Raw genomic sequence first — 57,448 nt, forward strand, 5'->3', positions numbered from 1 at the left:
AATCCGGATGACGATTCAGCCAGCGAACCACCGCGTCGACGAGCGACGCTTGGAAATTGAAGGCCGGCTTATAGCCAGGGATCCAATCTTCCCCGAGGCCCTTTAGCACCGCGCTGATGTTCTGGTGCTTATATTCTATGGAACCCCGAGGCCGCCCAATTACCGCCTGCAGCAGCCGGTTGTGCTGGGCCTTGCTGTATGCGCGGCCGTCGATGTCGTCGGCGAGCATTGCGAAGTAGTCCGCAACGATCGCGTCGTTCTGCTCCCCGGTCCAGACACCCCCCATCTCCGCCATCGCTTCGCCTATCTCGCCAAGACCTCTTCAAGCTGCTTCACCAGCGTTCCCCGCTTCTCAGCACTCAGGCTATCGAGATTCTGCTGCCGCCATCGCACGGCCGGCAGATCGGCGGCCGTTTCCAAGCCGATTGTTGACCAATCGGGTTCGCCTCGTTCGAACGCCAACAAGAATTGGCGATGAGGATCAGGCATTGAGCCGACGACTTCGCTGATGAGCGCTTCACGGGCCGCCAGAAGGTCGTCGAGTGCGACCGGCTGCTGCGTCATGCCGACGAAGCCGCGCTCGAACTCAGCTTTGATGTCTTTGCGGCGCGCCGCCAGCACCTCGGCCATGGGCCGGTCATGGCTGATGAGGTAGACGAGAAAGGTCCGCCGCAGCGCGTCGTCGATGCTTTCGTTTGCCAGGAGGTCGCGCGCATCGAAGAGGTCACGTGGATGCTGCCGGTCGAATGCGGCGACGATCTTCCCGGCGTAGAGATCCGGAAAGGAGACAATCCGCATTTCCGCAAACCCGAACTCGTCTTCGACGCTGGAGGAAACCGGACGAAATTCGGGTTCGAATACGCAGCCACGCAGGACCGGCGTGACCTCGATTTTGATCTGCGCACTATCGCTGCGAACCACGAGCTTGGTGATGACGTTTTCGCGCGAGCGCGATGGCGCGACCCGGGTGCCACGAACCGCTTGAGGGATGCGCTCTGCGATGCGCAGCATCGCCGCATCGATGTCGGCCAAGGAGGTCGCACGATCCTGAACGGGCAGATAGGTGAGGTCGATATCGACCGAAAGCCGTGGCAGGTCACGGATGAAGAGATTGATGGCCGTGCCGCCCTTCATCGCAAAACACTCTTCCGCTGCGACGGAAGGCAGCGCGCGGATCAGGAGCGCGACCTGGTTGCGGTAGGCGTCAGAAAAAGCCATCAGGGTGCCTCATCCAGTTCTTTCGGCACGGTGATCTGATAGCCGGGATCGTAGCGGCCCTCCTTGACCAGCATGCGCTTGCCCGAGCCAAGGTCGATTGCTGCGCGCTCGATATGTTTGAGCCATGCGTGGTGATGCCGATCGGCGAAGAAGAAGAAGAGGCGCTTCACCTTCACGCTTCGACAGCGGACAAGCAACTTCTGCAACCGCCGCGGAGCGAGATCGCTCAGTCCCTCCATCAACACGTCGACCTGATGGAAGCTTTCATGGTCGGGCAGTTCGTCGAGAATCTCGAGGATGGCACGTTCCGGTGCTGAAACCGTCAGCGGCCAATCCCATTGTCCCCACGCAAGCGAGCGCAACCCTGCCTCCTGGAGAGGTCGGTCGCCTTGCTTGCCGGCACCCGGAACGAGGGGAGGGAAGTCAACCTCGTCCAGATCACCCCCAAATAGCGGTGTGCTGTTGCGGTAGACGAATTTCTCCTTGAGTGGCAGCGCGGTAAGCCAATTGGGCGGCTTCGTTGGACCGTGAAGATGAACTTCAGAACCGCCGTGCGAGAGGTAATGGGCATAGCCCTGCAGTTCGAGAGCTGTCCGGCCACCAACGACAAGGCGATGGCCGAGGAGCGTCTGGAGTGAGATAATGACCTGCTGCCAGCTCAACTGCCCGCGGGGGCGTCTATAGACCCGGCGTGCTGGCTGTTCGAGCCAGCCTGAGGCGACATATTTGGTACGCAGGGAGGTGTAATAGTCGCGCGCGGAGAGCCACGCGGAATCGACGAGCAAGCCCTCTGGGAGGAGGCGCTCAAGCTGTTTTAGCTTTCCTTCGCTTTGCTCACTCATGGTGAACTTCTTAGCTCATCTTCAAACCGTTGACCAGTTTGAAAATATCCCGTTTAGCGTCGTAACGGTTAGTAAATCTGGCATCTGGCAAACCCGCAGCCTTTTACCTTGATGCAAATCCTCCCATTCTGATGGCTGAAAACCGCGGTTTCGTATCAGCCAGTCGGAGAGGCCTATCCCCCTTCAGCTCCCTCAATCGGCAAGGCCAAGGCGTCTTTCCACTCCAGCGGCGAGTACGAGGTGGCCAGCCCCTTTGCATCGTCGATAGACCAGAGTTGGAGGGTTATGGGGGGAGAATAGTAATAGCTACCCCTCACTGTTTCCTGTTCAGGATCTGGCTCGGCGAAATCGACTTTCGACGATCTCACCGAAATGTCGAGGAAATGGGGACTGATCAGAGCGTCGATCTGTTTCAGACGCTGCCGGACCCAAGTTGTCATTGCGCTCACTCTCGCAGCATCCTCGGTCGTCGCATTTTCGAGATGACACAGCACTGCGGTCAACTTGTCCCGCTGGGTCAGTTGCTCATGGACCGCATCCACAAACTCCATGCGGCGCTTCTCGCGGCTATCAAATGCCTCTTCACACTGGCGTCGAGCCTCGGCCTCTCGCTGGCGTTGCTCCCGCTCGTCGGATTCTCTCCTGCGCTCACTAATGAATGCGGCGTGCCCGGCGAAGCCTGCCAATATGTCGGGCAGCATGCTTTCCAAGGTTTGGGTCTTTCCGTCGGAGTAAGTGCGGCGAAGACCTGAATATGGGTTGGCGTGAATGACGATTGCGAGCCGGCCGGATGGAAATTGGTCATACTTGGGCCATGGATCGGTGGTGTAGCCCCAGCGTGCCCTTTCATCCCGCCGCTTCAACTCCGCGGATGTTGGTTGATGCAAGGTTTTCTCTGGCTGTTCCTCCAGGCCGAACGCAATTGACTCATTCTCGACAATGAGCACCAACCCGTCTTCAGTCGCCTTGGGCAAATGGCCGTGGGCTTCCGCAAGAGTGAACAACTGGCTTAGAATCCGAATTCCCCGTTCAATGGAAGCAGGAGCAATTTTGAGCGGGACAACGCCTTTCGAGCGGACCGACGCGAAACCCTGGTCATCAGGACGCGCTTTCGAAATCGTGCGCCTTGTGGCGGCGAGATACGGTGGCTCAACGATGCCCAGCGTCGGTTCCGACGCAGGAACCAGAAGCGGCTTAGCTACGGCGTGCTTGTGGAACCTGTCTCTAGCTTTTTCCTTTGCTTCGCGGACCGACGGAGACAGATGCTGCTCGGAACTTCCTGATATCCTCACCGTAGCCAAGTTTGGTTCGCTCAGTGGCGGTAGTGCTTCCTTGTTGACCCGCTTGCCGAATTCTAGTTTCGCCCAGTACCCACGTTCTGGTGTTGGAATGTGGTGGCGATCACACGTCTTCTTCAACGCGGTACCCGTAACGCCATAATCTGCGGCAACTTTGGTCATGGGTTTGGACCAAACCTGCTCGTAAAGCTCTTCCCGAGAAACTGTCTTCACCCTCTCAACCTCTGTCGTCCATGCAATGTGCTCGATCTCGCCCGTTATCTAGCGAACCAGGATCGAGGTGTAAGCATTGATTTTGCCGGTTTTGACGGTACTTTATCGCCGCGTCAGATTCGACGTTTGTGGCCTATGCCTTACTGCGACGCGGCCGATAGATGCCGATAGTTCACAGAATTTTTCTAGCTAGGTTCGTTCCTGAGAACCCAGAAAAATCAAAAGGCTAGGTTTTTGACGGTACCTTTCACGGTATACTCAGCCGCTGAAATTATTTTTCGCAGATATGTCAGATGCTTAGGGCGAAAAGAATATTCGAGTGGGAATGATTCAGGCCTATCCGAACGCCGCCGATTTTACGCCAGAGTTCGACATAAACCAATTTAAAATAGTTCGTCGGGACAACCGGACAAACGCGCTGATCATGGCGGCAACGTAGCGCAGGCCACCATCGCCGCGTTGCGGTCGATGATCGGCGACGGTAAGCCGCAGCCCGGCGACGCGCTGCCGCCGCAGCGCGATCTGGCACGCACGCTGAACGTCAGCCGAGCGACGTTGCGCGAGGCCTTGTCCATCCTCGCCACGTTGGGTGAGATCGTGGCCAAGGACAATGGCCGCGGCTTCCTGTGCGCCGATCCGGCCGACATGCCCGCCACGCCGCCGTGGCGCTTCGGCGCGCGCTATCCCTTGGCCGAGGTCTACCAGTTCCGTTACGTGGTCGAGAGCTATGCGGCGGAGCTCGCCGCCATCAGCCACACCGCCGACGAGATCGAGGCGCTGAGGGCAACGATCGCCGTTTTCCGCAAGGCCGCATCGGCGGAAGATCTCATGGCCTATGCGCAGGCCGATTTCGATTTCCATCACCTCGTTATGAGCATTTCGCGCAACAAGTTGCTTGTAGACATGCACCAGACCTTTGCCAGCGTGCTTTTGGAGAGCCAGCGTCTGATCGCGGGCCGGCGCGGCAATCTGCTGATGGCCGTGCAGGAGCACGATCATATCCTGCAGGCCATCGCCATGCGCGATCCGGATGGCGCCAGATATTACATGCGCAAGCATCTCAGCATGGCAGCAAGCCGCGCGGGTCTTCCGTTCTCGGAGGTGCCGTAGAGAACTTGGCCCAAGGAGCGGGACGTTCACTTGGCTTTCCGGGCACCAGGAACTGCGGGTCTGCGTCGCGAAGAGTTTCGGGCCCTGGCAGGCGTACGAAAGTGCCCGAGGAAGAAACCTGCGGGCCAGAGGAGGCGAATCGATTGGCTGATGGCCGCCTCCCTCGTTACTAGAGTTGTCGCAGAGCTCACAAGCGGCGGTTCATCTCGAAACGACGCTGCACACGATCTGCGGAGCCTCCGCTTGAATTCCGCATAGCGACGACAAGTCCGGACGGCACAATGTGTTTGCAACAGGAACCGATCCTCGCTCCTGTGTCATGTAGGACCACGCACGTTGAGCGAGATATGAGGCTACGCCTTGCCTTCGTCGAGATGGTCGCGAAGCATGCTCCACGGAAGCAGTGCGTTCGGCGCGTGCCTGAGCAGGGCGTGAAAGGGTATGGCGCCGGGGCGGGCATAGGGAATGGGCAAGCTGTTCGGGTCGGCGCCCGCCGCCCACCCGGCCACCACGCCGCCCATCGCTGTCGTCATCGCGATACCGCGCCCGTTGCAGGCGAACCCCGCGATGATGCCGGGACCAAGTTCGACAAGGTGCGGCAGAAAATCGGGCGCTACGGCGGCCATGCCGGACCAGGCGTATTCGATCGGCGGGATATCCGGCAGATCGAGTTTCTCGGCAAGCCGCCGGTGGATTGCGCGGGGCACGCGCTGTTCGGAGCCCGGTCCGAAAACATGCATTCCACCGCTGATCAACCGGTTCGCGGCGTCAAAGCGGAAGGTGAAGAGGTTGCGCCTTGTATCCGAGACGCATTGGTTGCCGGGCAGCAAGCGCCGGCGAGCCGATGCCGGCAGCGGTTTTGTCGCCAACTGGAAAACGCGGAGCGGAAAATAAGTGCGTGACAGTGCCGGAAAAAGGCCCCCGCCATAGGCATTGGTCGCCACGAAGACCTTGCTCGCGCGGACCAATCCACCCTCTGTCGTCAATCGATAGCCGGACGCCTCGCGGGCGATCGTTCCCACGCGCGTATTCTCGAAGATACGAGCGCCCCGGGACTCGGCGGCGTCGGCCAGACCGCGCGCGTATTCGACCGGATTGATCACCCCGCCGGAGCGATCCATCCAGCCGCCGGCATAGCCTTCTGCGCCGGTCAGGGCCTTTACCTCATCCCGGTCGAGAACGACCGCCGGGCGCCCCCTGGCCGCCCATTGCCGGGCCCGCGCCCGCACTTTCGCGAAAGCCTGGGCCGTGGGCGCCGGCTGGATCCAGCCGCTCTGGTCGGCCGCGCAATCGATCGCGTGCCGCCGGACCAGATCGAAGACGAGGTCGCCGCTGCCGCAGGCAAGGCTGACCAGACGTTCGCCGCGCTCGGCCCCGAGCAGCGCCACGATGTCGTCCGGATCCCTCTTGGCGAAATTCGGCACGACGAAGCCGGCATTGCGGCCCGTCGCCCCCCAGGCCAGGACCGCCGCTTCGAGGACGACGACGGAGAGCCCTTTCTCAGTCGCGTGCAATGCCGTCGACAGGCCGGAAAAGCCGCCGCCGACGATCGCCAGATCGGCATCGAGCGCGCGGTCCAGGGCGGGCCGGCGCCGTTGGTTGCGCGCGACCGCTTGCCAAAGCGAGATGTCTTTCATGACGGCTTTCGTTGTCCGAGCCGGAAGCGGCGGCGCTGCGTCATATTGCCGAACAGGCCGTTGGGCCGGAACAGCAGGATCAGGCACAGCATGACGCCGATCGCAACGATCTGGAGGGAGGCGGCGCGCGCCTGCTGTTCGGGAGCGAAAAGCGTGGCGGTCAGCGCGCCCGAGCCGGCCCAGATCGCCCAGACGAGGATCGAGCCGACAACGGCGCCGACATTGCTGCCCGAACCGCCGACGATCAGCATAACCCAGACCTGGAAGGTCAGCATCGGGGCGTAATTGTCGGGCGCGATGAAGCCGACGAAATGCGCTTGCACGGCGCCGGCCAGACCCATCAGCGCGCCGCCGACGGCGAATGCCTGGACCCGGTAGAAGCGGGCGCTCTTGCCGAGCGAGATCGCGGCGCGTTCGTCCTCGCGCAACGCCTTCAGCACCCTGCCCCACGGGCTTTTCGACAAATGCTGGAGCGCCAGAAAGGCGACCAACGCCACCGCTGTGACGATCGCCATGTTGGAGAGGTTGAACAGCAGCGGCGTTTCGGCGAGCGCCGCGAAGGGGCGCGGGATGAAGCCGATGCCGAAGGCGCCGCCGGTCAGCGACTGCGCGTTGAGCGCGACGAGCTGCACCACCACCGCCACGCCGAAGGTGGTGATGGCGAGATAGTCCGACTTCAGCCTCAGCGTGGCGAAGCCGGTGATGGCGGCGGCGGCGCCGGCAACCGCCATGGCGCCGAGCCAGCCGGCGAGGATCGGCAGTTCGAAGCCGCCGAAACGGGCCGGATCATGCGGCGTAGTGAGCAGGGCCGACACATAGGCGCCGATCGCCACGAAGCCGGCGACACCGACATTGAACAGGCCGGTGAGCCCCCATTGAAGGTTGAGGCCGAGGCTGATGAGGCCGAAGATCAGGGCCGTCGTGAGGAAGAAAGCGCCGTATCCGATCAGGTCGATCATCTTTCCCGTCTCCCGAAAAGACCGATTGGCCGGACGAACAGCACCGCCATGAGGATGACGAAGGAAACCGCCGCGCGCCATTCCGCGCCGATGAACTGCACAGCGGCCGCTTCGGCGAGCCCGATGATCAGGCCGCCCAGCACGGCGCCGGGAACGCTACCTATGCCGCCGAGAATGGCGGCGGCAAACATCGGCAGCAGCATGTCGAAGCCCATCAGGGGTCGGATCTGCACCAATATGCCGACCATGACGCCGGCGACGCAGGCCAGCGCGCCACCGAGCAGCCATGTGGCGCGGACCACCTTGGCGACGTCGATGCCGACGACGCGCGCCAGCGCCGGGTTCTGGCTGACCGCCTGCATCGAGCGGCCTATCTGGGTGCGGGTCATCAGCAGGTGCGTGGCGCTTACCAGAAGCACGGTCAGGATCAGCAGCACGATCTGGTCCGGCGTTACGCGAATGCCGAGGCCGACCGGCATGGCGATCTGGATCGCCCGCGAGAAGTAGGTCGGCCGTGACGTGAAGATGAATTCCAGCAGGCTGCGCAGCGCCATCGAGGCGCCGAAGCTCGCCATCACCACGATGATGGCCTGTCCCTTTTCCCGCAGGCGCGAGAACAGCAGGAAGTCGAGCAGCAGTGCCATCAATCCCGTCAGCGCGCAGCCGATGACGGCGGCGAGGACGAGCGGCCAGCCGAAGGACAGCGCGCCGATGGGCGCCACCTTGCCGAACGTCGCTCCGATGGCGCCGACCACGACCAGCGTTGCGTAGGCGCCCCAGGCCATGAAGTCGCCATGAGCGAAGTTGGAGAAGCGCAGGATCGAATAGGTCAGCGTCACGCCGATGGCCCCGAGCCCGATCATCGAGCCGGTGAGCAGGCCATCCACCAGGAACTGCAGGCTCATGCGTCGCCTCCCCTGGATTGGCGCGGACGCTGGCCGAGATAGAGTTCGGCCACCACCGGGTTGTCCCAGAGCTGGGACGCGACGCCCTCATGCGCGTCCCTGCCTTCGACCAGCACATAGGCACGGTCGCCGATCGCGAGCGCGGCCTTGGCGTTCTGTTCCACGAGCAGAATGGTGACGCCCGACTTGCGAATGTCGCTCAGCATCGAGAACACCATCGAGACGAATTTCGGCGACAGCCCCGCCGACGGCTCGTCCAGCACCAGCAGTTTCGGATCGACGATGAGGGCGCGGGCGACCGCGAGCATCTGGCGCTGGCCCCCCGAGAGGTTGCCCGCGCTGACGCGGCGAAACGCCTTGAGGTCTGGAAAGGTGTCGTACATGCGGGCGATGCGCTCGGCGGCTTCCCTGGACCTCAGGGCGCCGCCCGCCGTCTTGAGATTGTCCTCGACGCTCATCAGCGGAAAGATGTTCTCGGTCTGCGGCACGAAGGCCAGGCCCATGCCGACCATCTTGTGGGCGGGAACGGCGGTGATGTCGCGCCCCTCGAGCAGGACCTGACCCGCCGAGACGGGCACAAGGCCGGCGATAGCCTTGATGAAGCTTGACTTGCCGGCCCCGTTGGGGCCCAGGACGACGACGATCTCGCCCCGGTCGACACGGATCGAGGCGCCGCGAACGATCGGCACGCCGGGTTCGTAGCCGGCCACGAGATCGCGCACCTCCAGCACGGGTTCGTTCATGCCGCGCCTCCAGGATCGGCCGTGCCTCCGAGATAGGCTTCGATGACGCGCGGGTCGCGCGCGACTTCGCCGGCGGTTCCCTCGCAGATGAGCTGACCGCTCGCCATGACCAGCACGCGGTGGCAGAGTCGGGTCACCATGTCGATGTTGTGCTCGATGAGCAGAAAGGTCACGCCGCGATCGTTGATGCCGCGAATGCGATCCATGATGACCTCCAGCAGCGTCGCGTTGACGCCGGCCGCCGGTTCGTCGAGCAGGATGATGGCGGGATCGGCCATCATCACGCGCGCAAGTTCGAGGAGCTTGCGCTGACCGCCGGAAAGAACCCGCGCGGGCTCCTGCGCCAGCCGCGACAGGGAAACCAGATTGAGCAGGTCCATGGCCTTGTCCTCGGCCGCCTTCTCCTCGGCCGCGACGCGGAACGGACGCAGGAAATTGGCAAGCAGGCTTTCACCCGTCTGCCCTTGCCGTGCCAGCATGACGTTCTCGATCAGGCTGAGATTGGCCAGCGGCCTAGGTATCTGGAAGGTGCGGCCAAGGCCGCGACCGAGGCGGCGATGCGCGGACTCGCCGGAAACGTTGATGCCGTTCAACACGATGTCGCCGCCGCTCGGCGGCAGGCTGCCGGCCAGCAGGTCGAACATGGTGGTCTTGCCGGCGCCATTGGGACCGATCAGCCCGAGGATCTCCCCGCGACGCACATCGAAGGACACGTCGTTGACCGCAAGCAGCCCGCCGAAACGGCGCACGACGTGCTTCGCCGTGAGCACGGGGGCGCCGACAGCCACCTCGTCGATTGAAACCAAGTCTTCAATCCCTCCGGCTAGGGGCGTGCATCCGCCCTCTTGAATTTTGATCAGTGATCACACTTGCGATGATCACAATATTGGGCTTAGGATATTTCGCAAGCTGAAAATGGGACCGGCATGCTGAAGTCGACCGCCGAGAAGAACGAAGGCTTTGCCCAACTCGCGCCGGTGGGCCGTGAAACGGTGCAGGACCGCGTCTACAGCGAGTTGCGGCGCGCGCTCATCAGCGGCCTGTTCGCGCCGAGCCAGGTGCTGACCATCCGCATGCTCGCCGATGCGCTGGCTACCAGCACCATGCCGGTTCGCGAGGCGCTTAGCCGGCTTGTCACCGAGAAGGCTCTGGAGGCCATGCCCAACCGGTCGGCGCGTGTCCCGCCGATCACACCCGAGCGCATGGACGACCTGCTGCGGGCGCGGATCCTGATCGAGGGCGAGGCCATTACGCTCGCCGCAACCCGCATGACGCCCAGCCAGGTCGCCACCGTCGACGCGATGCTGGCCGAATGGGACGAGATCCGCGAACTGGTCGACGAGAAGGACGTGGACCAGGAACTGGTCCTCAATCAGCGTTTCCACTTCGAGATATACCGCGCCTGCGGATCGTCGGTGCTGATGCCGATGATCGAAAGCCTCTGGCTTCAGTCGGGCCCATGCATACGCGTGGCGATCTATGCTTTCTCGGAAGCCCGCCAGGTCGACACGGCGCACTATCACCGGCGCATCGTCGCGGCGCTCGCTGCAAAAGATGCGCAAGCAGCGCGCGAGGCGCTTGTCGCCGACATCAGCCGGCCCTTCGCTCATTTGCGCGACAAGCTGAACGCCAACGCCACCACTTGGGAGCCCGCCGAATGAAGATTCGCGCGATACGCATCACCGAAACCAGATCGGGCCTTGCGGTCTCGGCTCCCCTTCTTGACAGCAAGGCCCCTGAAAACGCGGCTTTCCTGTGGAATTATCTCCACGAGCCGCGCATCGTCGGCGGCATCCACGCCATGTGGACCGGGCCGGAGATTTCCTGCCCGATACCGGCCGAGCAGCTCAGGCACGCGCCCTATGCCAAGCCGCTGCCGCCCGAGAACGCCACGCTTACGCCGCAGCCGGGTGACATCGTGCTTTCCTACGTGCCGCCGCGCATGTGGGGTGGTAACCCCGACGCCATCTTCGACATCGGCCTGTTCTACGGCGCGGGCGCGCGCCTGCTCTTCCCGATCGGCTGGCTCGCAGGCAGCATCGTGGCGCAGGTCCAGGCGCACGAGCGCGACGCGCTGGCCGCCGCCTGCGCGATCATCCGCAGGAGCGGCGCCTGCGACGTTACCTTCGCGCGGACCGAGGTCTGAGATGGACGACGACAGCTTCGAACTCTACGACCTGCGCGTCGAGGCCGTCATCCCCGAAGGCAAGCCGATCTATTGCGGCGCCAAGGAGGGCGACTATTTCGAACTGCGCGGCGAGATGCTGACATTGCCGCCGGGGCAGGGCTTTTCCGTCTATTCCCTGTCCGCTGTGCTGCCGCTGCTGGCTGCCAAGCAGCGACCCACGCACAAGAACGACTGGATGACGTCCGACGCCGAGATCGCCTGTCCGGACCCGAATTGCGCCAGCCGGCTAAGGATCGTGAGGCTCGGCAAGCGTCGCTTCAGCCACGCGCAAACAACGGCGGTGCCATTGCCAAAAGAGGGCGCGTAGCATGAGCCGAACTTTCGAACTCACGCCGGGCTATGCCATTTCCCGCGTCATCCGGGGCGGCTGGCAGTTGGCCGGAGGGCACGGTGCCATCGACCCGCAGCAAGCCGTGAGCGATCTTGTCGCTGCCTTCGATGCCGGCATTACAACTTACGACTGCGCCGACATATACACGGGCGTCGAGGAACTGATCGGCGCGGCACGGCTCAGACTCGCGAAGGAGCGCGGGGCCGATGCGGCGGCGCGGATGAAGGTACACACCAAACTGGTGCCCGACCTGGAAGTGCTGCCGAAGATCAGCCGGCAATACATCAGGGGCATCGTCGAAACCTCGCTGAGGCGGCTGGGAGCCGAACGGCTCGACCTCGTGCAGTTCCACTGGTGGGACTATTCGCAGCCGGCCTATGTCGATGCCATGGGCTGGCTGAACGAGATGCACCTGGAAGGCAGGATCCGCAATGTCGGCGTCACCAATTTCGACGTGCCGCGCCTCACCAACATCCTCGACGCCGGCGTTCCGCTGGTCAGCGAGCAGTTGCAGTACTCGGTGCTCGACCAGCGGCCGGCCGGCGGCCTCACCGATCTTGCCCGGGCGAACGACATCAAGTTCCTGTGCTACGGCACGGTGGCCGGCGGGTTCCTTAGCGAAAGATGGCTGGGCGCGGCGGAGCCCGACATGCGGCTCGAGAACCGCTCGCTTGTCAAATACAAACTGGTCATCGACGATTTCGGCGGCTGGGTCCTGTTCCAGGAGATGTTGCGCGCCCTGAAGGCGATCGGCGACAAGCACGGCGCTGACATCGCCAGCGTCGCCAGCGCCTGGGTGCTGGGGCAGCCATTGGTCGCCGCAGTCATCGTCGGCGCCCGCAACCAGCATCATGCGCTAGCCAACGCGGCGATCATGGACCTCAAGCTGGACAAGGACGATCTCGCCTCCATCCAGGCCGTGATCGACAGGAGCGGCGGGCTCGCCGGCGACGTCTACACGCTGGAGCGGGACCGCACCGGCCGGCACGGCTCGATCATGCACTACAATCTGAATGCGGGTAGGACATGAGCCTGTTCGGCAAGGCCAGCGCGGAAATCCTAGCGCTCCATCGCTTCTTCGTCGAATGGTACGATGGAGCGACGGCGGAGGCCGCCGATTTCGGTCTTTTCGAACGTGCCATGGGGCCTGGGATGCGGATGATCCCACCCTCCGGCGCCGTTCTCGACCGAGAGGCGGTCGTCGGCCATGTGCGCGCCAACCGAGGCGCCTTCGACGGTGATTTCGACATCGAGATCACCGATATCCACCTCGTCTGGGAAGACCGCCACGCCGTCCTTGTTACCTATGTCGAGTGGCAGCGGCGTGCCGGTGCGAGAACGGCGCGCCTGGCCTCGGCGTTCTTCACCGAAAATCCATCGGCGCCGAACGGCGTCGAATGGCGCCACCTGCATGAGACCTGGATGCAGGTGGTTGGCAGCGAATGACTGGGTTCAATCTCGATAATGATCACGTCTAGAAGGGGAACCAAGATGAAGAGAACCATGCTTAAGCTCACCGCCGCCCTGCTGCTTGCCGGCACGGCGGGCGTCGCCCACGCTGCCGACTGCAAGATCGCCGTCGGTGTGGTTATGGAACTGACCGGCCCGGCCGGCGAATACGGCCAGGCCGGCGCCAAGTCAGTCGAAATGGCCTTCAAGGATATCAACGACGCCGGCGGCGTCGACGGCTGCAGCCTGGTGACCGACACGCGCGACAGCCAGAGCACGGGCAACGTCGCGGTCGACGCCGCCACGCAGCTCGTCCAGGTGAAGAAGGTGCCGGCCATCATCGGCGGCATCATCTCCTCGGTGACGATCCCGATCCTCACCTCCGTCACCGCGCCGGCCAAGATCGTCCAGGTCTCGCCCGCCGCCTCCTCACCGACGCTGACCAAGCTCGGCCGCGACGGCAAGACCAACGGCATCTTCTTCCGCACCATCACGTCCGATGCGCTGCAGGGCGTCGCGGCGGCCAAATACGCCGTCGACAGCGGCTTCAAGAAGCTCTCCATCATCCATGTCAACAACGACTTCGGCGTCAACATGTCGGCCGAGTTCACCAGCGCCTACAAGGCACTGGGCGGCACCATCATCTCCGACACGCCCTACAACGAGAAGCAGTCGACCTATGCATCGGAAGTCACCGCCGCGATGGCCGGCAGCCCGGATGCGCTCTACCTCGTCAGCACGCCGGTGGATGGAGCGACCATCGCTCGCACCTGGATCTCGCAGGGCGGTGTGCAGAAATTCTTGCTCAATGACGGCATGAACAATCCCGATTTCATCGAATCGGTCGGCGCCGAATATCTCAACAATGCCTACGGCACCTCGTCCGGCACCAGCCCGACCAAATCGACGGAGTACTTCAACGCTAACTACAAGGCCTTTTCCGGCGGCATCGAGCCGACCAACCCGGCCGCCGACCGCGCCTACGACGCCGGAGCCATCGTCGGCCTGGCGATCGCGGTTGCCGGCGGGCCGGACCCGGCCAAGATCAAGGACGCCATCTATAAGGTGGTCGATCCCAAGGGCGAGCCGATCTTCGCGGGCAAGGAGGAATTCGCCAAGGCGCTCAAGCTGATCAAGGAAGGCAAGCCTATCCGCTACGAAGGTGTCATCGGGCCTGTCAATTTCGACCAGTACGGCGACATCACCGGGCCGTTTCGGCTGTGGAAGGTCACCGACGGCAAGGTAACGACGACGGGCGAGATGTCCATGGAGGACGTCGCGGCGCTCAAGGCCAAGATCAAGTAGCAAGCGGTCTGAGCCAGACGCAGCCCCGGGCGCCGCGCGCCCGGCTGCAATTGCCACAAGCCGGCGCGGCGAACTCACGCGCCGGTACCTACAACAACTTGAGCCATCCCGTGCCGATGCAACCCGCCCTCGATCTGCTGCGCTCCCGAAACCCGGCCTTCCGCTCGCTCGAAGTGGTCGATTCGCACACATGCGGCCAGCCGACGCGGGTCATCCTTTCGGGGCACGGCCTGGTGCCCGGCACCGACCCCACAGCTGCGCGCGAAATCCTTCGCGGCGAGCGCGACTGGGTGCGAACCGTGTCGGTGATGGAGCCGCGCGGGCATCGCTCCATGTTCTCCGTCGCGCTGATCCAGCCCGCGCGCGAGGGCGAGGACTTCGGCGTGGTCTTCATGGATGCCTCGACCTATCCGGACATGTGCGGCCACGCCACGATCGGCACGGCGACCACGCTCCTGGAACTGGGTCTCATGGTGCCGCCGCATGACCGCTTCTGCGGTCCGCTCGAGTTCGGCCTGAAGACACCAGCCGGTCGCGTCGCCCTGCGCGCAAGCCTAGAGGACGGCCGCTGCAAGGCGGTGGCCTTCGCGTTCGACGGCGCCTATTTCCTTGGAAGCTTCGACATTGCCCTGTCGGACGAAGCACCGCTCGCCGTCGACGTGGCCTATGCGGGCCAGTGGTATGCCTTCGTTCCGGTTTCGGCCGCCCGCTCCGCCATCGAAGCCGCCAACATCGGCTGCCTCGTCGCCGCCGCCGTTCCCGTGCGGGAGGCGCTGGCGGCGCGAATGGCGCTGTCGAGCTCGGCCGAGATGCCCGCGCCGACCATCGGCAACATCGTATGGACCGGCCTGCCCAGCCACCCGTCCGCCCGGCACAGGAACGTGCCGATCTCGTCGTCGGGATCGTTCGATCGCTCGCCCTGCGGCACCGCGACCTGCGCGCGCATGGCCGCGCTCGTCGCCAAGGGCGAGTTGGAGGTCGGCGAAACTTTCGTCAACGAGGGCCTGCTCGGCACCATCTACCGCGGCGTCCCGCTGCGTGGAACGGCGCGGGAGGGACACCAGGCCATCGTCGCCGAGATCGAGGGCAGCGCGTGGATTACGGCCTGCGGCACGCTGCTGGTCGACCCCGCCGACCCGCTCGGCGCCGGCTACCTCGCATAACACCTCGATCCTGCGGCCGAAATCGCGCCGTCAAACAGGAGACCCGCCCCATGTCGTATCTCGCCCGACGCATCACTCAGGGGCGCAAGAAGTCCTATGGCATGTTCGCCAAGGCGGCCGCCATCACTGAGCCCGGCCGCGATCTCATCCATATGGAACTTGGCAGCCCGCATGCCGACACGCCCCTTCCGGTCAAGCAGGCGACGATCGACGCCCTGCTTGCCGGCAATGTGCACTATTCGCACTTCCAGGGATTGCCAAGGCTGCGCGCGGCGCTTGCCGACAAGTTGCGCGTCAAGAACGGCCTCGATGTCGACGTCTCGGAAATCGTTGTGACCAATGGCCTCACCCACGCCTCGTATGCATCCATCATGGCGCTCGTCGATCCGGGCGACGAGGTGATCCTGCTCGAACCTTATTATCCGCAGCATCTCGGCAAGATAGACCTCGCCGGCGGCAAGGCAGTGTTCGCCGAGCTGGACGCCGCCAACAACTTCTCCATCGATCCGAAACGGATCGAGGCAAAGATCACTCCCACCAGCAAGATGCTGTGCCTCGTCAACCCATGCAATCCCACGGGCCGCGTCTACAGCCGCGCCGAGCTGGAGGCGCTGGCCGAAATCGCCATCCGCCACGACCTGGTGGTAATTTCGGACGAGGTCTACGAGGAGATCCTGTTCGATGGCGCGAGCCACATTTCGATCGCCTCCTTGCCGGGGATGCGCGAACGCACCGTGTCCATGTTCGCCTTCACCAAGAGCTTCGCCATGGACGGCTGGCGCATCGGCTATCTGGCGGCACCGAAGGCGATGATCGAAGGTATCCTCACGATCACCACCAATGACGTTACCCACGTCAACACCTTCATTCAGGAGGGGGCCCTCGCGGCGGTGACGGGACCAGACGGCATCCTGGCCGAGCTGGTTCATGAGGACAAGACGAAGCGCGACCTGGTGGTGTCGCGTCTCAACCAAATGGCGGGCGTCACCTGCGAATGGCCGGAAGGCACCATCTATGCTTTCCCCAGGACCGCGGAACTCGGCCTGCCGTCGCAGGAACTGGCCGAGCTGATCCTGGAAAAGACCGGCGTGGTCGTCGAGGCCGGCAGTTTCTACGGTTCCGCCGGCGAGGGCCATTTGCGGGTGTGCTTCGGATCGCAGTCGATCGAGCGTATCTCCGAGGCAATGGATCGCCTGCAGAGGTTCTTTGGCTCGCTTTGATCTTTGTACTCACGGATATTCTGAAGCCTGCCGTCGGCTTCAGTATAGAAACGAACGTACAGATTGCATCCATTGCGGGTTCAAGTCCTGCAAGCAACAGCGGAATGAAGCCGACCGCCGCTATTCCCGCGTGTACGGCACGCCCAGCATGGCTGGGGCGCTGGTCCGCGAGCGACGGATCATCAGCGCGACGATCGCCGCAACATAAGGCATCATCAACATATATTGGTACGGAATGGCGATGCCGACGCCCTGGATTTGCAATTGCAGCGCGTCGAGGAGGGAGAACACCAGCGCCGCCACCAAAATCGGGTAGGGCCGCCACAGGCCGGCGATGACGATGATGATGGCCAGCCAGCCGCGCCCGTTGGTCATGTCCGGCACGAAACGCGCCGCCTGGCCGACGGAAAGAAACGCGCCGGCAAGGCCCGCCATCAGGCCGCCGAAGACCACGGCTGCATATTGCACCGGCGCCACCTTCACCCCCTTTACATCGAGGGCCTTGGGATTGTCGCCGGCGCAACGGACGATCAGCCCATAGCGCGTCCTGAACAGGAAGAGCCAAACCGCCGGCGCCATCAGAAAGGCGATATAGGTCAGCACCCGCTGGTCGAACAGAATGGGGCCGAGCACCGGGATATCGCTCAAGCCCGGTATCGGCGCATCGGCGAAGAAGGGGATGGTCGGCGTCTTGCCGTCGCCAGCGAAAGCGGAACGCAACCAGTAGGTGGAAAGGCCGGCGCCGAGCAGGTTGACGGCAAGACCGGTGACGATCTGCTCTACTTTCAGCGTGATCACCAGCACGGCAAAGACGAGGGCCATCAGCGCGCCGGTGAGTCCGGCTGCGAGGACGCCCAGCCATAGCGACCCGCTTTCATAGGCGGCGAGATAGCCGGTGAAGGCTCCCATCAGCATCATGCCTTCGAGGCCCATGTTGTAGACGCCGCTGCGCTCTGCGACGAGTTCGCCAAGTGCGGCGAGCAGGAGTGGGGTGCTGATGCGGATGGTGGCCGCCGCCACGCTGATCAGGATTGAGGTTTGAAGGAGAGCGTCAAGCACGGCCGACCCTCCGCAGGCGGAAATTGCACGCCGCCCAGCCGGCGAGGAAGAACAGAAGCAGGATCGCCTGGATGGCATAGATCAGCGCCGAGGGTACGCCGGTCTTGATCTGCATGAGCGTAGCGCCGTTTAGCAACGCCCCGAACAGCACCGAGGCGACGACGACACCAAGCGGATGCAACTGGCCGAGGATGGCGACGATGATACCGCTGTAGCCGTAGCCTGCTACGATGCCCGCCTTCAGGCGGTAGTGCACGCCGTAGACTTCCGTGATCCCCGCGAGCCCCGCAAGCGCGCCGGAAACAAGAAGCACCGTCAGGATCAGTCTCCGGGTGTTGGTGCCCTGCACATCGAGCGCGCGCATGTTGGAGCCGGCCGCCTTGATCTCATAGCCCAGCGGCGTGCGCGTCAACAACACATGAACCAGCCCAGCCGTCACGATTGCCAGCAGGAAGCCGGAATGCAGCCGCGAACCGGAAAACAGCAGCGGAAGCGCCGCGCCCGGATCGACCTTCGGCGTCTGTTCGAAGAAGGCGCCCGCCTCGCTCCACGGGCCGCGCAGCAGCAGCAGCGAAAGGACGTAGACGATGATGTAGTTGAGCATGACGGTCGAGATCACCTCATCGACCGAGAAGCGGGTCTTCAGCACGCCCGCAAAGCCGGCATAGAGTGCGCCGCCGACAATGCCACCGGCTATGACCACGGGAATCTGGACGAAAGGCGAGAAGCCGGCGAGATTGTGCTGCAACCAATAGGCGAACATGGCGCCGGCAAAAACCTGGCCTTCGGCGCCAATGTTCCAGATGCGCGCGCGGAAGGCGACACACGCTGCAAGGCCGGTGAAGATCAGAGGCGTGGCCTTGACCAGCGTTTCGCCGGCGGCGCGCAACGAGCCAAAGCTGCCTTGCAGGAGAGCTGCGAAGGCCGCCCCTGGGCTGGCGCCCGCGGCAGTGAAAAGCAGACTGCACACCAGAACCGCCGCTGCCGCCGCCAAGGCAAGCGCAACGATGCGCGCCGTCGGACGCGGTTCCAGCCGGCGCTCGAGGCGCCACTCCGCGAGGTTGAAATCGGTCATGCCGCAGCCTCGCTCCCGTGGCCCGCCATCAGGCTGCCGATTTCGTCATAGGTGGTTTTTTCCGTATCGAGCACCGCAAGGATGCGGCCGCGAAACATCACACAAATACGACGGCTGAGCGCGAAAAGATCCTCCAGTTCCTCGCTCGCGAGCAGGATGGCACAACCTTCGTCGCGCTTGCGCAGGAGTTGTCGGTGGACGAACTCGATGGCGCCGACGTCGAGTCCACGCGTTGGCTGGTTGCACAGCAGAAGCCGGTTCGCCTTGGCGAACTCGCGGGCGAGGATGATCTTCTGGGCGTTGCCGCCAGACAATTTACGAGAGGGTGCAGACGGCCCGGTTGCGGCAATCGAATAGGCGCTGATCGCCATGCGCGCGTTCGCGTTGAGCGCCGCGGCGTCGATGAACGGCCCGTTGCGCCAGCGCGCTTGCCATTGCTGGCCGAGGACGAGATTCTCGCAGATATCGAGATCGGCAACGAGGCCGTCGCGGAAGCGGTCGCTAGGCACGTAGCCAACGCCTTTGGCCGCCATCGTCGACGGCGAGTACGCTTGCAGCTTTTCGCCGTCGAGCAAGATGGTACCGCCATCGAGGGGGCTGAGGCCGGCGAGGCACTCGAACAGCTCGTCCTGGCCATTTCCGGAAACGCCGGCAATGCCGACGATCTCGCCGGCTGCGATGTCGACAGACGCGTTGTCCAGCACGGGCCTCCGATCGCGCAGCCGCGTGAGCCCACGCACCGAAAGCACCGTCCCGCCGGGCGCTTTCGCATCTCCGGCGCGCGTCGGCGCCGCAACGGAGCGACCGACCATCATGGTGGTGAGTTCGCCGCGGCTGACGTCCGAGGTTACGACCGTTCCGACCAGCCTGCCCTTGCGCAGCACACTGACCTGGTCGGATTGCATCACTTCCGCCATCTTGTGGCTGATCAGCACGACCGACAGATCTTCGCTGGTGAGCCGACGCACGATCGCAAACAGGCGGCGCGATTCCTCAGGCGTCAGCACCGCCGTCGGTTCGTCGAGGACAAGCAGTCTGGCGCCGGTGTAGAGCGCCTTGACGATCTCGACCCATTGCTGTTCGCCCACCGAAAGGTCGCCGACAAGCTGGTGCGGATCGAGCGAGATGCCGTAGGTGGAGCAGATCGCCTCGATCCTGGAGAGAGCCTCGGCCCGGCCTAGCCGCCAGCCGGAGCCCGTGCCGACCGCCACATTCTCCAGCACGGTGAAGCCGGGAACGAGGACGAAATGCTGGTGCACCATGCCGATGCCGGCGCGGATGGCTTCGCCCGGCGAGCGTAGCTGGACGGTCTTGCCGTCCACGCGAATTTCGCCCGCGTCGGGTTGGTAGAGCCCGTAAAGGCAGGACGACAGCGTCGACTTGCCGGCGCCATTCTCCCCCAGCAGGCAATGCAATTCGCCGGGCATGACGTCGAGCGAGACGTCGTCATTGGCGACAAGCGCAGCGAAACGCTTTGTCAGGTGCCGCACCGACAGGCGCGGTATTTTGCTCATCTCGGATCGGCCCGGCTTGACTCCTCTCCCGCGTCAGTCCGATTTCGGCTCGTTCAGATTGAGCTCGATTTTCTTCCCGCCGCCCTGGATGGCCTTGGCCGTTTCAGCCGCAAGCGCCTTCACGTCGTCGGGCATCTTGGCTTCCCAGGCGGGATTGAGAACGAGGTCGCCCGAGCCCTGCTGCCAGGTGAACCACCTTGGTTCCTTCGGCGCGTCGAACTTGGCGTTCGTGGTCTTTGCCTTCCACCATTCGTCGATGATCCAGTTGATGTGCGGATCCCATTTGACGATGGTGGAGGCGACGATCGACTTCGGCGCCACTTTCGACATGTCCACATAATTGCCGAAGCAGCCTATGCCACGCTCCTCGCAAACCTCGAAGGCGCCCGACATCTGGTAGACCATGTCCGCGCCGGCGGCGATCTGCGCCGAGGTCGCCTCGTTCGATTTGGCCGGATCGAACCAGGACTGGATGAAGGTGATCTTCTGCTTCACCTTGGGATTCGCGTCCTTGGCGCCGGCGAAGAAGGCATTGATCTGATCGTTGGTGTCTTCGGCCGGGAATGTGGAGATGGCACCGACGACATTCGACTTCGTGAGTTTGCCGGCCAGCTGCCCCATGACATAGGCGGGCTCGTGCGCGTGGACGAATATCCAATAGGCATTGCCGCCAAGGCCGCGATTGCCCGAACCGCTCATGACGAACATCGTGTTGGGAAATTCGTCCTTCAGCTTCTCGATCGCATCGACGTAGGCGGTGTCGCCGAACAGGATGTCGTAGTCGCCGGTCTCCGCATAAGTGCGGAACACCTGCTCGGCATTATCGGAGACGTTCTCTGTGTAATTCACCTCTATGTCGACGCCGTGCGGCTTGGCGGCGATGATCCGGTCCATGGAACTCACGAAGGAAGATTCCCACGGCGCTTCCTTGCCGGCCGATAGAATGCCGGCGATCCTGAGCTTGGTAGGCTCTTCGGCCTGTGCGCGGCCGCCCGCCAACCACGTCGCGGCCACGAGCGAAACAGCCACGACAAAGGTCTTCAGCATGGTTCCCTCCCTTTTTCTAGCGTTCCCAGTTATGAAGCTTGGCTCAACGGATCGACCACCGTCAGGTTTATGCAATCGATCAGGCCGAGATCGGTTATCGCGAAATCGGGAATCGCGGTGATCTGTAGCACGAACATGTACATGAAAGGCCATGGCAGCTTACAGCCAAGTTCGCGCGCGGCGTCGTCGAGCTCCTGCTCTTTCTTCGCCATCTCCGCAGGGTCGACGTCCGAGACGATACCGCCGATCGGCAGCGGCAGGAACGACACGATCCGACCGCTGTCCGCCACCGCCTGGCCGCCATTGTTCTCGATGATGTGGTTGATCGCCAACGACATGTCGTCGGGATTGGTGCCCACGCAAACGATGTTGTTGTCATCGGGCGCCGTCGAAGTGGCGAGTGCGCCTGAGCGCAGTCCGAAGCCGGAAGCGAACGCGACCGGCCGGTTGGATGTGCGGCCATAGCGCTCGACGACGGTGAGATACTGCACGTCCTGTGATGGATCGGCCTCTATATAGCCGTCGCGGACCGGCAGCAGGACATCGCGCCGCGTGCGCACGAAAATCTTCTCGGGGGTAACGGCGATCGTCAGCACGGCTGCCTTGTCGCCCGCTCCGGGCGCGCGCACCAAAAGGTCTTCCCGCGAAACGGGCGCCACCTTGAATGTGTCGGTGACAAGGGCGCTGCGGGCAGGCGGCGCAAGATCGTCCACGAGCTTGCCGCCGCGAGCGGCCAGCTTTCCCTTCGCAATCACGGCCGAGACACGGAAATCCGCAATATCCTTGACCAGCAGGATATCGGCGGCGAGCCCCGGCGAGATCGAGCCGACTTTCTGGCCGATGCGCAACGCCTCGGCGCCGTTGATGGTCGCCATCTGGATGGCGGTGAGCGGCGGAACTCCCATTGCGACCGCCATGCGGATCATGTTGTCGAGGTGGCCGCGGGCCAGGATATCCGAGGCGACCACGTCATCGGTGCAGAAGCTGATCCGGCTCGTCGCGGCTATCCCCATCTCCGTGACGATGCGCAGGTTCTCTTCGAGAAAATGCGAGATGGAGGATTCGCGAATGACGACATGCATGCCCTTGCGCAGCTTCTCCAGCATCTCGTCCGCTGTGTAGCTCTCGTGGTCGGAGCGTACTCCGGCCTGCAGGTAGCTGTTCAACCGATTGCCGCGGCACATCGGCGAGCAGCCGAGGATCGGCAGACGGCTCTTTTCGGCGATCTCGACCGCCTGCAGGACGTGCTCATCCATCGTGTCGACGAATTCGCGCACCGTCTCCCATATGCCGACGCATTCCGGCCAGGAATGGGTGGCGCGGTGATCTTCCGGTCCGAAATAATAGCCGACGTTGGAGCGCGGCAGCGTGTAGGGTGTCTTGCATGGTGCGCCCCAGAAGATCTTGAGAGGGGTTCCCTTGGCTTCGTCGAGGAATTCGCGGGCGCCTTCCAGGCCGGACACCACAAGGATCTGGTCCAATCCTGACACGATCGAAGTGGTCCCGAGCGGCACCACCGCCTTGGCGAAGCTGGTGACCGACATCTTGGAGCATTCAACGTGGAGGTGGCCGTCGATCAGGCCAGGGCAGAGGAAATGACCGGCAGCGTCGATCATCTCGGTCTCGGGGCCGCGATATTCCGAGACGTCTCCGACAGCGACGATGCGATCCTTGTAGACGGCGACGTCGGCCGGGTAGATCTCACCCGAAGCGACGTTGACCAGCGTGCCGCCGCTGACGATGAGTGTCGATTTATGCTCAGCGCGGCCGGCGCGGATGAATTCGCGTATGTCGGACAACTTCATCTCCGCTCGTGTCGTCTTGCTCGAGCTCGGGACCAAGCTTGTCTGCGCCAAAAAATCCCGCCTTGCGCGCTCTGATCCTGTCGTATTAGGGTCGTCCATGCAAACGGCAGTTCTCTGCCAATTTTGAACATACCGTTCAGATTATTGGACGATCGATGGATTTTGAAGCGATCGACTATTTTATCAAAGTGGCGGAGGCGCAGTCTCTTTCGCACGCCGCGAAACTGTATGGGCTGCCCAAGTCCAGCCTCAGCCACAAAGTGCGCGCGTTGGAGGATTCGCTGGGCGTCGCGCTCTTTGTGCGCGACGGCCGGGAACTGCATCTGAGCGATGCCGGGGCCGAATTCCTCGACCATGCGCAACGCATCAAGGAAAGCTGCGAAGGAGCCAAGGCGGCGATCGCAGAGGCGGGTCACGATATCGCCGGCACGCTGACGATCGGCTCGACCGGCGAGTTCGGCACTTCCTTCACCTCGGAACTGCTGTTCGCCTTCCGCCAAAAGTATCCGCAGGTGCATGTCGACGTGATCTTCCTTTCGCTAGGCTATTTCCTGGCACCGGAGAAGCACCAGCCCTTTGACGGCATATTCCATTGGGGCGAGCCGGCGAATTCGGATTATATCGCGCGCAAGCTCGGAGAAGCGTCGTTCTGCCTCTACGCCAGCCCGCGCTACATCGAGCAATTCGGGGCACCGTCGGCGCCTGCGGATCTGGCGGGCCACGGAGCCGTCGCCTTCCGCCGGCCGAGCGGCGTGCAATCCTGGCATCTCGAGAGCGGCGGCGAAACGGTCGATTTCACGCCCGCCGCGCAGTGCATGGCGAACGACTATTGGATGCTGAAATACTTCGCCGTGGCCGGCGAGGGCATCGTCTATCTGCCAGCCTTCTTCACCGAGATCGAGTGCATGAACGGCGATCTGGTGCCGGTACTGCCGCAATGGCGTTCGCCACTGGTTGCGATCAACCTTCTCTACATGCGACGCCGTTATGTGTCGCGCAAGTTCGCCGCCTTCCTGGATTTTTGCCTGGACTATTACCGCCAGCGCGCCGCTTACAGTTCGCCGAGGTATTGCGTCGAGGTCGTGCGCCCCTTTGCGGGCGCGCGTTCCGGAACAGAAAACTACAGATGACCAAAAGCTGGTTCGAATGTGCGCCGCGGCTGGTGGATGTCGCCATGGGGCGCACGCCGGCCGACATGGTGATCTGCAACGTGCGCTGGGTGAATGTCCATTCGGGCGAGATCATCCCCGGAACGGATATTGCGATTGCCGCCGGCCGCTTCGCCTTCGTCGGCCCGAATGCCGACCATGCCGTCGGTCCGCGACGCAGCTTATCGATGGCGAGGGCCGCTACGCGCTGCCTGGCCTTTGCGACGCGCATATGCATGTCGAGAGCGGCATGGTGACGGTTACCGAGTTCGCGCGCGGTCATCCCGCACGGCACCACCTCGATGGTGATCGACCCGCATGAGATCGCCAACGTCCTCGGCATGGCGGGCGTCAAGCTGATGCACGACGAGGCGGCCGGACCCCCGACACGTTCCTTGCGGGAGTAGCGGCCAAGTTCGACGCGGTCCTGAGCGAAGGGCAGCCTTCAGAGGACGCCCCTGAGTTTCCATGGCCGCAGATCCGTTCGGTATTGGATGACATTGTCAGGATTGGCCAGCAGACGGGGGCTGGGCACTCAAGCCTGAGGATCGAGGAGGCGAACACCCTCACCCTTTTGCCCGACGGGCAAGAACTCGATGTTGGATGACTTGTCCATAAAGCGGCCCGACAATCTTGCCGTTTGGGTGTGCGGGTATGACTGCCGGGCCTAGAGCCCGCCGTTGTGAGCCAGCCGGCTCCGTAAGCCATATATCAGTATTTGCTAATGTTTACAACGCATGGCGTCGGGATGACGCCGGAAAATGAGCGCCCGAAGGATCTCAGTACGGGGGCGACCCGGCACGAAAAGCTCGAGCGCCGGAGGCAGAAGCCTACGCCTGCCAATCACATACATGAGCCGCTGGTAGAAGGCTCGGCTTCGACGAGATAGGCGCCAAGCGACTTTTCAGTCCGAGCAGAGTGAAGCCCCTCGGCAACCCAGCGAGCTTGCACTGCGTTCCGCCTGACGAGGGACCGTCAAGTCAGGCGTAGACCTGCCTAAGAGAGGACTCAGCTGTTTCCGAAACTGGCAGCGGGAAAGCCTCGACCTGTCCTCCGGTCTTGTCCAGGTACTGCATCAACGCTGTGACCAGGTGGTAGAAGATGCTCGCGGGGACCTCCGTCGCCACTGACCTTCCGCGCTCATCAATCCTGTCGACCCATAAGCCAAGCGGTGCGGGATCGATATGCCATCTGAAGAGCCGGGCGACACGCGCTTCGATCTCGGGTTTCAAGTCAGGCCCGCCAATACCATCAAGGGCAACTGCCGCCTTGATCGCCTCGCACTGCGGCCAGCTTCGTGAAAGCCGGTCGAGGGGCAGTCCCTTGCGCGAGACGGCTGCATAGGCAAGACCCGTGGCCCGGTTCAAACCGCTGGCAACCGCCGACGAATAGAGCTTTCTCGCATATGCAACTAGGTCCTTCTGGCCGCTCGCCCGCGCGAAATCGACGAGGAGGGAGGCCCATTCGAAATGGTGCCCTGGTTCGGTCCACTGTCCCTCGTCTCCCGGCAACGGCAGCCAATCGACGTCGAAGCGTTCTCCAAGTGTCCAGCTCTCCTGGTCGAAGAAATGGCATCGAAAGAGATCGATGACGCGTGCCGCGCGACGCAGGTATGCGCGGTCGCCCGTGACGCCATGCCAGGCAAGGAAGGATTCCAGCATGTGCATGTGTGGGTTCGAGAGCCGCACCCCGCTCCAGACGGGGCTTTCGAGGAAGCCGTTCAGGCTGGCGTCCTCGAGATGCGTGTCGATGAAATGAAATGTCTCTTGTGCAAGCCGTAGGGCATCCTGGTGGCCGCATCGATGAGCGTGGGCAAGCGCCAGCAGCACGCAGGCTTGGTCGTAGGCATCCTCCGCCGGGTCAGCCACGCTGCCGTTGCAATTTAGGGTGCGTACCCAGCCGCCGCGGTCGGTGCGACCGTATTTCGCGATGAAGTCGATCCCGTGGTTGATAAGTTTTTCGGCGGGTCCAGGCCAACCGCGCTCCTTGGCCACCGCGAAAGCGTAGATCTGACGAGCCATCGTCCGCGTGCGCTTGGGCTTGCGTAGCGGCCTCGCGTCAAAACCGAGCGACTCATGGAATCCGCCATACACGTCGTCAACGCCTGCAGTGGACCACACCGGCAGGGTTTCGTTGAAAAGCCAGTGCTCGACGCGCTTGCGCCATGACCCGCTGACGATGACCCGGTCTTCCGACGCTGTTAACTTGGTCTCGAGTCGTCCGCTCTTCTCCAACTGTTCGACAACCTTCTTGACGTTCTGGCTGTGGCTGACGGGGGCGACGAATACCGCGTCTGGCGTTGCCACCACGGCTACATCCTTCATTCCAATGACGGTCAGCAGTCTGCCCTGGCTTCGAAGGTAGGAGCTGCTGCAGTCCATCGCGACGACGTCCCCCATCACGACGTTGCCGTCGCTGTCGGTCGGGCTGGCTTCGAGCAGCGACTGCCACGATCCAAGATCATTCCAGCGGAAGGAGGCCGTAACCATCGCGGTATCGTGGGCATGCTCCATGACGGCGTAGTCGATCGAGGTCGACGGGACAGCCGAGTAGAAACTCTGTGGCAGGTAGATGCCCGAAACGTCGTCCCGTGCGGTCTTATGGGCCCGTTCGGCGCTGTCCCAGATGTCTGGCCGGAACTCGAGAAATGCTCGCCGCATCGTGTCTGCGCGAAACAGGAAGATGCCGGCGTTCCAATAGAACCTTCCCGACGACGCATATTGGCGAGCTGTCTCGGCATTGGGCTTCTCGACAAAGCGCGCAACGGCGGCCACGCCGTCGGCATTTGCCACAACCTCGATGTAACCGTACCCGGTTTCCGGATGTGTCGGCCTGATGCCGAATATGACAAGGCGTCCTGACTCGGCCACAGGCCGGCCCACCTCGACCGTTTCCCAGAATTGCGCCTCGGTTGATATCTCATGATCGGAGGGGACCACGAGCACAAGCGCGTCGCCGCCATGCTCGAAGATCGTTTGCAGCGTGGCTATGGCGACTGCCGCGGCGGTATTGCGGCCAACTGGCTCGAAAATCGGTCTGCCGCCGTCCAGGCCGAGTGGACCGATGTCGGAAATAACGCGATCGGCATGCCGCTCGGACGCTATCAGGTAGATTGGGGTCTCACCTTCGGGCCGGGCCTTGAGACGCCGGACGGTCTTCGCAAGCATGGATCCGTCGCCGGAAAGGTCGTGGAATTGCTTGGGATTGTCTTCGCGCGAGAGCGGCCAAAGCCGTGAGCCAACGCCCCCGCTCATGACAAAACATACGATCCGGCCCGGCATGGTCCAGTTCCTCTCAGAATGTCTGATTGCAGGCGCCGATTTCTGGATTGCGGCACAGGACAGAATCGAGAGCCTGGGACGCCACGGAATGACCGAGGAAGTTATGGACGATGTCAGGGCCTACGCCCATTCGATGGATCATGGTGCCGGGCCCCATGCCGAGCGCCTGTACCTCCATCAAGTTGCGCTCGGGCTCTTCCTCGGAGCCCGGATGCCCGAACCACCAACGCGCGTCGTATTCCCGGAAGCCAGTGGCCCTGATGAGAGCACTGGTTTCGAAAGCGACTGTGTTCGACTTGGCCTGGCCGGCTATGTTGAGCGTCACGGTTTCTGATCCGCAATTGCGTGCGGTACGATCCTAACATGCAGCCGGGCCCGGGCTCTCTTCATGAATTGGGGGTAGCCCAAATGCCCCGGTTCGCACCCCCTCATACAATTGGAGCATGCCTGCCGACGGCCGCAAGGATGTCTCGTGCGCTTTTTAACGGTCTCGCAGCGCTTCCTGCTTGTATTTCGCCAGCGGCGAGAGAAAGTAGCCGATGATACTGCGCGCGCCGGTCTTGATCTCGATCGTCACCGCCATGCCCGGACCGAGCTTGACGAGCTTGTCGTCCACCTGCATGTACGCACGGTCAAGCGAAACGCGCGCGGCATATTCCAGTTCCTGGCCCCTCGGCTCACTGTCGCTCTGCTCTGCGCCCGATACGCGGTCGTTCGAATCGCTCTGCCTCTCGCGAGGTATGGCGTCCGGTGACACGCTGAGCACTTCTCCATGAAGAAGCCCGTAGCGGGTGAAGTTGAATGTGTCGACCTTGATTTCCGTCTTCTGTCCCGGGTGGACGAATCCGATATCTCTGTTGGAGAGCATGGCCTCGATTTCGAGATGGCTCTCGCTTGGAACCACCACGGCCAGTGGCTGAGCAGGCGTAACCACGCCTCCCACCGTGTGAACGGCGAGTTGTTGCACGACGCCGTCGACCGGCGCGGTCAATCGTTGGAACTTCGTGCGCTGCTCTGCCTTGATCTCCTCCTGCTCGGCACTCTCAACCCTTTGGTCGGCTTTCGCGAGTGCGTCATAGGTCACGCGCCGATACTCCGCGGCGGTCCTTTCCTTCGTTTCCCTTAGCACCGCGATGGCTGCATCGGCTTCGCGCAGCCGGCTCTGCTGCAGGTTGAGATCCTGCTGAAGGCCGACCAACTCCTGATACTCGGAGAGATAGTCGACCTTCGAAGCAAGCGCGTTGTCGACGAGCTTCTTGCGAATGTCGACTCGCTCCTGCAGCACCGGCGTCGTCGCCTGGAGCTTCGCGACGCTTGCCAAAGTAGTCGATCGTTCTGCTTCCCTCTGATTCTGCTGGCGCTCGATCTCCGCGAGCTTGGCGTTCTGTTCGGCGACCTGACTGACCAGAAATTGACGATGCATCTCGATCTCCCCGTCGCCCGCGCCCTGCGGCGGCCGGAAGGCCGCGAGCGGATCCTCCGCGAGCGCCGCGCGCAGCCGGGCGACGTCGAGTTCGGCCGAAAGAAGATCGCTTTTCTGGCGCTCCTGGTCGGCTTCCGTCATGGTCGGGTCTAGCTCGATCAGCACGTCGCCGGCCTTCACGCTCTGTCCATCGCGTACATTGATGGCGCGGACAACGCCCGTCTCGAATGGCTGAATCAGCTTGCTGCGCCCGTCTGGCACGATCTTGCCCGTCGCGGTTGCGACGATATCGATGCTGCCCAACGATGCCCACACCAGCGCGACGCAGAAGACCGCGATGATACTCGCCGCGATTGCGCGGCCGATCGGTGACGGCGGCGTTTCGGTGATTTCGAGCGCTGCCGGCAGGAACGCAACTTCGTGCTCGCGGCGGCGAACTTGAGCTCTCGGAAATGGGACGATGTTTCGGCTAGCGGACGTCATGGATGCCAGCTTGCAGATAGTGGAGGTTTGCGTAGCGCCCGTTCGAGCGGATCAGGTCATCATGGGTGCCATCCTCGACGATGCGTCCATGCTCGATCGTGATGATCCGGTTCGCGTGGCGCACGGTCGAGAGCCGATGAGCGATGACGAAGACGGTTCGGCCGGCAGAAATTCGTTTCATGTTCTGCTGAATGGCGCGCTCGCTTTCGTAATCCAGAGCGCTGGTCGCCTCATCGAGGATAAGGATGCGCGGATCGGTAATGAGTGCCCGGGCGATTGCGACACGCTGGCGTTGCCCGCCGGAAAGACTGCTGCCGCGTTCGCCCACGATGGTGTCATAGCCCTCGGGCAGCTTCAGGATGAAATCGTGAGCGCCGGCAAGCGAGGCCGCTGCAATGACGCGCTCCATGGGCATAGCCGGATCAGCGAGCGCGATGTTCTCGCGAATGGATCGGTTGAAGAGCACGTTCTCTTGCAAGACTACGCCGATCTGGCGTCGAAGCCAGGTTAGGTCGACCATGGCGAGATCGACGCCATCGACCAGCACGCGTCCGCTCTCCGGCACATAGAGCCGCTGTATCAGCTTGGCGACGGTGCTCTTGCCTGACCCCGAGGAGCCCACGATGCCGATAACCTGACCGGGCTCGACGCTGAACGAGACATCGTGCAGCACCTCGGGGCCGTCGACCCGGTAGCGGAAAGTCGCATGCTCGAATGTCACCTGACCGCGGATTGCCGGCAGTGCGGCGCGGCCAGGATTGAAGCTTGGCTCGGGAATGGTGTTGAGGATATCGCCGAGACGATCGATCGACAGGCGGGCCTGATGGAAATCCTGCCAGATCTGCGCGAGCCGCAGCACAGGCATGCTCACGCGCGCGGCCAGCATATTGAATGCGACGAGTTCGCCGACGGTCAGGTCGCCGCCGATCACGAGCTTGGCGCCGAAGTAAAGGGTTGCGGCGACGACCAGCTTGTTGATCATCTGCACCGCCTGGCTCGCCGTATTGTTCAGGCTGAGCACGCGGAAGCTTGCGGTCACATAGGCGGCGAGCTGCTCCTCCCAGCGGCGCTGCATCTGCGGCTCGACCGCCATGGCCTTCAGCGTCTCGACGCCCGTGACGGTCTCGACCAGGAAAGCCTGGTTCTCCGAGCCGCGATCGAACTTCTCATCAAGGCGCCGGCGAAACAGCGGCGCAGCTCCCGCAGAAATGCCGATGTAGAATGGGAACGACGACAGGACGATCAGCGTCAACGGAGCCGTGTAATAGAACATCACCGCAATGAAAACGACGGTGAAGACGAGATCGATGACAAGCGTGAGCGCCGAGCTCGTCAGGAACTGGCGGATGTTCTCGAGCTCGCGGACGCGTGCGACTGAATCCCCGACGCGGCGTGTCTGGAAATATGCGATCGGCAACGCCATCAGGTGACGAAACAGCCGGGCGCCGAGCTCGACGTCGATGCGGTTCGTCGTGTGCGCGAACAGATAGACGCGCAGCGTGCCGAGAACAGTTTCGAAAACGGTCAGCGCGATCAGGCCCGCGACCAGGACGTCGAGCGTGCTCATGCTTCGATGCACGAGCACCTTGTCGATGACCACCTGGAAGAACAGCGGCGAGATGAGGGCAAAGATCTGAAGGAAGAATGACGCGATCAGCACTTCGCCGAGAAGATGGCGGTACTTGTGGACCGCGCCGAGAAACCAGCCGATGTCAAACCGACGGGACAGGTCCGTCAGGGCCGCGCGCCGGGTCATCAGGATGATGTCGCCGTCCCAGATGGACTCAAGTTCGGCCCGGGTCATTGTAATGGGTTGCGGCGACGATGGGCGCTGAACGAGGAGCTTGTCGTCGACGACTTTGCCGAGGATCAGGAATCCACCGTCCCGAAGCACGGCGATTCCCGGCAGCGGAGTAATCGCAAGCCGATTCCAGCTCGTCCTCTGTGCCCGAGCCTTGAGTCCGAAATCCTTTGCGCAGCGCAGGACTTCGGTAACACCCACTCGCGCCGCGCCCATGCGATGCCGGATTTGGTCCGGCTCGGCCGCGATGCCATGGCAACGCAGCAATATCGCCAAGGCGATGAGCCCTGAGTCATCGCCGCTCTCAGATGCAGTGTCCGCCGCCTGGGCGGCCCTATCGCGTTGATCGGCGAAACGAACACGGATCAAGATATCGCAGGCGCGCCGTGCCAGATCACGCCCGCGGCCAATAAGGGCATGAAGCGCCCGCTGCGCAATGTTCTGTGATCCAGCCAAGATCAAACGGCCGTCCCAGATCGCTTCGAATTCCGCGCGCGTGATCAGCTTCGCATTTGACGAGGGCGGATGCAGCACAACCGCGCCTTTGTCGCTGACCTTTCCGAGAAGCAGAAATCCGCCATCATGCAGTGAAGCGATGCCGGGCAACCGGATACCCGCAAGTTGTTTCCACCGTGTCTTGCGCGAACCGACCTTGAGCCCGAACTCGCGGGCGCAACGAAGCATCGCGCGGATGCCGATTGCACCGCCGCCGCCACAGCGGTCGCGGATCTGGTCGGGCTTAGCGTTTACGCCATGAAAGCGAAGGAACAGAGCCAGGGCTCGAAATCCAAAGTCTGCGGCGTGGGCATTCTCGTTCTGCATCGCCATTCCGGCTTAACCCTTCGCGGATACGCGTCCGCGTTCGATATTCCTTCCCAGCACAAACTTGACGGTGCCGCACCCAGGGGCTGAAGCCCCTGGGTGCGGAGGCGATCAATGTTGCGGTCTGGTCAGGTACGAGTCGTGATTCCAGTTGGCTCCATTCGACAAGGACGCCACGATCTGACCGGGGTCGACGTGGCCCGAGTGGCCGGCCAGATACTGGTTCAGCACCGCAAAACTCTGGCTTGCCAGGGACGCCGTGGCTGTGCCGGTCGCAAGCGGATGATCCGCCATGGCACTGTTTCGCGGCGCAAAGGTCGTAGTGGGGCCGGCGACCAGGTTCCTATGCTCGTGCAGCCAAGCAAGGCCCCGGGTTGCCGAGGACCCTAGCGACGTAGCGGGAGCATGCTGATGATCCGTCTGGGCGATCACCCGCGGCGAAGTCGTGGTGGCCGCAGGCCGAGGATCCGTTACGGCGATGGTCCGCGGCGAGGCTGTCGCGACGGCGCCGGTGACCGGATCCTTCGCCGTTGCAGTCAGCGTGAGTGTCGCCACCGGATGAGCCGCGCCCTTATAGTTCGATTGCAGCGTCAATCCGCTGTCGACCTGCGCGGCCGTCAAGGTGATGTTCTTGCCGGCAAACGTCTTGCCGTCGAGTTTGTCGGTGATCCTCTCGTACCTCGGCAAGCCCGTCACCTTCACGGTCACGACATCGTTGGGGTCGGTCGTTGTCACCTTGACCCCTAGGTCGACCGTACCGCCCAGCCCGCTCACGTTGAGCGTCGGATCCGCGATGGTGAGGACCGGCGCGATCGATGGCGGTGTGGTTGGAGTGGCTGGGGTCGTTGGCGTAGTTGGCGTTGTGGTTGGGGTCGATGGGGCTGTCGATGACGTCACGACATGGAGACCGGAGAACGTCTTCACCGCGCGCGCAAGATTAGCAGCGACACCGCTCGCGTCCTTGATGCTCGCACCGTTCGGTAGATTGACCCCGGTGATGGCGAGCGCCGAGGTATTGGTGTCCGTCGACGCGACAGTTGTGCGAAAGTTGAGCGCGCCCGTTCCGGAGCCGCCCACATAGGTGGCGGTCGCGCCATTGTTGAGAGATAGCGTCGGCGTGCCCGATACCGCCACTGCCTCGTTGAAGCCGAGTGTCAGCGTGACCGCGTCTCCAACGTGCTCGGTACCGGTTCCCGGCGAGGCCGTGGCCTGCGTCACCGCCGGCAAGACCGGATCGATCTGGAGACCGGAGAACGTCTTCACTGCGCCCGAGAGGTTCGCCGCAATACCAGATGCATCCTTGATGCTTGCGCCGCTCGGAAGATTGACTCCCGTAATGGCGAGCGCCGAGGTATTCGTGTCCGTCGGCGCGACGGTGGTGCGGAAGGTGAGCGCGTTCGTGCCCGAGCCACCGACATATCTGGCCGTTCCGCCGTCATTGAGCGACAGTGCAGGCGTACCCGTGACGGTCACCGCCTTGTTAAAGCCGACCGTCAACGTGATGGCATCGCCGGTATGCTCGATCCCCGTTGTCGGTGAAGCGGCGACCTGCGTCACCGCCGGCTGAGTCACTGCCGGCTGCGTCACTGCCGGCTGGGTCGTTGACGGCGTCGTGGAGGTTGACGATATCGTCTGGGGACTGACGTTGGCACCCGTGACGGTGTCGCCGCTGCCCGCTTTTTGATAGAGCTGGACCTGGTCGATCTGCATCCGCATCGACGAAGGGGTCGAGCTATCCAGCGCCGTATGCCATCCGGACGCGTTCGAATTCGCGACCCCATTGTTCATCATCAATTGCATCGGTTCATCCGGGATCGCGGCCTGTGCGCTGGTCACTTGCGCCATCTGCTTCCCGTCGAGATACCAGGTGATCGATTTGCCAGGATCCCAATAGATGCCGTAGGTGTGGAAGCCGGCCGTGAGGTCGATGCCGCTGTCAATGGTGTTGCCGACCCACCCTGACGGCCCGTGGAGATGCCAGGAGAAATTCTGGTCCGCCGGTCCCGAACCGGTAAATCCACCCTCCTGTATATCGAGCTCGAAATTGTCGCCGCTGCCCGCGCCATTGCCGGGCATCAGCCAAAGGCCCGGCCATGCGCCGTCGCCGCTCGGCGCCTTCATACTGATCTGAAGGTAGCCACCGTTGAATTCGAAGTTGCCGTAGCTGCTGACGGCGCCGGACGTGACCGGGAATGTCTGTGCCGTTCCCCCCTGATTGACACCGCTGATGGGTTGTCGGACCGCCGTGAGATCCAAGGTCCCGTTGCTCACGGACACCTGGCTCGGCACATCGTAGTCGGCATTATACGGGCCGCCCGGCGTACTTCCTCCCGACCCGTTGGTATTCCATGGCCAGCCGTTGGCGGCTTTGCTTGTGATGTAGGTGTGCCAATCGCTGCCGAGCGCCGTACCGGAGAAGTTTTCCTGATAGACGAGGTCGCTAGAGGCAAAGCCTACGGGTGCGGAGAGAGCCATTCCGTGATCCTTCTTTGGCGTTGAAAACAGAAAATTCCACTGCCGCGCATCGCCAAGTGCGCGACATGTCGCATGTCCGCAGCTAGGCGACGCGAACTGATTTCAAGCTCGCAGCCAGGCAACGCGAACGGATTTCAAACTCGCAGCTAGACAACGCGGACTGATTACAAAGTAGCGGAGATTTGGATGTCCTCGCCCCAGACATCCTGGTCGAGCGAGCTCAACGTTGAACCCACCATCGAAGGCGAGTTTTGTCGACGGAAATGCTCATCATGCGCTCGCCTTTGAGCCCATAAACGGTGTCGCTACCAACGCGCGAAAGGAGTTCAACGGTTTGAGCCGCAGCCGGATAAAAGTTGAGCGCATCCCTCCCGGTGGACGTGCCACCGAGCGTGCTATCCAGTATAAGCACAGCAGTTCCTTAGTTCATTGCGTCTTTTTTTGTTTTCATTCCACCCGCGCCCCTAAGCAAACACAGGCATTTCCGCATTCTAATTTACGCACGCGCACCATCTGTACCTGCGTGAATTGATCACTTGAGGACGATGTACGTGACATGAGCAACCATACTACCATTTACGGCGAGAATGAGGCCCGGTGCGGTATTATTAACACATTCCTAATGTAACTTATAAACACGTCCTAATATAGAAAGTGATCGTACGGCCGCACCGAGACGGCCTTCCGGACGCCCTGCCAAAACCATGCCCGTCCGCTGAGATGTTGCGCTCGCTGGGCGCCCGTTGGTTCGAGCGGGCCGCTCGCATTTGAGGTCGTCGAGAGGAGTGGGCGGGATTGTCTTCCGATGCTGCATGGCGGACGAGCCGTCGAGCCTATTGCTGGAGCTGCCGACCCGGATGTTCGACCACCGTTGGCGCGCCGATGCGCTTGGCCGAGGTCAGCCATTGCGCGGTTGATCACGCTCCAGTCTCTACACGTGTCGCTGAGCGACGTCGCCAACACACAGCGGCGAAGCCCGCGTCATCCGCTTTCAATGATCGAAGGCGGAAGGCCTGGCACGGTTACCGGGCGCGGTCTCTATAGCGCTGGACAGCCGTTCAATCGCAACGCCAACGATGCCTCATCGGCATCGTATTTTTCAAGATCTGAACGGTGCCCAGACGCGCAACCGCATCCAAGGGGAGAGTGCGATCGCTTGGGTGGCTTGTTGAAATGGCTGGAACGTGGCGCCAGGACGCGCGTGCGCTTCGTCCCCGCGGGTCGGCTCCGCGGATTGTCAAATTTGAACCGCGCAACGAGGCGCCAAAGCTCCACTTCGTGGCCATCTGCCAACAGCCTGGCCTGCTCTTTCGCCGCAACGTCGTCTATGCAGGTAAGGTTGATGCTGCCCTTGAACTGGCCGCGGTCGTCCAGAACGTAGAGCCGATAATGCTGCATCGCTTGTTCTCGATCAGGATTGCCAGCTCGTCTCGGCGCCAGCTGGATTTGCATCGAAGCGTCCAGCAGCGCTGCGCCGCTGCGGCCGATCGCTCCACTGTTGAGTACCCGCAAGACAAAGACGCTGCATGACGACATGCCCGAACATGGAATGTATGTCTTCCGCAATTTGCATGTCATTCACATTGACCCAAACCACATGTTGGGCGATCTGCCTGAGTGTTCCTCCGCCATATCCGCAAAGGCCTAACGTAACTGCGGCATGATCATTGGCGTATCGAACGGCGCGCAGAACGTTTTCCGAGTTTCCGCTTCCCGAAATCGCAATGACCAAGTCGCCCTCGTTCAGGATGTTCTTTAGCTGCTCGACGAACACATCCTGGAAAGAAACATCGTTCGCGTATGCAAACGTAAGGCCCACATTGTCGATCAGCGTCCGGCCACGAAACGGGCGCTTCGTGGAGAGATAGATGCTCTTGTTCCAGTCGGTGATGAAATGCAGCGCCGTGAGCGAACTGCCACCATTTCCAAGCGTGATTATCTGCTTGCCATCCTCCTGTGCCTGGGCGACCAAGGCCACTGCATTGTCGATGCTTTCGTGGTCCAACGAAGCCAGGACGATCTCGAGTTTCTTGAAATAGGCTTGAGCACTGCCGCCAAGATTCTTTATTGGGCGGGCTCCGATGTCGGTTGATTGAGTACTGCCGCCAAAATGCTTCATTGGGTGGACTCCGATGTCGGTTGATAGTGAACGATGCGGCTCCCGGCGAAGTCGAACTTGACAGGGAAGTGCTTTAGGTCCCCGAGGGCCGCTTTGATTGCATCGTGGCGATCGAGAGGTGCGAAGAACATGAGAAAACCTCCTGCACCTGCTCCCAGCAGCTTGCCGCCCGTGGCACCCGCCCGCATCGCGGTCTGGTACCAGTGATCGATTGCATCGTTCGTGATTTCCTCAGAGAGGCTCTTTTTCAAGAGCCAGTTCTCGTGGAGGATTTCGCCGAAGGCATCGAGGTTGCATCGATGCAGTTCATCACGAAGCTGATAGGTGAGCCCGACCATCCGCCTGAGCGCTTTGCGCTTGTCCGGAGCTCTTGCGATGCACTCCGACTGTCGCACGAGGATGTCCGAAGCACTGCGCGTAATGCCGGTGTAGAACATGAGTACTTGCTTCTCGATCGAAGCGATGAAATCACGCGGGCATATGAGCGGTGACACCGAAACGCTGTCATCGGAGTGAAACTCGATGAGATTCAATCCGCCGAAGGCGGCGGCGTATTGATCCTGCCTTCCAATGGGCGCGTCACAAAGTTCGATCTCGATGCAACAACTATCGGCACCGAGCTTTGCCTTGGAGACATATTGCCCCCGAAACGCGTTCAGCGCGTGGAGAAGGCCAACCGTAAAAGCGCTCGATGATCCAAGTCCGGTTCCCTTGGATGGAATATCGGCAATAGTCGTTATCTCAATGCCCCCGCATATCCCAAGATATCCCATCGTCGCCTTGACAATCGGATGCTGGATATCCTCAACGCTATCGACCTCTTCGGTTTTTGAATAAGCGATTCGAGTGCCGTTATCGAACTTGCGGTTCACATTCACGTATACGTACTTGTCGATTGCAACGCTTAGGACGGCGCCGCCTTCCTCCCGATAAAAGGCAGGCAGATCGCTGCCACCTCCCACGAAGCTCACTCGAAGCGGCGTCTGACTGATGATCATCCGACGGCCTCAATCAGTTCGATCGCCCGCAATCGGACACACTGGTTGGCGCTCGCCCGCGATGCCAAGACGATTGGTGTCTCGTCCTCCTGGCGGGAACTATAGATACGCGCTGCAGCCTCCCGATCCACACCTCGACGCGAGTATTCCCGCGTTACTCGATACCTCCTCAGCTCCTCATCGATATCAACGAAGAATGTGTGTGCACGACCGGGCAAAACCACATCGGACAGCGAAAGAGCGACGGCTCCTTCCACGACCAGGATGGTTTCCGGAGAAATGCTTATCTTTTCCGATCCTGGATGCGATACGCGGCTCAGCTTTTCGTAATAGGGCAGATCGAGCGTCTCGCGAGAACGAACGCTCACCAGGCGGCTTAGAACCTTCCTGATTTCTTTCATGTCGTAGCGACCCATCACCGTTGCTTCGCGATCGGCGGCGGGCCGTATCCAACGATCAAGGGCAACGACTTGCGCATCAAAGCCGCGGCCGCGAAGTACCTCGGCGATAGCGCTGGAAAGGACGCTCTTTCCGCTCCTGGAAAGCCCTGCCACGAAACACACGTCACCCGGATTCACATGCGCGATCAGATCGGATGCCGTGTCCACCAAGGTCGGATGAACGGTGAGAATGAACTTGGCAGCCTCGAACAAGTCCGGAACGGTATAGTCGGGCATGACATGATACTTGCTGTCCAGCCCGCCCGCGCCAGTCTCGACCAGGATCGATCTGATGCCGGACCGTTTTGCGAGTGCGATGTCGGTAGAGGAATCGCCGATGACCCAGGATTGTCTGCGATCGATATAGAGCGCCTCGATCGCCTGGTCGATCAACCCGGTGGCGGGCTTGCGGCATTCACAGTGGACCTTCAGCGCTGCCACCTCACCGGCAAAGCCGCGATCTGGATGGTGCGGGCAGTAATAGATGGCATCGACAAAAGCCCCGCGGCGGCCAAGCTCGGTCTCCATCTTGTTATGGATCATCCGCAAGTCTCGTACAGAGCAATCCCCTCTCGCCACAACGGGTTGGTTTGTGACGACGATTGTCCGGTATTCGGCCTGGTTGAAACAAGCGATCGCGGCCGCGGCCCCCTCGATCAGTTCGAAGCGTTCGGGACGATCGATGTGCCCATCGTCGACATTGATGCAGCCGTCCCTGTCCAAAAATACTGCTTTCTGCGGAGAAGCGAGTGAAGCTCGGGCTATGCGGCCGGAGGCAAGGTCGGCGCAAACCTTGTCAAGTCTCGCCGGGGTTCCCGCGTCTTTTATGTACTCAGGGCTGCTATAGCTTCTGATCTCCGCGCCCGCCCGAAGCATTTCAGGAAAGAGATCCTTGCCAAAATCGAGCGGAGTTGCCGTGGCGCGCCATGGGTACAAGGCTTGTCTTCGAATGTAGTAAAGAGCTGCGCTGACTTTGTTGGGATAAAAGCAACCGGGATCGTGTGGATATGGATGGAACGCGGTAACCACGCCATCTTCCGACGTTTCGATCAGATCGGAATCATGCGGGTGATCATTCGGATGGGTGAAAACAGTTGCGGCTGCTGCCTCGTGTTTTTCATGGAAGCGCTTGAAGCGGGTGAGATCGACGTCGAGCATCGTGTCGCCGTAGATCGTGAGGAAGTCCTCGTCGAGCAGATCCAAAACGGACAGAACCGCTCCGGCAGTCCCGCGAGGCGCGCCGTCATCTACGCAACGAACTTCAATCCCCCAATTCCCGCGATGATTGCAAAATTCCACGATTTGCTCGGCTGCGTGGTTCACCAGGATCAAGATCCTCTCGATCCCGTGTTGCTTGGCGAGGAGGATTTGATGCTCGAGAAGTGGCTTGCCACCAATATTGGCCAGCGACTTGGGCAGATCACCGATCCGGCCCCTGAGCCGTGTCCCCAGACCACCGGCAAGTACAACGGCCTGCATCACGGGTGTCCTTCCTGCCGCACGATTTCCACGACGGCTTTTCGGACAGCGTCGGCCGATCCAAGCTGGGGCCGCCAACCAAGTGCACGGAGCTTTGCTACGTCATAGGAAAACCGGGGAACATCCCCCGTCCAACCGCGATCTTCAAACCCGTATTCGATCCCCGCGCCCGGTGCGACAGCCTCGACAGTGGTTTCCGCTATGAAGCTGACGGTTACCCCTTTGTCCTCGGGGCCGATATTGTAGCAGCCAAGCCGCTCGGATGAGTTTGCACGCAGGTAGACGATCGCATCGATCAGATCATTGACGTGAAGATATACCTTCCGTTGCCGGCCCGATCCCAAAACGTTCAGCTTGTTTGGTGTGACCTTCAGCTTTCTGATGAAATCCAGAATGACGCCATGTGTTGCCGGAACGCCGATCACGTTCGGAAAGCGAAAGATCAAGGCCCGCCCCAACCAGTTCTCGACGGCTGCGCTGATTAGCGCTTCCGATGCGAGCTTCATGGCGCCGTAGTTGGAAATCGGCAGCAGCGGCCCGACATCCTCTCTGATCGGAGCCTCCCCCAAATCGCCGTACACGGCTGAACTGGATGCAAAAGCAAGGAACGGAACTCCCGCCTCCCTCATTGCGTCCAACACGTTGAACGTCGTTAGAAAGGTATCGCGCAGATCGACAGAGGCATCGGAGATTCCTGCGGGAATGTCCGAATTGGCAGCCATGTGCCAGACTTCGGAAATCGGAATGCGACTGTGACAGTTCATAAAGCGGCTTCTCACCGCAGCCGCGTCCGAGAGGTCCACTTTCTCGAAAATGAACCTCTCATGCGTAAGAAGCTCGTTGAGGTTTTTCCGAGAACCTCGCGACAGGTTGTCAAAGCCAAAGACCGAATATCCACGATCAATAAAGATCCTTGCAAGCCTGCTTCCTACAAAGCCGGCCACTCCCGATATGAAGATGGCGCGCGGTTCAACCAATCGGATCGCCCCTTGCCTTTTGTGCGCAAGCTTTCGCGCCAAAGCCTTCCGGATTCTGCAATGACTTCCGTTTGCAAGCCTTCACCGCTGGACAGCCGGGAGTTCGACGAGGGCTCTCTGCGCCCGTCTTTGAGGTCATGCGTCTCTTGCGTCTTTGTGAATCATTGCATGGTTTTCTTCGATCCGCGATTATTCCTCGGGGGTAGCCCCATTTTGCTGATCCGGACTGAATCGCATCGCGCCCGCCTGGGGCGGCTGCTGCGGATCCTGGCGATCGTGCCAGCCGCACAATCTCGCCGTTTGCGTCTCTGGCGGATCGAACCGGCCTTCGACTAAGAATACCGACGCAATGCCCCGGATGAGGGGTGGTCGCCATCCAGCGAGAAGCTCCGAAACTCGATACCGAATTGCTTGAGCCGCTCTACGCCGGGAACCTCTCGCGCCGGGCGCACGAGCCCGAGGATGGAGTCGGATCGGAAGGGCAGGGGGACATGCAGGGCCTCAGCTGCCTTGAGGGCGCCACTGACAAGCTGCCAGGGCACGGGGACGGCGCGCAGTGTTCTGCCTTGGGATGCGGCGATCTCGTTCATGAGCCGTCGGAACGGCACCGGTTCGGGGTTGGCCAGCCCCACCGGTTCCGGCAGGGGCATGTCCGACTCCGCAATACGCACCATAGCGGCTGCCATGTCCGCCTCATGCACCATGAACTGATGAGACTGCGCCCCGATGAGAGGTGTAACCGGCAGCGTGGTCAGCTTACGGAGCGCGCCTGCCATCCCGCCCCAACCGGGGCCGTACACCAGTCCGAGGCGGGTGGAGACACCTCCCAGGCCGCTGGCCGTGCGCTCGCAGGCCAGTTTCGCCTGACCGTACAACTGCCGGGTTCCCTTATAGGCGGACATCGAGGAGATAAAAATGACCCGGCGAACCCCTGCGTCGGCGGCATTGCGGAGCAGGTGCTGCGAGCCGGACACATTGACACCCCACACTTCACCGGCGCTGACGAGGGTCAGGTCCCATGCACCGTGGATGAGCACATCCAGGTCGCTGAATGCGGCCCCCGATGGCGGGCGCTTGATCTCGTATGGGCGCCATTCGGCGACGCCGGCGGCAGATTCGGAGGTCACCCGGTTCGAACGGGCGAAGCCGATGACCTCATGCCCTTCTTCGGCGAAGGCGGCGCGCAGGACGGTCCCGACATATCCGTTCGCTCCGGTGATACCGACCCGCATCGAACGCTCAAGCCGTCAGTTGCATCGCTTCGCGGGCGATGCGATGGGAATTGGCCATCACCGTCAGCGTGAAGGTGGTAGCCGGAACATTCGGGAAAACCGACCCGTCGATGAGATGGATCCGGTCCCAGCGCGCCAGCCGCCCGAGGCGATCTGTCGTCTCAATCCCGGAATCCGGCTCATTGGCGTGAGGAAAGCTGCCGCCAAAATGGTAGCTTTTGGCTCCGCCCGACCACAACATCCGCGGCGTGACTGGCCACAAGTCAAGGTAAGGTGCCGCCCTGCGGATCCGGCTTATCACGTCAGGCAGCATCGGAGGCACGTTCTTGCCCCTGACCTTGGCCTCGCTGAAGCCCTCCGAAGTGAGGGTGATCTGGGGTAGCTCATCAGGAGCTGCCGCGGACAGCTGGGCGCTCACTCGGATCTTGGGTGATGCCCAGGACGGCAAGTAGCCCAGGCCTACCGTCAACCGGCTGAGCAGCCGATCGGTTGCGAAGGCGGCGGCGCGGTGTTTGAGGAAACCGGGAAGCGCATCGTAATATGCCTGATTGAACGGATAGAGGTGAATCTGTGAAATATCCAAGCCTTCGTCGTCCCGAGCGACGACCATGGTGAACTGGTTGAGTGTGAACTCGCGCCTTGCACGTGGGTCGGGGGTTGGCTTCATGGAAATCATTGGAAGAACGAACTGAGCAGATTCCGAAAGATGCACCGGCTGGTTCGATCCGAGCGAGCCTAGCATCAGCCTTGTGGTCCCGATTGCTCCGCAGCCCACGAAGACCCGGTCGGCCGTGAATCGCTGGATCCGGCCGCTCGACAGCTCCCGGGCGTGCACGACGGCCGTGTCGCCCTCCTGTTCGACTCGCACCGCGAGCAACCCGCTGCGGTAGTCGATCCTCCCGTTGCGCCGGAAGCGATCGAAGCTGTGCGAGGCCGAGAAGATTAGCGACCGTGGGCACCCGGTCATGCACAGGCTGCAGGGCTGGCATTGAGGGGCAGCGAAGGCGAGTCGGGCGCGGCCCATCGTTATTCCGGTGGAGCGCACTCGCTCGCGGTGCCGGTCGTAGTTGGCCAGGACCATTTGTGTTCGCGGCGCCAGCGGCGGAAGCGGGTCCGGGGATCCGATGAGGGGAAACCACTCCTCGAGATCGTCGGACTCTCCGGCGAAAGGTATGTGACCCAGGATCGTCCGATAGTGCTCCTCGATATCCGAGAAGCCGAACGGCCATCCCTTGAACGTGGCGGCGCTGAAGGGCATGATCTGGGCCCCCCAGACATTGCTGAACCCCCCGTAGGCGCTCGATATGACCGCCGGGTTCACTCTGCTCACGGAATGGACGCCGTCGAGCTGGCCCTTGTTGGCAAACGGGAAATCGGATCCGTAGCTTCTCTTTTCAGGCAGCGAGTCGGACTGGACCCGCTTGGGCTGCTGGCTGACCCGGCGGACATCCTCCTCATCCCAATCGTCGACACGCAGCCTGGACAGCCTGGCTATGACCTGCTGGGTGTCCGCCTCCAGCACGGTGCCCGGATCGAACACGGTTATCTTCTCGTCCGGTTTTTCGGACAGCGCCAACACGGCGGCGGCTGCAGCCGGACCCGAACCAATGATTATCGAAGACGGCATCTACTTCCCGCGGCCACCGCCTTGCGCGGCTGTGTCCAGTATCTGCTTGGTTGCCTGTGGGCGCCGCCGGCGAAAGCGCCGTACCGGCTCGATCCGGCCGGCGATGTGGCCTGCCGCGGCCAGCCCCACGCCAGCGACTATTGCTGCGGACCGGACCAGTCCGGCGGCGTCACCCTTGGCCGCTTGCAAAATCTCCCTCGGCACACCCTTGGTCAGCGCATGCCAGACGAAACGGGCCTCTGCCCTCAGCGTGGCGGCGTCGCCCATCTGGGCAAAGGCCTCGACCTTGCCCTTGTTGACGAAGAAACAGCGACGCCAGAAGTACTTCCAAGTCGCCCGTGAGGCGGGCACAAAGTGGCGGACGGTCGCCGCCGGTTCATAGATGACCGCCTCACTGCCCTTGATGTGCGCAACGCGGTGGCACATGTCCATGTCGTCGTGCCTGTCGGAATGGAACCCTCCCACCTGCTCGAGGCAGATCCGCCGCACCGACATATTGGCTCCTATGAGGCGGGCCAAAGGGCCTCGGCTGGTCGGAAGGCCATCATAAGCACATCCGAACACCCAGTCGAACTGCACAGGGAACCAGGCCGGGCGGCCGGTCTCGAAAACCGGTATGGGGCGCCCGCCGACGGCGCCGATGCGCTCGTCCTGGTACGGGGCGGTGAGAACCTCGAGCCAGTCCTTGTCGGCCGCCGCATCGTCATCCAGGAACGCCAGGATCTCTCCGGCAGCCGTCTCGGCTGCGGTGTTTCGCGCGGATCCCAGATGCCCGTCATGCTTGTTCTGGATCACCCGTACCGGTGGGGTGGATGCGGCGAAATCAGCCCACTGCGCGGCACAACGGCGAAACAAGGGCTGATCGACGCATAGGATGATCTCGCAGGGTTGCAAGGTCTGCTCCTGTGCCGAGGCCACCGACTGGAGCATCAGCTCCCATCTTTCCTCAGTATAGGCACAGATAATCACCGAGATCGTGGGGGGAATCTGCCGGCGCTCGCTGCCGACGCCATCCTCGGGCTGCTCGGTTCGCGATCCAGGCTGACCGGTTGTGGCAGCGGCAACGTCAGGTTTGCGGCGGGCGAGACCGATACTTGGGTTGCGGACGTGGCTTTCCTGGCCAACGCCGATCGGTGGACCCGATTGCGCAATATGCATTTAGGAATTCTCCCGACTTGAGCTGCCAATGTGTTCCCAAACTCTTCGATAAACCGGGCGATGGTCCGGCGGCGCACCGCCGCGTCGTGGTCGTTCAAACCGTCCGAGCGATCGAGTGTGGTCGGCACAGATCACGACGCTGGCATCGCCTTCAAGCCGCCAATCCCAGATCGTAGCGACGCTTCCATCGAGCGACCCGATCACCGGCTGGAGGAAGTTGCGGACCACATTGGCGCCCATCGCTACCGCGTCATCGAGAACGCGGGTGACCTCGTCCTGCGATCCGTAGGTCAGATGGCGGCTGTTTACGCCGGTCACGAAGAACGGCTTGCCGTCCAACGTGAAGGTCGTTCCGGAAGTCTTGATGAAGGACGTTACCGATGGATCGTGCGCCGTGCTCGCGACTGCCAGAACGGACACGAATACGAGCGCGCCTGATCCGGCATTGCGCAGCCAGTATTTCGCCCGTTGCCAGCCAGCCATCATCCCTGCATGTGGCTCTCGCCGGGCGCCGAGTGCAACGGCCCCTAAGGATTACCTCCTCTGGCCTCGCACAGCCCCGCATCGATCGGGCATAGTGGTGCCTGGCTGCGGGTGCTCGTCAAAGCCGTCGTCTGCTTGAAATTCGCCGTGAGAACAACAATGCGCATTTGCTTGAGTCTCGATCCGTCGCGGCTGCTGCGCTGGCATCTGTGGCTGGCAGAGGCGCTTGCTGAAGTGCCCGGCAACGATGTCTCCTGCGCTTTCGCGGCCGGCTGCCGCCCGCTGCCGTTGATCTTCCGCCTGTTGATCGAACTCGAGCGACTACTCTATGGTTACCGTGTCAACGGTGTCACCGGCTCCGTCGAGGCCGAGCTGCGATCCCTGCCGCCGCCGCCGGCCAACCAAGTGGATGTGGTGATCAATTTGAGCGGCGAAGAGCCGCTCCCGTCGGGACGACGCGTGCTTACTCCACTCTTCAACGGGCTACCGAGCGAGATCGGAGTCATGACGGCCTTGGCGAATGATCAGGACCTTGTCGTCGACCTCTACGATACGGCGCGCCCGTCGCAGCCGTGGATGGCGCGTCCGGCCAGTGTGGACCGTAAAGTGTTCGCAGCGGGTCTCGACAGCGTCCTCTCCTGCGCTGTGGCGCTGATTCTAAAAGCCTTGCGCGAGGAAACCAGTTCAGCTCCGTCCGGTGTCCCCGGTCGACCGACGGCCGCGCCTTCGCTCGGCGCGCTTTCGGCCATTGCATGGGAGACCGGCACGGCGGCATCGAAGGCAATCGCGTTCTTGGACGGATTGGCGAGAGGCGGCAGATCGTGGGGGATCGGCTGGCGCTTCGACCAGGCGGCGAGTCTGCTCGACAAAGGCGAAGCAGCTTTCAGCGTGCTCACCGGAGACACCGGCAGCTTCCTTGCCGACCCGTTCCCGTTCCGGCATCAGGGGCAGGATTTCATCTTCGTCGAACAGTACCTCTACTCAAAGAACCGGGGGTGCATTGCGGTCGTGACAGCGGACCGGAGCGGGGCTGCCGGCGCACCTCAGATCGTCTTGGAGGAGCCGCACCACCTCTCGTACCCGTTCGTGTTCGAGCAGGACGGGCAGGTCTGGATGATCCCCGAATCGGGGGCGGCAAGGAATGTCAGTCTCTACAGGGCGGTCGAATTCCCGTACCGGTGGAAGCGGGAGGCCTGCCTCCTGGAAGGCATTGAGGGCTACGACACCACGCCGCTGCGCCATAAGGGCCGCTTTTGGTTTTTCGTCAGCCCAAGGCTATGGAGGTCCACGTCTTGGGATGTTCTTAGCCTCTACCATGCCGTGAGCCTGACGGAACCTTGGACGCCGCATGCAGCAAACCCCATTCTGCTCGATGCTGCGCTCAGCCGCCCCGCAGGCGCCGTTATCCGACACGGCGGACGCATGCTACGCCCAGTCCAGAATTGCGCTCGCAGCTACGGCGGCGCGGTGACGTTCTGCCGGATCGATGCGCTCGGCGAGTCGGAGTTTGCCCAGACCCCGATCGGTGGCATTTCGTCCGGAGCGTTCGGGTGTCACACCTATAACCGCCGGTCTGGCCTGGAGGTGATCGACCTATTCGGTCACGTCCGTGGCTTGCGCCAGGTCACGACTTCGTATCGGCTGTTTGCGCCCGATGTGCCGCCCTCAGCGTCGCATGGACGGCCCCTTTCTCGTCCCCAACAGTTAGCATGGCCGGGCGGTCGGGCCCTCGATCCTTCTGGCGCGCAAGATTAAGGGGTAGCTCGGAAATTACGGCCGGATGAAGAAGCGAGCCCATATCCGGGGCCCTGCGGCTTCTGGCCAGTGGCAATCGTTTCAGCGAGATTCATCGCGCCGGCGATGTTCGCTGCCTTCTACCCTGCTTGCTCCGAGAGCCTGTCGTCCGGGGATTTGGATCCCGGCCGCAGCTCGATGATTGTCCTCGCGGGCGTGACGCATCGCGCTGCTGCGGCTCCTCAGGTCTACCGGCGGCAGCGCTGCTGCCGCACCCGCTGAAGGTGATCGTGCCACTGTCGTACCATCTGTCATGGCGGTTGGCGGGAGCTAACCTGAAGGGATAACCACAAAGAGCTAATCACCTATGGTGTCTTCTAACCATCTATTGAAGCTTCCATTGCGGCGTCGCATCAGCAATCCTTGCTTAATCCAGGCCAAGGAAGGTTCAATCATTCAACCTCTCAGTCTTGTTTCATCTCATCTTTCGTCGCGTCCGGGAGTCTCCATATGATCAACATAGCTGAACCCGGGGATATGGCCGCCATTCTGGGGCAGGTCCTTTCCGGGACCTATCATTCCTCCCATCATCGCACCGGAGACCTATCGGCAGTCTTGGTGCGTTTCCAACCCGCCCCCTGGGTCCCATCGCTCGATCGTGCAGCGCTACCATGAATGCCGGTCTCTCTAGTGCTAGTGTTCTCGCCCCTGTCAGTGCCGTGTCGCCGCCTGACCCAATCAAGTTCGGGCTGCGGCAATCGTTGGCCCTACCCCGAGTCAGCTTCATCGTGCCGACGCTCAACGAAGCCGAGAACCTCCCTTGGCTTCTGCCGCGCATCCCCAGCTGGGCGCACGAGATCATCATCGTGGATGGCCGTTCGACCGACGACACGGTCGCGGTCGCGCGCCGCCTACGCGGGGACGTAAAGGTTGTCATGGAGCCCCGCCGGGGCAAGGGTGCCGCACTGCAAGCGGGATTCCGCGCCGCCACAGGCGACATCATCGTCATGCTGGACGCTGATGGCTCCATGGTCCCTGAGGAGGCGATCGTCTTTGTCAGTGCGCTGATGGCCGGCGCGGATCTCGTCAAAGGTTCACGCTTTATCCAGGGCGCCGGCACCGACGACATGTCGCTTTTCCGGATGGTCGGCAACAGAGGGCTGACCCTGTTCGTGCGACTCCTCTATGGCGGTTGGTTCTCCGACCTATGTTACGGATACATTGCCTTCTGGACCAGGCACGTCAGCACGCTCAATTGCGACTGCGATGGGTTCGAGATCGAGACCCTCATCAACGTGCGGGCTTTGAAGAACCACCTCAATATCGTCGAGGTGCCGAGTTTCGAAGCTCCGCGCATCAGCGGTGTGAGCCATCTGCGTGCCATCCCGGACGGTTGGCGCGTCCTCAAGACCATCTTGCGTGAGTGGGTGTACCAACAACACGGGCGGGGCGCGACAGCCTGTGATGACGGCGGGTAGGCCTGATGCGAATCCTGATGGTTGCCGCTCGCTGTTACCCCTTTATGGGCGGCACTGAAACTCACATCCAGGAAGTCGGACCCCGCTTGGTGGCGCGTGGCCATGCGGTCGACGTGCTCACTACCGATCCCTCCGGAGAGTTGCCAGTTGAGGAGGAGGTTGGCGGCATGCGTGTGCGGCGTGTCCCGGCCTGGCCAAGGGAACTGGACCTCTATGTGGCACCCGGCATTTATACCGCGATCCGGCGCGGGGCTTGGGATCTGCTTCACTTCCAGGGTTACAGCACTTTCGTGGTGCCGATCGGACTGCTCGCGGCTGTGCGCGGGCAACTGCCGTTCGTCCTGACCTTCCACAGCGGCGGGCATTCCTCCCGGCTGCGCAACGCCATACGCAGCACCCAGCATATGCTGCTTCGGCCGCTGGTAGCGCAGGCCGCGCGGCTGATCGGCGTCTCCGAATTCGAAGCCGACTTCTTCAGCCGGAGGATGGGCGTGCCGCGGGAGCGGTTTGTCGTCATCCCGAACGGCGCCGCGATGCCGGCTCCGAGCCCCGGCGTCAAGGTCGATCCTCACCTGATCGTCTCGGGTGGCAGGCTGGAGCGCTACAAGGGCCATCACCGGGCGATCGCAGCCTTGCCCGCCCTGATCCGCCGGGTACCGGATGTACGACTTCACATCGTCGGTACTGGCCCGTACGAGGGAGAATTGCGGCGCCTCGTCGCGACGCTCGGCCTCGAGAGGCGGGTCACAATTGCTGGTATCCGCGCCTCGGAGCGGCAGCAAATGGCAGATCTATTGGCGAGCGCCGCGCTGTTCGTGCTGTTCAGCGAATACGAAGCCCATCCGGTCGCCGTGATGGAAGCCCTGTCGCTGCGCCGTCCGGTCCTCGTCAGCGACACGTCCGGTCTGCGGGAGCTGGCTGCCAATGGCCTGTGCCGGGCGATTTCGTGCAACGCCGATGCAGGAGAGCTGGCCACCGCCATGGCCGAGGAACTGGAGGCCCATCGGGAGGTCCCGGATTTGGCGCTGCCCGACTGGGATGCCTGCGCGCAAGCGCTGAGTGACGTCTATTGTAACGTCCTGGGCAGCCGATCCACGGTCCGCTCGGCCCCCGGCGGCGTGACATCCTGGCCTCCCGCGACGAGGGTATGATGCTGATGACGCAGGCTGATTTCACCGCGAGAACCAGGATCAAACCACTCCAGGCTGGGATACGGCTCTTATCGGCCGTTATCGGTCCCGATATTCACGGCGGCAGCGCCGATGTCCCGCCGCAACGGGCCAAATACGGTTGGATCGCGATACTGTGCCTGACCGCCGCCACGGCTCTGCTCCTGGTCGTGGCCGGGCACGCAGCCGGGCGCCGGGGCTATGACGTGGCGCCCGCGCTCTTTTGGTCCGGTATGGTCCTCCTGATTGTTCCAACCAGCCTCCGCATAGCTTGGCCGACGACAGCCCGAGGTGAGCGCCTGTTCCTCCTGTTCCTGCTTGTCGAAGCTCTGTTCTATTGCAAGAAGGTCTATTCCCCGACGAGCTTCAGCGGTTACGACGAGTTCTTGCATTGGATCGCAGCCGACGATCTCATCACTGCTCGCCGGCTGTTTCTGCCCAACCCGCTTTTCCCGATCGGGCCAACGTATCCCGCCCTGGAAATCGTGACGACGGCGATCGTCGATCTGACGGGACTGCCCTTGTTAGTGGCGGGAACGCTCCTATTGGCCATCCTCAAGGGCACGTTCATCGGTGCCCTGTTTCTGTTCCTTGAAAGCATCGTCGGATCGCCGCGTATCGCGGCTATAGCCTGTCTGGCCTACATGGGCTGCTCAACCTTCTTCCTGTTCGACTCAAGTTTCTCCTACCAGAGCCTCGGCATCGTGCTGTGTGTGCTGGCTTTCGCGGTCGAAGCGGCGTCCAAGGATCTCGTCGGGAGACTGAGGCTCAAGTCGCTCGGGCTGATAGCCTTGCTGCTGGCAAGCCTCGCGGTCACACATCACGTCTCGGCCGCCTTCGCCGCCATCTATTTCGGAGCGCTGGCGGGTCTCGAAGCTTTGCGCCGTCACGATCCCATGCGGATTGAGGCCAGGATCGGCGTGGGTCTCACGGCGATCCTGGCCATAGCCCTGCCGCTCCTGTGGATGCAGTTCCGTGGCATCCCTCTCGCAGGCTATCTCGGCCCGGTGATCGGGGCCGGCTTCCACTCATTGCTTGGCATGATCCTTGGCACCGCCACCCCGGCGTCGGAACATCTTCAAGCGCCGGCCAAGGCCTTCTACCTGCAACTGACCACCTTGCTGGCGCTCCTGCTGCTGGCACTCGGACTGTCAACGGGATTCTTTCGGTCACTCGCCATCGCAGCGCTCGGTGGTGCGCGGCCGGGTTGGCTTCCGATCCGGGACATTCTCAAATGCCGCTGGCGTGACAGCCGCCTCCTGCTCCTCACCTTGCTGGCCTTCGGGCTCCCGATCTCTGTGGCCTTCCGACTGACCGTCACCGGATGGGAAATCGGCAACCGCATGGGAACGTTCGTGTTCATCGGCGTTGGGCTGGTCGTCGCAGTGAGCATCGTCCACTTCTGGCAGGGCCACGCGCCGCGCGGGTGGCGCCGCATCGCGCCCGCCGGTGCTCTGGCGGTCATCGTCCTGGGCGGCGTCGCGAGCTCCACGATCAATCCGATCGATGGGCGCTATAGAGTGGCGGCCGATCAGGAATCAATCGAGCCCATGGGGATCGAAACGGCACGCTGGGCCAAGGAATGGCTCGGTGCCGGCAACCGCTTCATCTCCGACCGCATCAACAGCATTCTGCTTGCCAGCTACGGCCGGCAGGACGTCAGGGTCAAGATCAGAGAAGGCATCGATTCCGCGAGCATATTCGAAGGCGAGACATTGGGGCCAGGGGAGTTTTGGGCTTTGGCGGGAAGCAACATCGATTTCCTGCTGGTCGACCGGCGCCTGAGCACGGCTCCGCCGGTGCTCGGCTTTTACTTTCAGCCGTGGCAACGGCGGCAGGGAACGCCGCTCTCGGGTGCAGCGCTCCTTAAGTTCAATGACGTCAAGGGCGTCACCCGCATCTACGACAACGGCTGGATCGTCATCTACGACGTGAGGGAATTGCATGAGAACCATTAGCAAGCGGGACCTTCTGGCCGCATACCTTTGGGCGGGGGCCGCGGTGGCGGCCGTTGCTTTCAGCGACAGCGCGCTCCTCCGAGTTGTCCTGGGCGCACCCGTGGTGTTCCTCGTCCCGGGTCACACGGTGTTGCGGGCCATTGGCGTCAGTACGACCTCCGCGTTGCAACACATCGTCTACGCGGTCGGAGCAAGCCTCGCCGTCGGCATCGTTGGGGGCTTTGCACTGAACGCCGCAGGCTTCCTGACGCCGCTCGGCTGGGCGCTGTGGTTTTGGACCGTGACGGCCGCTGCTGCACTGGTGGCCGCCGTCCGCCGCGACACTCCCGATCTGCCAGCTTGGCCGGCTCTGGCGCGGGTCCGGGTTTGGCAGGGAGCCGTGCTCATGCTGGCGGTGCTTGTGGCGACCGGGGCCTATGCGTTTGCCGTCAGAGACGAAGCGGCCCACCGGGAATTCAAATACACCGAGTTCTGGTTGTTGCCATCAGCCAGTGGCGAGCGCGACCGGATCACGGTTGGCATCAGGAGCGCCGAGACCCAAACTCAGCGGTTCGACGTGGAAATCACCCTTGATGGGCAACCGTTCGCCGTTTTCCGATCGGTCGCCGTCGTGCCGGGCGATACCTGGGCGCGAGAAATCCCAGTGCCCGCCGCAGCAATCCGCCAGAGGGCCGAAGCCCGGCTCTATCGACCGCAAGACAACCGACTCTATCGCAGCGTTTCGACGCTAGTGCCGCGCTTCTGAAATGAAGGCCCGATCATGCGCATCCTGCTGCTATCGCAGTTCTATCCTCCGGTAATCGGGGGAGAGGAGCGTCACGTCCGCAATCTGGGCGCGGCGCTGGCGCGGCGGGGCCATCATGTCAGCGTCGGGACATTGTGGCATCCCAGATTGCCCGAAACTGAGCTGGACGGCGCGGTCCGCGTGCATCGCCTGCGCGGCACGCTCCAGCGTCTGTCGGGCCTTCACGCCGATCCCGAGCGCCGCCATGCGCCGCCCTTCCCGGATCCCGAACTGGTGCTTGCCCTGAAGCGGCTGGTAGCCCAGGAGCAGCCGGACATCGTTCACGCCCACAACTGGATTTACGCGTCCTTCCTGCCGCTCAAAGGTCTGAGTGGGGCACGCCTCGTGGTTACGTTCCATGACTACGGCCTTGTCTGCGCGAAGAAGAACTTCATGCACTTGGGCGCCCAGCTCTGCAGTGGCCCCGCGGCGGCCAAGTGCCTGCCTTGCGCCACCGGGCACTACGGAGCGGTGAAGGCAGCTGTGACCACCTTGGGTAATTGGGCGTCGAGCTTCGCCGCTCGGCGCGTGGTGGATCGCTTCATCGCGGTGAGCCACGCGGTGGCCCGTCACAACGGACTCACCCAAGGCCGCGCCCCTTATGACGTCATCCCCAACTTCGTGCCCGACGATGTCGGGGTGGTTGGCCCAGAAGATGCCTGCCTGCGGGAGCTCCCCGGGGATGGATTCATCCTGTTCGTCGGTGACTTGACGCGCCTCAAGGGCATTGACGTTCTCCTGCAAGCCTATGCCAGTCTGGAGCGGGCGCCACAACTGGTCCTGATCGGGCGCCGGGTCGCCGATACGCCAACCAAATTTCCGCCGAACGTTCGAGTCTTCAGCATGTGGCCGCATTCCGCCATCATGCATGCGTGGCGGCGCTCACTGTTCGGCGTGCTGCCGTCGGTGGGGCCAGAAGCCTGCGCGACAGTGATCATGGAAGCGATGGCATCCGGAAAGGCAGTTGTTGCAACCGACATCGGCGGCATGCCGGATATCGTCGATCATGGCGAAACAGGCCTTCTCGTGCCGAGCGGTGACGCGCGCGCCCTCGCCAGCGCAATGCAGAGACTTCTCGAGGACCGCGCCTTGCTCGCCCGCCTGGAGGCGACAGGCCTTGCCAGGATCGAGCGCCTCAAGGCCGGAGTGGTCGTGACCCGGATCGAGCAGGTGTACCGGGACGTCCTGCGCCCAGCCCCCGGAAGGTCCGCGGTGCCGGCACAGCAAGGTTCGGGATAGCAATGACGTCGATAGACCACTCCTGGACGGCCATTGCTCGCGTGCGCCGAGAGCTTCGAAAGAGCGCCGCGTTCGTGATGAATTCCGGCGCCATGGCAACCGGAACGGTTGCAGCGGCCGGTCTCGGGTTTGTCTATTGGTGGCTTGCAGCGCGGCTGTTCCCGCCGGAGGTGATTGGCTACACATCTGCTCTCCTGTCCGTGATGGGGCTTATCGGCACGCTCGGCGAGGCAGGAATCGGGACCATGCTGGTGGGCGAGATCGTCCGGAATCCCGGCAAGGAACGCGGCCTGGTGGCCGCGGCAGCGTGCGTCGGGGTGACACTGGGGGTCGGGCTGGCCGTGTTGTTCGTCTTCGGGCATGCGTATTTCAGCAGCTCTACCGAGCTGATCGGCGGCTGGTTCGTGGGTGTTGTGTTCGTCCTCGGCTGCGGTCTGACCGTTTTCTCCATCTTGGTCGACCAGGCGTTCCTGGGCACCCTGCGCGCCACCAGCAGGATGATCCGGCAAGTGCTGTTCTGCACGTTGAAGCTGATGCTGATCGCCACCGCCGCGGTTGGCGGCTACACCTCCCATACCGCGCTTCTTCTGAGCTGGGTGGCCGGTCTTCTGGCGTCCATCATCGGCGTGGACCTGTTGACCCGGGGCGGTGCGCGTCGCCTCGTTGGGCCTCCCGATTTTCAACTGCTCCGTACGCTGCGGGGCAAGGTCTTCGACCACTACGTGCTCGACGTGGCCTTGCAGGCTCCCGGCATCATCATGCCCTACGTTGTGCTCGTTCTCCTGTCTCCGGCCATCAATGCCGCTTTCGTATCCCTATGGATGCTGGTCACCATCGCCTCGTTGATTCCCGCGGCCATGGCCACAGTCCTGTTCCCCGTGGTGAGAGCGAGCCCGAAACAATCCAGACACGACATCCTTGTATCGGTTATGGCGTCATTGCTTTTCTCGCTGGTCTGCGCCATTTTCATCTTCACCTATTCGCAGAGGATCCTTGCGGTCTTCAATCCGGCCTATGCTGAAATCGCCGGTTCGAGCCTGCGCTTCCTTGGCTTCAGCCTGCTGGGAACAGCGCTTAAGTTTCATGCCTGTACGCTGGCGCGGTTGGGCGACAGGATGCGCAAGGCATCTCCCTGGTTCGCGCTTGGCGGATTGCTGGAACTGGGCTTGGTGATAGCTGGAGCGAGGCTCGGTGGACTTGAAGGCCTGGTCCTGGGCTGGACGCTCGCCACCAGCATCGAGGGCGTGTGCGCGGCCTTGACTTTGGCCTTCGCAATAAAATCTGATTCTGCCGCCGGCCTCGTGCACGAAGAATCGCCCCCGTCGCCGCTCCAGACTTGAAAGACGGATCGCGTTGTGCGAACCCGCTTGAGATGCTCGAACGCGCAAGCCTGAGCGACGCGGTCGAAGCTTCAATTGCCGAAAGTGATGTGATGACGTCGCCGGCGCGAAGGGCTGGGGTGCGCAAGCGGTTCGATGTGATGCTGAATGGCGTCAAATCGGTGCGCGCCGCGCTTGAGGATTCTATGCCACGCTGAATGACCAGCAGAGGCGCAATTCGAGGCGATCCCTGAGCCAGCAAGGATCCCCGAGCCAGCAAGTGTGAGCGAGCAAGCGCGACCGGGAAACCAACATCCAGCGCTGCCTCACCAAGGCGCCGCCAAGGCCGCCATGGAAGTCGCGATGAAGTTCTCGGACGATTCCTCCGTCGCTCAGAAGTACGACGCAGCTTCGCAGCGGGGAAGCCGGTTTTCCGAAAGAGGCTAACGAACGGCGTTCAGGTCAAGGCGCTATGCGAAGCGCTGATCGCCGGCCTGTCAGGAAGAAACAGCACATCGGCAGATTCGGTGCCGGTTGTTCTGGCCTCAATCTCGGATTGGCTTGCCTTTCGGCGCCCGGTCCGGGTCAGCCAGTATGCCTCGTATCCGTTATCCGACAAGAGGCGCAGGACTACCAAAACCGACGCCCCGAACTTGTTCAATCCCTGGTCGGAAAGTTCGACGAACAGGGCCGGCCGGGCGAACCTCAGGATCTCGATCATGCCCTGAAGCGTCAGCAGTTCGGCGCCCTGCACATCGATTTTCACGAGCCCCGGGCGCCGGTGTCCCTTGTCCGCGATCAGTCCATCGAGCGTCACGGCGGTTACCGGCACGCCGGTGCCGTTCCGGGAAAGCTTGTGGTCGGAAGGGTAAAGTGGGTTGATTTCGAGAAAGGCCGTGCCGGGCTCGGCGGCGGCGACCACCCTCAGCGCCTCGACGCGGCCAAGGAGACCCGCGCGCTCGAGCGCGGAAATCAGGCCGCTGTAATTCTGATCCTCCGGCTCGATGGCGATCACCTTTCCGCTGTCGCCGACCCATTCAGCAAAGCGGAGCGTGAAGAAGCCGACATTGGCGCCGACGTCGATGACCAGCGATCCGCCTGGCACGAATTCCCTGAGCTGATCGATCGGGCCTGCTTCAAAATGCCTTTTGTAGAGGGGATAAAACGCAAGATAGGCGCGGTGGAAAAGCGGAAGACGCTGCAGGCCGAGCTTGGCAGTCAGCACGTATAGCCTGATAGCCGAATCTCTTAGGAAAACTTTGAGCATTGAGGAACCATCCAATGACACCGATGCAGGATTTATTGTCAGTGGCTTGTCGAGGGGCCCGCTCGGAGGAGCGCCGCTCGGACGGCGGCATCACAACGATCTTCGCTCGTTTGCAGACCTTATCACTCGATCAAGGTCTGATCGCGGGAATTAAAGAGGTATCACCCCGAAGATCAGCATCGACACGCCGCCCCAAGACCACTTGGCTGGACAATGCCGCCACCGCCACAAGCCGGAGATTTCCCAACCACGAAAATCAGGAGCACTTCCTCGCATCGCCGGCTGGCGTGGCACAGCTCGGAAAGCCATTGCTTGGTCCCGGCGAACAGCTTCGCTGAGTACGCTTCAGAGCTGAGCCCGTGACCAAAAAAAACGTGGTCTGGCTCGCCCTCAATGAGGCATGTGGACGACATTCAACGGCGACCGACGGACGAAGGTCAAGCCCTTGCCCGGACCGAGCTACGTTTACGGCTTCCTCACGACGGCGCCGAACGAGCCGATTCATCCCAAGGTCACGCCGTGGTCACACCGGATGAGGAGCGCGACGTTTGGATGTGCCGTGCGACATGGGACGAGGCGTTGCAGTGTCGGATAATGCGCGGCGGCGAGGACGAAGAGGGTAGGGCAGCAGTGTTAACCCTACTGATACTTCTATAACCTCGTGCCCCATGGTCGGATCGAGGCCCCATCTGCCGCGCCGCAATATAGTCGAGGTATCCTCTCTTGGTCACGGTCGACTATCCGGCCCTCGTCGTTTCGCTTTAAGATTGGTGAGCGGCGGTGACCATTGCAATCGCATCCTGGTCAAGCCCTCGTTACGAGGGGGGCATATGAAAAGTATCTCGAAGTACATTTCTTTGATAACGCTCATGATCGTCTCGTGCGACACGAGCGGTGGAGGCGGTGGGTCGTCGCTGCCACCGCCAGCCGGGTACACTACCAGTCAGCTGATATTCGAGGACACCTTCACCGGGCACTCGCTCGATTCCACGAAGTGGATACCTGCGATCGCGGACCAGAACGGTATCTGGCGGCAGAGCGTGCCGTCGCCGTACTCCGCGATGAACGCTGGCGGATTCGACGCCGAGTACTTCGACCCGGCTCAGATCAGCACTGGTCCATCGGGCTTGAAGATCGTTGCGACGAGAAGCAACCGGTTCGCGGGGTACACGTGGAAGTCGGGCGCCATCTGCACGCACGGCAAGTTCACGTTTGCCGGTGGCTACGCACAGATACGCATGAAGCAACCGGACGTCAGCACTGGCGGATGGCCAGGCTTCTGGCATCTCGAGGGCGGGGCCGAGATCGACACGCAGGAGGGCGGGTTCCTCAGCAGCTCCGTGTCGGCCAACGCAGTGCTGGCAAACGCTTTGTTGGCTGCCACCAACGAGCAGCGGTTCTTCGATGCTGGTGTGGACCTGTCGGCCGGCTATCACGTCTGGGGCATGGAGTACATACCGGGCGTGTCAATCA

At 62.2% G+C, this 57,448-nt stretch carries 49 protein-coding genes and 2 pseudogenes (2 of these 51 only partly in view); 22 read left to right on the forward strand and 29 right to left on the reverse strand.

The window, feature by feature from the left end:
- The 4 genes from FJ957_RS21855 to FJ957_RS21870 form a co-directional block, all read right to left on the reverse strand.
- Positions 1-295, reverse strand: partial view of a DUF3883 domain-containing protein gene (locus FJ957_RS21855; protein ID WP_140834916.1) — the start only. It extends 554 nt beyond the left edge of the window; 295 of the gene's 849 nt are visible here — the first part of the coding sequence; the start codon lies at positions 293-295; its stop codon lies off the left edge, out of view.
- 8 nt (positions 296-303) lie between these two features.
- Positions 304-1,218: a nucleotidyl transferase AbiEii/AbiGii toxin family protein gene (locus tag FJ957_RS21860; RefSeq protein ID WP_140834917.1), complete on the reverse strand. Its 915-nt coding sequence runs from the start codon at positions 1,216-1,218 to the stop codon at positions 304-306.
- Positions 1,218-2,060, reverse strand: a complete 843-nt coding sequence (locus tag FJ957_RS21865) for a type IV toxin-antitoxin system AbiEi family antitoxin domain-containing protein (RefSeq protein WP_140834918.1) — start codon at positions 2,058-2,060, stop codon at positions 1,218-1,220. Before FJ957_RS21865 ends, FJ957_RS21860 begins: the two co-directional genes overlap by 1 nt.
- A gap of 173 nt (positions 2,061-2,233) precedes the next feature.
- Entirely contained in the window at positions 2,234-3,520 is a 1,287-nt protein-coding gene (locus tag FJ957_RS21870; RefSeq protein WP_140834919.1) for a hypothetical protein, read from the reverse strand.
- Positions 3,521-4,021: 501 nt separating this feature from the next.
- On the opposite strand from FJ957_RS21870, the gene FJ957_RS21875 reads away from it, so the two are divergent.
- Positions 4,022-4,681 carry an FCD domain-containing protein gene (locus tag FJ957_RS21875; protein ID WP_281407692.1) on the forward strand — a complete coding sequence of 220 codons (660 nt, stop codon included), beginning with the start codon at positions 4,022-4,024 and terminating at the stop codon, positions 4,679-4,681.
- A 353-nt stretch (positions 4,682-5,034) separates the two neighbouring features.
- Here the strand turns inward: FJ957_RS21875 and FJ957_RS21880 are convergent, their stop codons facing one another.
- Genes FJ957_RS21880 through FJ957_RS21900 form a run of 5 tightly spaced genes read right to left on the reverse strand, consistent with a single transcriptional unit; the run spans position 5,035 to position 9,731 of the window.
- On the reverse strand, positions 5,035-6,318 hold the full coding sequence (locus tag FJ957_RS21880) for an FAD-dependent oxidoreductase (protein ID WP_140834921.1): 1,284 nt from the start codon (positions 6,316-6,318) through the stop codon (positions 5,035-5,037).
- Positions 6,315-7,277, reverse strand: a complete 963-nt coding sequence (locus tag FJ957_RS21885) for a branched-chain amino acid ABC transporter permease (RefSeq protein WP_181180663.1) — start codon at positions 7,275-7,277, stop codon at positions 6,315-6,317. The genes FJ957_RS21880 and FJ957_RS21885 overlap by 4 nt, the downstream gene beginning before the upstream one ends.
- The gene (locus tag FJ957_RS21890) at positions 7,274-8,182 is read right to left on the reverse strand and encodes a branched-chain amino acid ABC transporter permease (RefSeq protein ID WP_140834922.1); all 909 of its coding nucleotides are present in this window, start codon (positions 8,180-8,182) and stop codon (positions 7,274-7,276) included. Before FJ957_RS21890 ends, FJ957_RS21885 begins: the two co-directional genes overlap by 4 nt.
- On the reverse strand, positions 8,179-8,925 hold the full coding sequence (locus FJ957_RS21895; protein WP_140834923.1) for an ABC transporter ATP-binding protein: 747 nt from the start codon (positions 8,923-8,925) through the stop codon (positions 8,179-8,181). The genes FJ957_RS21890 and FJ957_RS21895 overlap by 4 nt, the downstream gene beginning before the upstream one ends.
- Positions 8,922-9,731, reverse strand: coding sequence for an ABC transporter ATP-binding protein (locus FJ957_RS21900; protein WP_140834924.1), 810 nt, complete (start codon positions 9,729-9,731; stop codon positions 8,922-8,924). Before FJ957_RS21900 ends, FJ957_RS21895 begins: the two co-directional genes overlap by 4 nt.
- A 120-nt stretch (positions 9,732-9,851) precedes the next feature.
- Here FJ957_RS21900 and FJ957_RS21905 point away from each other — a divergent pair, with 120 nt between their 5' ends.
- The 8 genes from FJ957_RS21905 (at position 9,852) to FJ957_RS21940 (ending at position 16,581) form a co-directional block, all read left to right on the forward strand.
- Entirely contained in the window at positions 9,852-10,586 is a 735-nt protein-coding gene (locus FJ957_RS21905; RefSeq protein WP_140834925.1) for a GntR family transcriptional regulator, read from the forward strand.
- Positions 10,583-11,071 (forward strand): DUF3830 family protein, encoded by a 489-nt coding sequence (locus FJ957_RS21910; RefSeq protein ID WP_181177435.1) that lies wholly within the window; start codon positions 10,583-10,585, stop codon positions 11,069-11,071. Before FJ957_RS21905 ends, FJ957_RS21910 begins: the two co-directional genes overlap by 4 nt.
- 1 nt (position 11,072) lies before the next feature.
- Entirely contained in the window at positions 11,073-11,420 is a 348-nt protein-coding gene (locus FJ957_RS21915; protein WP_140834926.1) for a TIGR04076 family protein, read from the forward strand.
- Position 11,421: 1 nt separating this feature from the next.
- Positions 11,422-12,474 (forward strand): aldo/keto reductase, encoded by a 1,053-nt coding sequence (locus FJ957_RS21920; RefSeq protein WP_140834927.1) that lies wholly within the window; start codon positions 11,422-11,424, stop codon positions 12,472-12,474.
- The gene (locus FJ957_RS21925; RefSeq protein WP_140834928.1) at positions 12,471-12,890 is read left to right on the forward strand and encodes a DUF4440 domain-containing protein; all 420 of its coding nucleotides are present in this window, start codon (positions 12,471-12,473) and stop codon (positions 12,888-12,890) included. The genes FJ957_RS21920 and FJ957_RS21925 overlap by 4 nt, the downstream gene beginning before the upstream one ends.
- Before the next feature lie 45 nt (positions 12,891-12,935).
- Positions 12,936-14,198 carry an ABC transporter substrate-binding protein gene (locus tag FJ957_RS21930; protein WP_140834929.1) on the forward strand — a complete coding sequence of 421 codons (1,263 nt, stop codon included), beginning with the start codon at positions 12,936-12,938 and terminating at the stop codon, positions 14,196-14,198.
- A 116-nt stretch (positions 14,199-14,314) separates the two neighbouring features.
- The gene (locus FJ957_RS21935; RefSeq protein WP_246685928.1) at positions 14,315-15,361 is read left to right on the forward strand and encodes a proline racemase family protein; all 1,047 of its coding nucleotides are present in this window, start codon (positions 14,315-14,317) and stop codon (positions 15,359-15,361) included.
- Between the two features lie 50 nt (positions 15,362-15,411).
- Positions 15,412-16,581 carry a pyridoxal phosphate-dependent aminotransferase gene (locus FJ957_RS21940; protein WP_140834931.1) on the forward strand — a complete coding sequence of 390 codons (1,170 nt, stop codon included), beginning with the start codon at positions 15,412-15,414 and terminating at the stop codon, positions 16,579-16,581.
- A gap of 120 nt (positions 16,582-16,701) precedes the next feature.
- Here the strand turns inward: FJ957_RS21940 and FJ957_RS21945 are convergent, their stop codons facing one another.
- Genes FJ957_RS21945 through FJ957_RS21965 form a run of 5 tightly spaced genes read right to left on the reverse strand, consistent with a single transcriptional unit; the run spans position 16,702 to position 23,075 of the window.
- Positions 16,702-17,640: an ABC transporter permease gene (locus FJ957_RS21945; RefSeq protein ID WP_246685918.1), complete on the reverse strand. Its 939-nt coding sequence runs from the start codon at positions 17,638-17,640 to the stop codon at positions 16,702-16,704.
- Complete coding sequence (locus FJ957_RS21950; protein WP_140834933.1) at positions 17,633-18,715, reverse strand: ABC transporter permease; 1,083 nt, start codon at positions 18,713-18,715, stop codon at positions 17,633-17,635. The genes FJ957_RS21945 and FJ957_RS21950 overlap by 8 nt, the downstream gene beginning before the upstream one ends.
- Complete coding sequence (locus FJ957_RS21955) at positions 18,712-20,229, reverse strand: ABC transporter ATP-binding protein (protein WP_140834934.1); 1,518 nt, start codon at positions 20,227-20,229, stop codon at positions 18,712-18,714. The genes FJ957_RS21950 and FJ957_RS21955 overlap by 4 nt, the downstream gene beginning before the upstream one ends.
- Positions 20,230-20,262: 33 nt before the next feature.
- Positions 20,263-21,276 carry a BMP family ABC transporter substrate-binding protein gene (locus FJ957_RS21960; RefSeq protein WP_140834935.1) on the reverse strand — a complete coding sequence of 338 codons (1,014 nt, stop codon included), beginning with the start codon at positions 21,274-21,276 and terminating at the stop codon, positions 20,263-20,265.
- Positions 21,277-21,305: 29 nt separating this feature from the next.
- Positions 21,306-23,075 (reverse strand): adenine deaminase, encoded by a 1,770-nt coding sequence (locus tag FJ957_RS21965; protein WP_140834936.1) that lies wholly within the window; start codon positions 23,073-23,075, stop codon positions 21,306-21,308.
- Between the two features lie 161 nt (positions 23,076-23,236).
- Here FJ957_RS21965 and FJ957_RS21970 point away from each other — a divergent pair, with 161 nt between their 5' ends.
- Positions 23,237-24,211 (forward strand): LysR family transcriptional regulator, encoded by a 975-nt coding sequence (locus tag FJ957_RS21970; RefSeq protein WP_140834937.1) that lies wholly within the window; start codon positions 23,237-23,239, stop codon positions 24,209-24,211.
- A pseudogene (locus tag FJ957_RS21975) lies at positions 24,208-24,603 on the forward strand (amidohydrolase family protein); the annotation flags it as partial. The gene FJ957_RS21970 and the pseudogene FJ957_RS21975, both read left to right, overlap by 4 nt.
- A gap of 606 nt (positions 24,604-25,209) precedes the next feature.
- On the opposite strand, the gene FJ957_RS21980 reads toward FJ957_RS21975, so the two are convergent.
- From FJ957_RS21980 to FJ957_RS22025, 10 genes and pseudogenes are all read right to left on the reverse strand, one after another.
- Positions 25,210-27,510: an AGE family epimerase/isomerase gene (locus FJ957_RS21980; RefSeq protein WP_140834938.1), complete on the reverse strand. Its 2,301-nt coding sequence runs from the start codon at positions 27,508-27,510 to the stop codon at positions 25,210-25,212.
- A gap of 55 nt (positions 27,511-27,565) precedes the next feature.
- Positions 27,566-27,835, reverse strand: a pseudogene (locus FJ957_RS21985) (phosphomannomutase/phosphoglucomutase); the annotation flags it as partial.
- Between the two features lie 156 nt (positions 27,836-27,991).
- Positions 27,992-29,416 (reverse strand): HlyD family type I secretion periplasmic adaptor subunit, encoded by a 1,425-nt coding sequence (locus tag FJ957_RS21990; protein WP_140834939.1) that lies wholly within the window; start codon positions 29,414-29,416, stop codon positions 27,992-27,994.
- On the reverse strand, positions 29,403-32,045 hold the full coding sequence (locus FJ957_RS21995) for a type I secretion system permease/ATPase (RefSeq protein WP_181180665.1): 2,643 nt from the start codon (positions 32,043-32,045) through the stop codon (positions 29,403-29,405). The genes FJ957_RS21990 and FJ957_RS21995 overlap by 14 nt, the downstream gene beginning before the upstream one ends.
- Positions 32,046-32,150: 105 nt before the next feature.
- Positions 32,151-34,514, reverse strand: coding sequence for a glycoside hydrolase family 16 protein (locus tag FJ957_RS22000; RefSeq protein ID WP_140834940.1), 2,364 nt, complete (start codon positions 34,512-34,514; stop codon positions 32,151-32,153).
- 1,038 nt (positions 34,515-35,552) lie between these two features.
- The gene (locus FJ957_RS22005) at positions 35,553-35,966 is read right to left on the reverse strand and encodes a hypothetical protein (RefSeq protein WP_140834941.1); all 414 of its coding nucleotides are present in this window, start codon (positions 35,964-35,966) and stop codon (positions 35,553-35,555) included.
- The gene (locus FJ957_RS22010; RefSeq protein ID WP_140834942.1) at positions 35,926-36,633 is read right to left on the reverse strand and encodes an SIS domain-containing protein; all 708 of its coding nucleotides are present in this window, start codon (positions 36,631-36,633) and stop codon (positions 35,926-35,928) included. Before FJ957_RS22010 ends, FJ957_RS22005 begins: the two co-directional genes overlap by 41 nt.
- Positions 36,630-37,631: a GHMP kinase gene (locus tag FJ957_RS22015; protein WP_140834943.1), complete on the reverse strand. Its 1,002-nt coding sequence runs from the start codon at positions 37,629-37,631 to the stop codon at positions 36,630-36,632. The genes FJ957_RS22010 and FJ957_RS22015 overlap by 4 nt, the downstream gene beginning before the upstream one ends.
- Positions 37,628-39,550, reverse strand: coding sequence for an HAD-IIIA family hydrolase (locus FJ957_RS22020; RefSeq protein ID WP_246685929.1), 1,923 nt, complete (start codon positions 39,548-39,550; stop codon positions 37,628-37,630). The genes FJ957_RS22015 and FJ957_RS22020 overlap by 4 nt, the downstream gene beginning before the upstream one ends.
- Positions 39,550-40,494 carry an NAD-dependent epimerase/dehydratase family protein gene (locus FJ957_RS22025; RefSeq protein ID WP_246685930.1) on the reverse strand — a complete coding sequence of 315 codons (945 nt, stop codon included), beginning with the start codon at positions 40,492-40,494 and terminating at the stop codon, positions 39,550-39,552. The genes FJ957_RS22020 and FJ957_RS22025 overlap by 1 nt, the downstream gene beginning before the upstream one ends.
- Here FJ957_RS22025 and FJ957_RS32350 point away from each other — a divergent pair.
- Entirely contained in the window at positions 40,375-40,863 is a 489-nt protein-coding gene (locus tag FJ957_RS32350) for a hypothetical protein (RefSeq protein ID WP_246685932.1), read from the forward strand. The genes FJ957_RS22025 and FJ957_RS32350 overlap by 120 nt on opposite strands.
- Here the strand turns inward: FJ957_RS32350 and FJ957_RS22030 are convergent.
- Genes FJ957_RS22030 through FJ957_RS32530 form a run of 4 tightly spaced genes read right to left on the reverse strand, consistent with a single transcriptional unit; the run spans position 40,860 to position 45,027 of the window.
- The gene (locus tag FJ957_RS22030) at positions 40,860-41,759 is read right to left on the reverse strand and encodes an NAD(P)-dependent oxidoreductase (RefSeq protein ID WP_140834946.1); all 900 of its coding nucleotides are present in this window, start codon (positions 41,757-41,759) and stop codon (positions 40,860-40,862) included. The genes FJ957_RS32350 and FJ957_RS22030 overlap by 4 nt on opposite strands.
- A 7-nt stretch (positions 41,760-41,766) precedes the next feature.
- Positions 41,767-43,386, reverse strand: coding sequence for a GMC family oxidoreductase (locus FJ957_RS22035; protein ID WP_140834947.1), 1,620 nt, complete (start codon positions 43,384-43,386; stop codon positions 41,767-41,769).
- Positions 43,387-44,544, reverse strand: coding sequence for a glycosyltransferase (locus FJ957_RS22040; protein WP_140834948.1), 1,158 nt, complete (start codon positions 44,542-44,544; stop codon positions 43,387-43,389).
- A complete protein-coding gene (locus FJ957_RS32530; protein WP_348642563.1) occupies positions 44,545-45,027 on the reverse strand; it encodes a hypothetical protein in 483 nt (160 codons plus the stop codon). It abuts the gene before it with no gap.
- Between the two features lie 111 nt (positions 45,028-45,138).
- Here FJ957_RS32530 and FJ957_RS22050 point away from each other — a divergent pair, with 111 nt between their 5' ends.
- From FJ957_RS22050 to FJ957_RS31890, 8 genes are all read left to right on the forward strand, one after another.
- Positions 45,139-46,782: a hypothetical protein gene (locus tag FJ957_RS22050; protein WP_140834949.1), complete on the forward strand. Its 1,644-nt coding sequence runs from the start codon at positions 45,139-45,141 to the stop codon at positions 46,780-46,782.
- A gap of 650 nt (positions 46,783-47,432) precedes the next feature.
- Positions 47,433-48,239 carry a glycosyltransferase family 2 protein gene (locus FJ957_RS22055; RefSeq protein WP_140834950.1) on the forward strand — a complete coding sequence of 269 codons (807 nt, stop codon included), beginning with the start codon at positions 47,433-47,435 and terminating at the stop codon, positions 48,237-48,239.
- Between the two features lie 5 nt (positions 48,240-48,244).
- Complete coding sequence (locus tag FJ957_RS22060; RefSeq protein ID WP_140834951.1) at positions 48,245-49,390, forward strand: glycosyltransferase family 4 protein; 1,146 nt, start codon at positions 48,245-48,247, stop codon at positions 49,388-49,390.
- Complete coding sequence (locus tag FJ957_RS22065) at positions 49,390-51,366, forward strand: hypothetical protein (protein ID WP_140834952.1); 1,977 nt, start codon at positions 49,390-49,392, stop codon at positions 51,364-51,366. The genes FJ957_RS22060 and FJ957_RS22065 overlap by 1 nt, the downstream gene beginning before the upstream one ends.
- A complete protein-coding gene (locus FJ957_RS22070) occupies positions 51,353-52,111 on the forward strand; it encodes a DUF1616 domain-containing protein (protein WP_140834953.1) in 759 nt (252 codons plus the stop codon). The genes FJ957_RS22065 and FJ957_RS22070 overlap by 14 nt, the downstream gene beginning before the upstream one ends.
- A 15-nt stretch (positions 52,112-52,126) precedes the next feature.
- On the forward strand, positions 52,127-53,389 hold the full coding sequence (locus FJ957_RS22075; protein WP_140834954.1) for a glycosyltransferase family 4 protein: 1,263 nt from the start codon (positions 52,127-52,129) through the stop codon (positions 53,387-53,389).
- A gap of 2 nt (positions 53,390-53,391) precedes the next feature.
- The gene (locus tag FJ957_RS22080; protein WP_140834955.1) at positions 53,392-54,729 is read left to right on the forward strand and encodes an oligosaccharide flippase family protein; all 1,338 of its coding nucleotides are present in this window, start codon (positions 53,392-53,394) and stop codon (positions 54,727-54,729) included.
- A gap of 32 nt (positions 54,730-54,761) precedes the next feature.
- Positions 54,762-54,926 (forward strand): hypothetical protein, encoded by a 165-nt coding sequence (locus tag FJ957_RS31890; protein ID WP_181175553.1) that lies wholly within the window; start codon positions 54,762-54,764, stop codon positions 54,924-54,926.
- A gap of 239 nt (positions 54,927-55,165) precedes the next feature.
- Here the strand turns inward: FJ957_RS31890 and FJ957_RS22085 are convergent, their stop codons facing one another.
- Positions 55,166-55,975, reverse strand: coding sequence for an FkbM family methyltransferase (locus FJ957_RS22085; RefSeq protein ID WP_140834956.1), 810 nt, complete (start codon positions 55,973-55,975; stop codon positions 55,166-55,168).
- Between the two features lie 14 nt (positions 55,976-55,989).
- On the opposite strand from FJ957_RS22085, the gene FJ957_RS22090 reads away from it, so the two are divergent.
- Both FJ957_RS22090 and FJ957_RS22095 read left to right on the forward strand, forming a co-directional pair.
- Positions 55,990-56,313 (forward strand): hypothetical protein, encoded by a 324-nt coding sequence (locus FJ957_RS22090; protein ID WP_140834957.1) that lies wholly within the window; start codon positions 55,990-55,992, stop codon positions 56,311-56,313.
- A 492-nt stretch (positions 56,314-56,805) separates the two neighbouring features.
- Positions 56,806-57,448, forward strand: the 5' portion of a protein-coding gene (locus FJ957_RS22095) for a glycoside hydrolase family 16 protein (protein WP_181180667.1). Its footprint extends 203 nt past the window's final position; the window shows 643 of its 846 coding nt (coding positions 1-643); it begins with the start codon at positions 56,806-56,808; its stop codon lies beyond the right edge, outside the window.

It is taken from the genome of Mesorhizobium sp. B2-4-6 (genome assembly GCF_006442775.1).
Classification (GTDB): Bacteria; Pseudomonadota; Alphaproteobacteria; order Rhizobiales; family Rhizobiaceae; genus Mesorhizobium.

What these genes read in the sequence shown, in the direction of transcription:
- FJ957_RS21860 (WP_140834917.1), bottom strand. Translation starts at nt 1,218, where the DNA reads ATGGCTTTTTCTGACGCCTACCGCAACCAGGTCGCGCTCCTGATCCGC.
- FJ957_RS21865 (WP_140834918.1), bottom strand. Translation starts at nt 2,060, where the DNA reads ATGAGTGAGCAAAGCGAAGGAAAGCTAAAACAGCTTGAGCGCCTCCTC.
- FJ957_RS21870 (WP_140834919.1), bottom strand. Translation starts at nt 3,520, where the DNA reads ATGACCAAAGTTGCCGCAGATTATGGCGTTACGGGTACCGCGTTGAAG.
- FJ957_RS21880 (WP_140834921.1), bottom strand. Translation starts at nt 6,318, where the DNA reads ATGAAAGACATCTCGCTTTGGCAAGCGGTCGCGCGCAACCAACGGCGC.
- FJ957_RS21885 (WP_181180663.1), bottom strand. Translation starts at nt 7,277, where the DNA reads ATGATCGACCTGATCGGATACGGCGCTTTCTTCCTCACGACGGCCCTG.
- FJ957_RS21890 (WP_140834922.1), bottom strand. Translation starts at nt 8,182, where the DNA reads ATGAGCCTGCAGTTCCTGGTGGATGGCCTGCTCACCGGCTCGATGATC.
- FJ957_RS21895 (WP_140834923.1), bottom strand. Translation starts at nt 8,925, where the DNA reads ATGAACGAACCCGTGCTGGAGGTGCGCGATCTCGTGGCCGGCTACGAA.
- FJ957_RS21905 (WP_140834925.1), top strand. Translation starts at nt 9,852, where the DNA reads ATGCTGAAGTCGACCGCCGAGAAGAACGAAGGCTTTGCCCAACTCGCG.
- FJ957_RS21910 (WP_181177435.1), top strand. Translation starts at nt 10,583, where the DNA reads ATGAAGATTCGCGCGATACGCATCACCGAAACCAGATCGGGCCTTGCG.
- FJ957_RS21915 (WP_140834926.1), top strand. Translation starts at nt 11,073, where the DNA reads ATGGACGACGACAGCTTCGAACTCTACGACCTGCGCGTCGAGGCCGTC.
- FJ957_RS21920 (WP_140834927.1), top strand. Translation starts at nt 11,422, where the DNA reads ATGAGCCGAACTTTCGAACTCACGCCGGGCTATGCCATTTCCCGCGTC.
- FJ957_RS21925 (WP_140834928.1), top strand. Translation starts at nt 12,471, where the DNA reads ATGAGCCTGTTCGGCAAGGCCAGCGCGGAAATCCTAGCGCTCCATCGC.
- FJ957_RS21930 (WP_140834929.1), top strand. Translation starts at nt 12,936, where the DNA reads ATGAAGAGAACCATGCTTAAGCTCACCGCCGCCCTGCTGCTTGCCGGC.
- FJ957_RS21935 (WP_246685928.1), top strand. Translation starts at nt 14,315, where the DNA reads ATGCAACCCGCCCTCGATCTGCTGCGCTCCCGAAACCCGGCCTTCCGC.
- FJ957_RS21940 (WP_140834931.1), top strand. Translation starts at nt 15,412, where the DNA reads ATGTCGTATCTCGCCCGACGCATCACTCAGGGGCGCAAGAAGTCCTAT.
- FJ957_RS21950 (WP_140834933.1), bottom strand. Translation starts at nt 18,715, where the DNA reads ATGACCGATTTCAACCTCGCGGAGTGGCGCCTCGAGCGCCGGCTGGAA.
- FJ957_RS21955 (WP_140834934.1), bottom strand. Translation starts at nt 20,229, where the DNA reads ATGAGCAAAATACCGCGCCTGTCGGTGCGGCACCTGACAAAGCGTTTC.
- FJ957_RS21960 (WP_140834935.1), bottom strand. Translation starts at nt 21,276, where the DNA reads ATGCTGAAGACCTTTGTCGTGGCTGTTTCGCTCGTGGCCGCGACGTGG.
- FJ957_RS21970 (WP_140834937.1), top strand. Translation starts at nt 23,237, where the DNA reads ATGGATTTTGAAGCGATCGACTATTTTATCAAAGTGGCGGAGGCGCAG.
- FJ957_RS21980 (WP_140834938.1), bottom strand. Translation starts at nt 27,510, where the DNA reads ATGCCGGGCCGGATCGTATGTTTTGTCATGAGCGGGGGCGTTGGCTCA.
- FJ957_RS21990 (WP_140834939.1), bottom strand. Translation starts at nt 29,416, where the DNA reads ATGACGTCCGCTAGCCGAAACATCGTCCCATTTCCGAGAGCTCAAGTT.
- FJ957_RS21995 (WP_181180665.1), bottom strand. Translation starts at nt 32,045, where the DNA reads ATGGCGATGCAGAACGAGAATGCCCACGCCGCAGACTTTGGATTTCGA.
- FJ957_RS22000 (WP_140834940.1), bottom strand. Translation starts at nt 34,514, where the DNA reads ATGGCTCTCTCCGCACCCGTAGGCTTTGCCTCTAGCGACCTCGTCTAT.
- FJ957_RS22005 (WP_140834941.1), bottom strand. Translation starts at nt 35,966, where the DNA reads ATGCAAATCCAGCTGGCGCCGAGACGAGCTGGCAATCCTGATCGAGAA.
- FJ957_RS22010 (WP_140834942.1), bottom strand. Translation starts at nt 36,633, where the DNA reads ATGAAGCATTTTGGCGGCAGTACTCAATCAACCGACATCGGAGCCCGC.
- FJ957_RS22015 (WP_140834943.1), bottom strand. Translation starts at nt 37,631, where the DNA reads ATGATCATCAGTCAGACGCCGCTTCGAGTGAGCTTCGTGGGAGGTGGC.
- FJ957_RS22020 (WP_246685929.1), bottom strand. Translation starts at nt 39,550, where the DNA reads ATGCAGGCCGTTGTACTTGCCGGTGGTCTGGGGACACGGCTCAGGGGC.
- FJ957_RS32350 (WP_246685932.1), top strand. Translation starts at nt 40,375, where the DNA reads ATGCGTAAGAAGCTCGTTGAGGTTTTTCCGAGAACCTCGCGACAGGTT.
- FJ957_RS22030 (WP_140834946.1), bottom strand. Translation starts at nt 41,759, where the DNA reads ATGCGGGTCGGTATCACCGGAGCGAACGGATATGTCGGGACCGTCCTG.
- FJ957_RS22035 (WP_140834947.1), bottom strand. Translation starts at nt 43,386, where the DNA reads ATGCCGTCTTCGATAATCATTGGTTCGGGTCCGGCTGCAGCCGCCGCC.
- FJ957_RS22040 (WP_140834948.1), bottom strand. Translation starts at nt 44,544, where the DNA reads ATGCATATTGCGCAATCGGGTCCACCGATCGGCGTTGGCCAGGAAAGC.
- FJ957_RS32530 (WP_348642563.1), bottom strand. Translation starts at nt 45,027, where the DNA reads ATGGCTGGCTGGCAACGGGCGAAATACTGGCTGCGCAATGCCGGATCA.
- FJ957_RS22055 (WP_140834950.1), top strand. Translation starts at nt 47,433, where the DNA reads ATGAATGCCGGTCTCTCTAGTGCTAGTGTTCTCGCCCCTGTCAGTGCC.
- FJ957_RS22060 (WP_140834951.1), top strand. Translation starts at nt 48,245, where the DNA reads ATGCGAATCCTGATGGTTGCCGCTCGCTGTTACCCCTTTATGGGCGGC.
- FJ957_RS22065 (WP_140834952.1), top strand. Translation starts at nt 49,390, where the DNA reads ATGCTGATGACGCAGGCTGATTTCACCGCGAGAACCAGGATCAAACCA.
- FJ957_RS22070 (WP_140834953.1), top strand. Translation starts at nt 51,353, where the DNA reads ATGAGAACCATTAGCAAGCGGGACCTTCTGGCCGCATACCTTTGGGCG.
- FJ957_RS22075 (WP_140834954.1), top strand. Translation starts at nt 52,127, where the DNA reads ATGCGCATCCTGCTGCTATCGCAGTTCTATCCTCCGGTAATCGGGGGA.
- FJ957_RS22080 (WP_140834955.1), top strand. Translation starts at nt 53,392, where the DNA reads ATGACGTCGATAGACCACTCCTGGACGGCCATTGCTCGCGTGCGCCGA.
- FJ957_RS31890 (WP_181175553.1), top strand. Translation starts at nt 54,762, where the DNA reads ATGCTCGAACGCGCAAGCCTGAGCGACGCGGTCGAAGCTTCAATTGCC.
- FJ957_RS22085 (WP_140834956.1), bottom strand. Translation starts at nt 55,975, where the DNA reads ATGCTCAAAGTTTTCCTAAGAGATTCGGCTATCAGGCTATACGTGCTG.
- FJ957_RS22090 (WP_140834957.1), top strand. Translation starts at nt 55,990, where the DNA reads ATGACACCGATGCAGGATTTATTGTCAGTGGCTTGTCGAGGGGCCCGC.